This window comes from Streptomyces termitum (assembly GCF_014650175.1).
Classification (GTDB): domain Bacteria; phylum Actinomycetota; class Actinomycetes; order Streptomycetales; family Streptomycetaceae; genus Streptomyces; species Streptomyces termitum.
In genome coordinates this window covers 1-54459 of the sequence record NZ_BMUL01000007.1, presented here as the reverse complement: position 1 = coordinate 54459, position 54459 = coordinate 1, and the positions used below count along the sequence as shown (strand labels likewise).

Genomic DNA, 54459 nt, shown 5'->3' with positions numbered 1-54459 from the left:
GCGACCTCATCAACCTGCGCTGGATCTACCTCCACATGATCGAGGAGTACGCGCGGCACAACGGCCACGCCGATCTGCTCCGCGAGCGCATCGACGGCTCCACCGGCGCCTGAGCCCTCCTCCCCCGCCGCCCCGGGTCCGGTCAAGGGGGGTGACCGGCCTCTCACCCGTGCGGGGCATTCCCGCCGGTAGGGGTTCGAAGATCACCGCCGGGCGAGCAGAGTGGCCCGGTGCAAGGAACCCGAACCTCCGCGCGGCTGCTGATCGGTGCGGCCGTAGCCGCCCTGACCGGCTGCGCGACCGTCGACGGGCCGCCCCCGGCGCCCGCGCCGGCCACCGCGCCCGTCTCTGAGACCGTACGGCCCGCCGCCCCGGACGCGGCGCCGCAGATCGTCCTCCAGGGGCCCGCCCGGGAGGCCCTCGAAGCGGCGCTGGCCGCCCCGTCGGCGAGCCCCGCGCCGCCGCGCGGGGAGACGCGCCGGGCCACCGGGCGGTCCGCCCCGGCGACGGCCGCCCCGTCGCCCGCAGCCTCCCCGGTACGGGCCGGTGCCCCGTCGGCGCGTCCGGCCGCGTCCGGGGACGCCGTACCGGGGCCGTCCGCCGGACCGTCGGTCCTGGACCCGCACGGCACGCTGCCGGTGTCCGGCGCGGACGTGTGCGCGCTGGGCGAGCGGTACGGTGGGCCGGATCCGGCGGAGGTCCGGGCCGTGCTCTGTCCGGAGGGCCGTATCCGCTGAGGTCCGCCGTCTCAGTCCTCCCGCAGCCGCCGGTCCAGCCGCTCGATCTCCGCCCGCACACCGGCCCCGTACGGGCCGTCGTCGAGCGCCTCGCAGGCCGCGCGGGCGCGGTCCAGGTGGGTGCGGGCCGCGTCCGGGCGGCGCAGTTTGGCGTAGTCGGCGGCGAGGTTGAGGTGGAGCGAGGGGTAGAGCGCCCGGAGGGCGGCCGCCGAGGCGTACGGGGTGGTCCGCCCGGTCCCGGGGTCCTCGGCGGCGCTCAGGGCGCGCAGGTCCCAGGCCAGTTCGGTGTCCGGGTCGTCCTGGGCGTCCGCCAGGTAGTGGGCGAGGGTGCAGCGGTGCAGCGGGTCCCCGTCGGGTCCCAGCTGCTGCCACAGGGCGCCGAGGCGGTTGCGGGCCTCTTCCCGGTCGCCGCCGTGGAGCAGCATCCGCGCCTGCCCGATCCGCGTCGGCACCTCCTCGTCCGACGTCCGCTGCTGCTCGGTCACCGCGGCCTCCCGGCGCTCGCCCTGCGTGGTGGGACGACGCTAACCGGCCGGGAGGCCGATCGGGCCGAGGCTCAGCCGAGGTCGGGGACGCGCCAGTCGATCGGCTCGTGCCCCTGGGCGGCGACGGCCTCGTCGATCTGGGTGAACGGGCGGGAGCCGAAGAACTTCTTCGCCGACAGCGGCGAGGGGTGGGCGCCCTTCACCACGACGTGCCGCTCCTCGTCGATGAGGGGCAGCTTCTTCTGGGCGTAGTTGCCCCAGAGGACGAAGACGGCCGGGTCGGGGCGGGAGGCGACGGCGGTGATGACGGCGTCGGTGAACTTCTCCCAGCCCTTGCCCTTGTGCGAGTTCGCCTCGCCGGCGCGGACGGTGAGGACCGCGTTGAGCAGCAGGACGCCCTGCTCGGCCCACGGCATCAGGTAGCCGTTGTCCGGGACGGGGTGGCCGAGCTCGGCGTTCATCTCCTTGTAGATGTTCCGCAGGGACGGCGGGGTCTTCACGCCGGGGCGGACGGAGAAGCACAGGCCGTGGCCCTGGCCCTCGCCGTGGTAGGGGTCCTGACCGAGGATCAGGACCTTCACCTTGTCGTACGGGGTGGCGGCCAGGGCCGCGAAGACCTCGTCCTTCGGGGGGTAGACCGGCCCGGCGGCCCGCTCCTGCTCGACGAATTCGGTGAGCTGGGCGAAGTACGGCTTCTCCAGCTCCTCGCCGAGGACGCCGCGCCAGGACTCGGGCAGCATGTTGATGTCGGTCACGGTCCACAACCTCCGGTGGTTCGTCAGTTCCGAGTACGGAACCTACCGGGGCCCACTGACAGCGGGCCCCTCACCCTCCGCCGGCGGGCTTCCGGCGGAGGGGTCCCGAGGGCTACCAGCTGGCCCTGCGGTGCAGTTCCCACAGCTGCATGACGGTCTGCGGGTCGAGCGCGCGCTCGCCGCCGCCGATGTCGTCACGGGCCGCGATGTACAGCTTGCCCTGCCACAGCGGCAGCAGCCGGACGTCCTGGACCATGATCTCCTGGGCCTGGACGAACTCCTTGGAGACCGCGCCCCGGTCGCTCTGGCGGCGGGACTTGGGCAGGAGCTGGTCGGTGATGCGCGGGCTCAGGTAGGGGGTGCCGAGGACGTTCTTCTTGCCGAGGAAGGGGGCGATGAAGTTGTCCGGGTCCGGGAAGTCGGGGAACCAGCCGCGGCCGAAGACGGGGTACTCGCCCTTCTGGTAGCCGGCCTGGAACTCGGTCCACGGCTTGCCCTGCACGGTGACCTTGAAGAGGCCGGACGCCTCCAGCTGCCGCTTCAGCTCGGTGAACTCGGCGGCCGTCGCGGAACCGTACCGGTCCGTCGTGTACCACAGGCTCAGGGCGACGGGCGTGGAGACGCCGCCCTTCTCCAGGATCTCCGCGGCCTTCTTCTTGTCCGGGTGGGAGTAGGTGTCGAAGAACTTGGTGGTGTGGGCCGCGATGCCCTTGGGCACCATGGAGTACAGGGGTTCGGCGGTGCCCTGGTAGACCTTGCTGACGAGCTCGTCGCGGTCGACGAGCTGGGCGACGGCCCGGCGGACGGCCGGGTTGGCGACCGAGGGGTCCTCGGAGTTGAAGACCAGGTAGCGGATGTCGGAGCCGGTGGACTCGACGAGCTGGAGCCCCTTGTTCCGGGGGTCGTCCGTCTGGAGGGAGACCACCTCCTGCGCGGTGAGGCCGCGGTAGGTGGCGTCGATGTCCTCGTCCCGCAGCGCCTTGACCATCGCCTCCGAGTCGTCGAAGTACTTGATGGTCACGCCGCCGTTCTTGCGGTCGGCGAAGCCCTTGTACTTCGGGTTGCGGGTCAGCTCGGCCCGCTTGCGCTCCTGGTAGGAGTCGAGCACGTAGGGTCCGGAGCCGACGACCTTGCCGTCCTTGGGGCGGAGCTTGTCGGCCGGGTACTCGGCGGGGTCGACCAGCGACATCGCGGGGGTGGCGAGGACGAAGGGGAAGGTCGCGTCGGGCTTGTTCAGCTTGAAGACGACCGTGCGGTCGCCGACCGTCTCGACGGTGTCGAGCGAGCCGAGCATGCCGTTGGGGCCGCCCTCGGCGTCGATCGTGCGGATGCGCTCGATCGAGTACTGCACGGCCTTGGCGTCGAGCTTGTGGCCGTTGGAGAAGGTGAGTCCTTCGAGGAGCGTGCATTCGAAGACCCGGCTGGACTTGTCGGTGAATTTGCATTCCGCCGCGTCCGGTTTCGGCACGGTGGTGCCGGTGGGGAAACTCAGAAGCGTCTGGTAGACATTCCGGAACATTTCCCAGGAACTGTCCCAGGAAGCCGCCGGATCCAATGTGGAGGGCGAACTCGTCGTCCCGATGGTGATTCGCTTCTCCCCGGCGGACTCCGGATCAGAGAAAACCCCGCATCCGGCTATCAGGGATATGGACGCAAGGGCTGCAGCGGCCTGCAGACTCGTCCGGTTGAACACGTGCACGCTCCTCGTTCAGCCTGGGGTCGGCCGACGATACCGCAGTACCCCGCCAGGTCAATGCGCGAGCCTGGCGGGGCACTTGAGGCATTCGCCGTGCAACCGGGTCCAATCCGGACACGGAATCCGGAAAGTGTCCGGTTATCGGTCAGCCGACTCCGGCGTTCAGGAAAATGCCGCCGTCGACGACCAGCGTCTGGCCCGTGATCCACCCGGACTGTTCCGAGGTCAGGAAGGCCGCGGCGCCCCCGATGTCCGCCGGGACGCCGAGCCGGCCCATCGGGTAGGCGGCGGCCGCCTCGGCCTCGCGGCCCTCGTACAGGGCCTGCGCGAATTTCGTCTTCACGACGGCCGGGGCGATCGCGTTCACCCGCACGATCGGCGCGAATTCGTGCGCGAGCTGCTGGGTGAGGTTGATCATCGCGGCCTTGCTGACGCCGTACGCGCCGATGAAGGGCGAGGCGGAGATTCCGGCGACCGAGGCGATGTTCACGATCGCGCCGCCGTTCCCCTTCTGCCAGGCGTGCCAGGTCCGCTGCGCGAATCCGAGCGCCGAGACCACGTTCGTCTCGAAGACCTTGCGGGCCACCTCCAGGTCCAGATCGGCGAGGGGGCCGAAGACCGGGTTCGTGCCGGCGTTGTTCACCAGGAAGTCGATCCGCCCGAAGGCGTCCATCGCGGCCTCGACCGCGGCGGCCTGGTGGGCGGTGTCGTGGGCCTTTCCGGCCACGCCGACCGCACGGTCGGCGCCGAGGCGCTCCACCGCCTCCTTGAGGGCCTCCTCGCCGCGCCCGGTGAGGACGACCCGGTCGCCGCGGGCGACCAGCGCCTCGGCGATGCCGTAGCCGATGCCCCGGCTGGCGCCGGTGATCAGCGCGACCCGGCCGGAGGGCTCCGGCTGCTGCTGTGCGCTCATGCCTCTGTCTCCTCTCGCCCCTGCCGGGGTCAGTTGAGCGGGCCGCCGGCGACGTACATGACCTGGCCGGAGACGAAGCCGGCGTCGTCGCCCGTGAAGAAGGCGATGGCGTTGGCGACGTCCTCGGGGCGGCCGACGCGCTGCACCGGGATCATGGAGGCGGCGGCGGCCTGGAAGTCCTCGAAGCCCATGCCGACGCGCTCGGCGGTCTGGGCGGTCATCTCGGTGACGATGAAGCCGGGGGCGACCGCGTTGGCGGTGACGCCGAACTTGCCCAGCTCCTTGGCGAGGGTCTTGGTGAAGCCCTGGAGGCCCGCCTTGACGGCCGAGTAGTTGGCCTGGCCGCGGTTGCCGAGCGCCGAGGAGGAGGAGAGCGACACGATCCGGCCGAAGCCCGCGTCCACCATGTGCTTCTGGCACGCCTTGGCCATCAGGAAGGCGCCCTTGAGGTGCACGTTCATGACGAGGTCCCAGTCGGCCTCGTCCATCTTGAAGAGGAGGTTGTCGCGGAGCACGCCCGCGTTGTTGACGAGGATCGTCGGCGCGCCGAGCTCGGCGGCGACCCGGGCGATCGCGGCCTCCACCTGGGCGCCGTCGGAGACGTCGCAGCCGACCGCGAGGGCGCGGCCGCCGGCGGCGGTGATCTTCTCGACGGTGTCCTTGCAGGCCGCCTCGTCGAGGTCGAGGACGGCGACGGCGCGGCCCTCGGCCGCGAGGCGGATCGCGGTGGCGGCGCCGATGCCCCGTGCGGCACCGGTGACGACGGCTACGCGCTGCTCGGTGGTGGACATGCTTGCTTCTCCTCGCCCTTGGGGGATGTCCCTGGATGCGGTCGTACGGGCGGAGGGGCCGGCCCGCCGGGCCGGTCCCGGTCCGTCCGCCGCTCACGCGTCCCGCACATGAGCGACCGCTTAGTACGACCGCATGACGAGACGCTAGAAGCCCTGGCACCCGGTGTCAACGGCCCACCGGGTGCGCCCCGTCACTCCGTCGTCACCCAGGGCGCCGGGCGGCGCGCCGTCACCGCACCAGGAGGTCGAGCAGGCGTTCCACCTCGGCCTCGGGGTCGCCGGTGAGGCCGGTGTGGACCGGGCCCGGCTGGACCACCGTGGAGCGCGGCGCGATCAGCCAGCGGAACCGCCGCCCGGCGTCGTCCCGGGCCGCCTGCCCGGCCGCGTCCCCGCCGAGGCAGACGCCCTCGACAGCGCGCAGCGCGGCCCGTACGCCCGTCACGTCCGCCGCCGGGTCGAGCGCGGCCAGCTTGGCCTCGTCGAGGTGGGTGCGGGCGGCCACGAAGGACCGGGCACGGCAGTAGACGACCACGCCCGCGTTGAAGCACTCGCCGCGCTCGACGCGCGGCACCACGCGCAGCAGCGCGTACTCGAAGACATCGCGGTCGGTCACGTGGTGCCGTCCTTCTCGGTGGCGTGCGGCCGGGGGGCGAGGCGCTCGGCGAGCCAGCCGGGCGGCTGCTGCGGGCGGCGGTCGGTGCGCGGCCCGAGGGTGATCCGCTCGTGGATGCCGGCGGCACGCGGCAGCAGCGCCGCCACGTACGCGGCGCGCACGGCGTCGGGCGAGTCGAAGCCGGGCTCGCCGTCCAGCCACGCGTCGGGGACGTCGGCGGCGACCTCGTCGAGCAGTGCGCGGGTGACGAGCGGGGCCAGCTCGGCGGCGGCCGCGGCGACGTCGGGCGCGAAGGGCGCGAGGGCGTGGTCGGAGGCGTCGTACGGCTTGGCGGCGGAGGCGGCGGCCCCCGGCCAGTTGTGGTGCCAGATCATGGTGGCGCCGTGGTCGATGAGCCACAGGTCGCCGTGCCAGACGAGCATGTTCGGGTTGCGCCAGGACCGGTCGACGTTGTTGATCACCGCGTCGAACCAGACGACCTTCCCCGCCTCCTTCGGGTCGACCTCGTACGCGAGCGGGTCGAAGCCGAGGGAGCCGGGCAGGAAGTCCATCCCGAGGTTGAGCCCGCCGCTCGCCTTCAGCAGCTCCTGCACCTCCTGGTCCGGCTCGGACAGGCCGATGACCGGGTCGAGCTCGATGGCGGCCAGCTCGGGCACCCGCAGCCCGAGCCGCCGGGCCAGCTGCCCGCAGATCACCTCGGCGACGAGGGTCTTGCGCCCCTGTCCGGCACCGGTGAACTTCACGACGTACGTGCCGAGGTCGTCGGCCTCGACGATCCCCGGGAGCGATCCGCCCTCACGCAGAGGCGTGACATAGCGGGTCGCTACGACCTCTTTCAACACTTCCCCAGGCCACCCATCTTCTCAGCCTTGCATTTCACGGACGACTTCTCCGGAGCGCAGGGGCAGGAATCACCGGTCGACAGCACCGGGGGAATCCGGGGAGTTTCGGCCGGCAAGCCGATTCCCCGCGCTCCCCGAGCAGACCGCCGGCGGTGCCGCGCCCCTTGCCGCCGGCCTCCGGCACGCAGTGAGCATAGTAACCGAGCGTGATCGCGGGCGAGGAGTGTCCGCGCCCCGGGCCGGGGGGAAGCAAGGCGTGCGAGGCGGCAGCCGTACGGCACGTCGGAGCCCGCTACGACCCGGCCGGCCGGCACCCTTCGGAGCAAGGGTCTCCGAAGCCCGTGGAACGGACGGACGGGCCGCACCCCGGGTGGGATGCGGCCCGTCCGAGTGAGACGGCCGGTCGGCTACGGTGCCGTGGCCTCGGACACGGCGCTGACGATGCTCGACGCCATGGCGTCGGCGTTCTCCCGGAAGAAGCCGATCCTGTCGTAGAACGCCTCCTCCGAGAATCCGCCGTTCGTCCGGAACATCGGGGCCACGGCCGTGAGGGCCGCGTGGATGACGTGCAGTTCCCGGGAGGTCAGGGTGAACTCCCGGGTGGTTGTGTGGTCACCCTTGAGCCTGTCGTACAGCCGGTCGACCTCTTCGCGGTCCGCACCGAGTTGCACGGCCAGGGCCTCGTCCGTGGAGGCCCAGCCGTCGAGTGTCCGCAGGGCCTCGCACATCAGGTCCGTCTGCGCCGCGGTGAGCCGCCCCTGGAACGCCTCACCGGCCCTGGTCAGCTTGATCCGTGTCCTCATCGTGGTCGAGCTTTCCTCACTGGGCTACGGGGTAAGGGGGTTGTACTTGCTGTTGAACTTCTCCAGGGTCATCTTGTATCCGTGGATGTACCTGTCCTTGATGATGATGACGACCTTCTTGGTCGCGTCGAAGGCGACCTTGTTGCCGGTGTTGGGGTCGATGTGGGTGGCCTTGCCCCGCCATGAGGCGAAGTACTTGGCCAGCTCCTCGATGTTGGTGCCGATACCGGGGATGGCGTGGTCGTTCGCGTTCTTCGTGGGCTTCCCGTCGGGTCCCTTCTCCATCATCTTCCCCCAGTTGTAGTCCACGCCGTCGGCCGCGTCGATGCCGTACTTGTCCTCAAGGGCGTCCAGCTTCTCGACGGGCAGGTCCTCGATGGTCCAGTCGAGATCGCAGACGTCGTTCGAGTTTCCGGCGGCCGCGAGGGATCTGGCACCTGACCCGGCCACTCCTTCGAGGCAGGGCGGGGTGTCGGGGTCGCGCCTGGCCTTCTCGATGATCTCGCGGAGCTTCTTCAGGGTCCGTCGTCCCTTGGCCGACGCCTCGAAGAACGCCTTGATCCCCAGGACGACCCGTCCCACGGCCACGGTGAGCTGCGGGAGCTTGGCCACGACGACGGCGAGACTGGCCGCGTTGATCAACGTCCACAGGCAGCCTTCGACATCGCCCTTGGTGAAGCACGCCTTGGCGTCGTTGTAGCCGACGACGTCGAGGATGATCTGGCCGCCGTTGGCCTTGACCCAGTCCAGGACGTCCTGAGCGGTGGCGGCCTTCGCCGCACGCCACTGGTCGACACAGGTCTGGCCGCACGCGGCGAGCAGGATCTTCTCCTCGTCGGCGGTCAGTTCGGCCCCGGTGTCGACAGGACTCTCGGCCCTCTGCGCGCGGGCGGCCTCGATCCGCTCCTGGAGCGCCGCCTCCGCCCGCGTGGCGGCAGCGTCCGCTTCGCGAGCGCTGGCCTGGGCGTTCTCGGCGGCGGCCTCGGCGCTCAGCGCGTCCTGCTCGGCGCGGTCCGCGACGGCGTGCGCGGCACTGGCGTCGCCCTCGGCGGCGTTGGCCGAGGCGCGGGCGGCCTCCGCGTCCAGTTCGGCGGCGGAGGCCGCCGCCCGGGCACTTGCCGCCTCGCGTTCGGCGTCGGTGGCCGCGGTGTCGGCCGCGGTCGCGTCGGCCGCCGCCTGCGCCTCGTACTTCGTGGCGTTGGCGGCCGCCGTCTGTGCCGCGCTCGCGTCGGCCGCCGCGGCACGGGCGGATGCCTGCGCCTTGGTGACGGAGACCGCGGCTTTCGCGGCCTGCTGCGCGGCGGTGGCCGCGGCGGTCGCGGCGAGCACGGCGTCGGCGTCGGCGCGATCGGCCGCCTCCTTCGCCGCCTGGGCCGCCTCGGCCGCTTCGTCCGCCCGGGCTTGCGCCGCGGCGGCCTGCTGCGCCGACAGACTCAGCGCGCTCTGCCCGACGAGCACGGCCATGCCCGCGGAGGCGTCCCTGGCCTGGTGCGGACTGCCCAGCGAGATCGCCTCGTTGGCGGGGTCGATCACCAGCGCGGCAGCGTCACTGGCCGCTGTGGCCGCCTGGGCGGCCGCCCATGCCTGGCCGGTGGTCACGGCGCTCTCGGCGCGGGCCTGGTCGGCCTGCGACCGGGCGGCGGCCGCGTTGGCCTTCGCCGAGACGGCGTTGGCCGCGGCGACGCGTCCGTACGCCTCCGCCGCCCGTGCGTGGGCGCCGGCCGCCTCGGAGGCGTCGATGGCGTCGGCCGCCGCGGCTCGGGCCGCGGTGGCTTGGGCGTGTGTGGTCGCGGCGGCGGCCTTGGCGCCCTCGGCCGCGGCCCGGGAACGTTTCGCGGCCGCGGTGGACTCATCCGCCGCGACGCGTGCGGCCACCGCCGCGGCGCTCGCGTCGTCGGCCGCGGCACGGGACCGGCCGGCAGCCGCTGACGCCTCGTTCGCGGCGTTTCTGGCGTCGGTCGCCGCCGCACGTGCCGCCGCGGCGTCCTCGGTGCCTTCCGCCGCCGCGGCCGCGGCTTCGTAGGCCGCTGCCCGGGAGGCCGCGGCGTCCTCCTTCCGTTCGGCTTCGAGGGCTCTGTCCTTGGCGTCCGCAGCCCGGATCTCCGCGGCCAGCGCGTCCGACGTCCGGGACTCGGCGACCGCCCCGGCCGCCTCGGCGTCGGCCAGGGCTTCTCCGGCGGCCTTCCGCTCCTCGGCCGCCCGCTTCTCGGCGGCGTCGGCCTTGGCGCGTTCGGTGTCGGCCCGTTTGCGTGCCTCGGCCGCGGTCTTCTTCTCGGCCTCGGCGGTCAGCCGCTTGGCGCGGGCCTCGTCGGCGGCCTTCTTGGCCGCTGCCTCGGCGGTCTCCGCGCGGACGCGGGCCTCCTTGGCCCGGACTGCCTCCTCTTCGGCCTTCGTCGCCTGCGCGGCCGCCGCGTTCGCGGCGGTGGTGGCCTGTGCCGCGTTCTCCTGCGCGGCGACACGGCGGTACTCGGCCTCCAGCGCGTTCGCCTCGGCGCGCGCCCGGGAGAACAGGGCGCCGTTGTCGGCGACCGTCGCCTTCGACGCTTGCAGCGCGGTGTTCGCGGCCTGGTAGGCGGCCTTGGCTCCGGCTGCCGACGCCTTGGCGACCTGTACCGACTGCTGGGCGTAGGCCAGGCCCCGGCCGGGCGGCGTACCGGCCTCGGCGGCGGCCTTGAAGGCCGCCGCCTGCGCGGTGTCGGCCCGGGTCACCTGCTTCTCGGCGTCGTCGACGTACGACCGCGCGAGGGCGAGCTGCTTGGTGATGTTGGTCTGGGTCTCCTTCAGCCCCGTCTCGATCCTGGTCTTCTCCTCGGCGGTGGGGACCCAGTTCGTGCCGTGCGAGCGCTGCCAGGCCAGGATCTCCTCGGCCACCCATGCCTGGCCGACCGCCTCGACCATGGCGAACGAGGCGTTCCACAGGTCGTCGTAGGCGAGGGACTCGGCGTCGACGATGGTGTTGCGGAACGCGGACTGGGTGTCCAGTTCCGCCTGGTACTCGGCTCGGGCGGTCTCCACGACGTCGCCCATCACCCGGTACGGGTCGGAGGCGTTCTCGTGGTCGCAGTTGGCCCACCGGGTCTTCAGCGCCTCGACCTCGGTGCGGAACTCGACGGTGCCCGCCTCGGGAGCGGTCTTCGGGAAGCCTCCGGCCTGGAGGAACATGCGGGCGTCGTCCGCGGACATCCCGACGGTCAGGTCGGTCAGCGTGCCGGCGCCGGCACCCAACAGGGCCGCCAGTTCCTTCTGGAACCGGTCGAGTTCGACGAAGTACTCGTCGGATGCCTTGGTCTGGTCGATGATCTCGGCCACCCTGGCGACCGACTCCGCACCGGCACGCGGGACCAGGTCCTCGAAGGTCGCGTCCTGCGTCCTCTGGTGGGAGTCGCGGCGGAACTCGCGGGTCTCCGTGTCGAACTCGGGTGCGTCGAAGTGGTACTGGAACTTGCCGATCTGCTCCAGCCAGCGCTTCTGCTGTTCCGTCTCGAACCCGGGCGGCGGCGGCGCGGTGTCCCAGTCCTTGGAGTTCGCCAGCTCGACGGGGGTCTTGCCCGCGGAGTTCTCGGTGAGCGCCAGGCGCCGGTCCGCCGGGGCGCCGGCCAGAGCGGTCTTGGTCAGGTCCTTCACCAGCGGGCCGCCGGAGTGCAGGACGCGGCCCAGGCGGCACATGTCGGCGAGTTCCTGCTCGCCTGTGGCGGCGCTGGGTATCCAGGCGTTCCAGACGGTGATGTCAGGCTGCGCGAAGCTGGTCCAGATGCTCCACTCCGGCCAGCGGTCCCACTTGATGTCCGGGAACCCCGGCGGGGCGTCCGACGCCGCTTCGGCCCGGTAGGCGGCCAGGGACGCCCTGGCCTCCTCGGCGGCGGTCGCGCTGGTGGTCCGCGAGGCGGCGGAGGCGGTGTCGGCGGTCACCGCGAGCAGGCTCATGCTGGTCACCGCCGCCGTCGCCAGGACCGCGCTTCTGGCGAATCTCAGAACTTTTTTCTTTAAAGGCTTTCTTATCGGCTGCATGCCGGACAGAACCTTCCTGAAGGGTGACCGGCGTCAGGAGAGACGCCGGTTTCTCCGAGATCGCTCCGACACCTTCTCCTCAGGGCAGCACGAGGTGCCGGGCGGAGGTATCCCGGAAGAACAGGGGGCGAAGACAGGGAGAGAACCTTGGCGCACCGATGAATCTGGACGGCAGGACGGCCCGGATCTCCGCTGATTAAATCCGGCGACGGGGGAGCGACGCACGGACAAGAAAGCCGAATTGTTCGAACTTGCCCGATTACGGAGCAGGTCGAGCGGGAAGGGAAGATTCCCGCATCGTGTTCTTGGCGAGAACGTAAGCGGGAAGCATCTTCTCGTGCTCCCCGGTGTCGAGACCGCCCAGATGGAGAATGACGGAGCCCCGCGGAAGCTTCACGGCCAGGGCGCGCTCCCGCTTCACCTCTCCCTGGGCGGCACCGGGCTTGAGGTAGGTGACCTCGGTGGCAGGGAACGAGCCCGCCTTCGTTTCGCGGTAGGCGGGCTTCTCCGCGCCCGCCTCTTGCGCCATGTAGCCGTCGAGGATCCCACGGGAGCCGAGCTTCGCGTCCCGGCCGGCCCACACGCGCAGGAATCCCGCGTACCCGGCAGGCTTGGCATCGATTTCGCAGACCAGGGAGACACCCCCCTGAACGGGCGGGGTGCCCCCGCCGTACCCACCTATCGCTTCAGGAACCCAGGATTCGGCGATGTCGAATGCGGCGGGAAGCCGACATGCGCTGTCCGAGCCGCCGACGGTGGCGACCGCCGGAGCCGCCGCAAGGTCGTCCCGCCAATCACCTCCGCCCGAAGAGGAGGCGCACGCGGCCGTCGAACCGCCGACCAAGACGAAGGAAACGAGCCTGAAGAAGAGTTTTCTGCGCATCCCCGTATCCAGCTCGGTTGGTAAAGGACACGTCAAGCTACATCCGAGCATGATCACGGTCAACCGTGATGATCAGACTCCCTGAATAAGGGGATTCACCTTCCGTACGACTTGCAATGATCTGGCAGTCGATTCATTTCGGATTCTTCAAATTCTCGGAATATTCAACATGTATGCATGCTTGATGCGTGTTCGGGCTCTTGTCGCGCAAGAAGCGAATTGTGCGGTTCCTCTGGCGGCCGCCGGACGGGTCAGCGGGTGCGTTCGCGGTGGCGGCGGGCCTTCGCCCGCGACGCCGAGGACGCCGAAGCCCCCAGGGGAAGGGGGCGAGGTCTCAGCGGGAAGGAGGGCCGCTCTCCTCGTCGGACCGCGCGTCGAAGGCGTGGCGGGCGTTCTCGATGGCGGGCAGGTGCGCGTCGGCCCAGGCGAGCAGGACGTCCACCGGGTGGCGGAGGGTCTTGCCGAGGGGGGTGATCCGGTAGGTGACCGCCACCGGCCGGGTAGCGGTCACCTCGCGCTCGACCACGCCGTTGCGCTCCAGCCGGCGCAGGGTCGCCGTCAGGGACTTCTGCGTGACGGCGGGGATCGCCCGGCGCAACTCGTTGAAACGGCAGGGCCGTTCGCAGAGCCGGTCGAGGACGGCGAGCGACCACTTGTCCAGCACCTGGTCGAGGAGCTCGCGGTGCGGGGCGCCGACGCGCGGCCCGGCGGTATCCATGGCGAAACCTGGTCTCGTTGAAGTGCCTTCAGGACACTAAGTATCTTCCGGATACCGGAGCGGGGCGTCAAACGGGACTCCTCCGCCCGTCCGCGAAGCAGGAGAAACCACCATGACCGTCCGGCACTTCACTCCCCGGGACATGCTGCGGCCCGTCCCGTACCACCACGTCTCCGTCGGCACCGGCACCCGGCAGGTCCACGTCAGCGGACAGATCGCCCGCCTGGCCGACGGGACGCCGGTGGCGCCCGGCGACCTGTCCGGGCAGGTCGCCCAGGCCCTGCGCAACACCGCCACCGGGCTGGCCGGCGCGGGGGCCTCGTTCGCGGACGTGCTCCGGCTGACGTTCTACGTGACGGACTGGCGCCCCGAGCTGATCGGCGCGTTCATGGCCGGGGTGGAGTCCGTCGCCGAGGAGGTCGGCCTGCCCGCGCCGATGCCCCCGGCCTCCCTCATCGGCGTCGCCCACCTCTTCGAGCCGGACGTCCTGGTGGAGGTCGAGGCGACCGCGCTCCTCGACTGACCCCTCCCCCTCGCCCGCTCCGCCTTCCGTTCAACGGTCAACCGGTCGACGATCAAGTGTTCCGGTGGTGTCCGCGACGTTTCCCCATCGGTCGGCCGGTTACTCGCCGGGTGAACGGACCGACACCAGGAGGCCGACATGATCACGCAGGAGCAGATCCCGACTGTGCTGGACCATCCCGTCCACGACGCCGAGGGGAAGAAGATCGGCGACGCCCGGCACGTCTTCGTCGACGACGCCACCGGGCAGCCCGAGTGGGTGACCGTCAGGACCGGTCTCTTCGGCACCCACGAGTCCTTCGTCCCGATCCGGGACGCCTCCGTGGTCGGGGACCATCTGGAGGTCCCCTATCCCAAGGACCGCGTGAAGGACGCCCCGCACGTGGACGTCGACGGCGGCGGCCACCTCGACGCGCGGGAGGAACAGCGCCTCTACGAGTACTACGGCATCGCGTGGGACGACGCCTGGCAGAAGGCCAACGCACCGGGTGAGGGCGGCTGGGCCCACGGCGGCGCGGGCGGAACCGGTGCCGCGGGCACGGACGCCACGGGGACCACGGGGGCGGCGGGGACCACAGGAGCAGCGGGAGCGGCAGGGGCCATGGGTGCCGCAGGGGCGGCGGGGGCCGTGGGTCGGGACACCGCGGGCCGGGAGGCCCGTACCGACGCCGGAACCCATGGCGCCGAGGGCGCGATGACGCGGTCCGAGGAGCGGATGCGCGTCGGCACCGAGCGGGTCGAGAGCGGCCACGTCCGGCTGCGCAAGTACGTCGTCACCGAGGAGGTGCAGCAGACCGTGCCGGTGCGGCACGAGGAGGTGCGCGTGGAGCGCGAGCCGATCACGGACGTCAACCGCGACGAGGCCCTGTCCGGGCCCGAGATCACCGAGGCCGAGCACGAGGTGGTCCTCCATGAGGAGCGCCCCGTCGTCGAGACGGAGGCGGTGCCCGTCGAGCGGGTGCGGCTGACGACGGACGAGGTGACCGAGGAGGAGACCGTCACCGGCCGGGTCCGCAAGGAGCGCATCGAGATCGAGGGCGACGACACCGGCGGCGAGGCGCGGAACGCCTGACTCCCCCGCCGCGCCCGCACCGGACGGTTCCCGCCCCGCGCCCCGGGACGGGAACCGTCCGGTCCCGCGCGGAGTCCGGGAGGGTGGGGCCGGAGCCGGGGGGCTTCGCCCGGGAACCAGGGGGGCGCATGAACCTGTTCGACTTCGAGTGGGGCGGACGCGACGACGACGCGGTGGACACCGGCGGGCACGGCTGCGGCTGGGGGACGGTGCTCCTCCTCGGCTTCTGCGCCCTGCTGGTGGTCCTGATGAACTGGGCCTTCGACTTCCTGGGATCGGCCCTCGGCTGGCTGCTCGGCCTGCTGGGCTGAACCGGGCCCCGGCCGGAGGGCGTACCGGATCTCACGGTGTGCCGGGGGTGCCGGTCGGGGCGGCGGGGGGCGGGCAGGGCACGGAGCCCGGCTTGACCGAGAGCTTGAGCCGGGGCGTGGTGAGCAGTCCGGGGATCTGGAAGTCCTGCGCGGTGCCGGTGATCCGGTCGAACTTGGCGTAGCGGGCCTGGATGCCGAAGCGGTGCTGCGGCGCGCCCAGCGGGTTGGGCACGAAGGCGCCGCCCGCGTCCTTGACGGTGCGGACGTCGGCGCCGTTGACGTTGAGGTCGACGACGCCGTCCATGTCGAGGACGCCGGTGGCGTTCCTCAGGTCGAGGACGGTGTTGCGGGTGCGGATCTCCCAGGAGCCGGGGTTGTCGTCGCCGAGGGTGAGGAGCAGCGTGTACGTGGCTCCCGCGATCTGCTGGCGGCGGCTGAGGCACAGGCCGTTGAGGACGCCGTCGGCGAAGCCCATCCGCAGCACCCGCACGCTGCCGGCGGTGCCGTCGGGGCGGACCGTCGGCTGGTCGACGACGGCGGCGGCGTACTGCGTCCCGTACAGGCTGCTGGTGGTGAAGTCGACCGGCTGGTCCTGGACCTGGAGGCCGACGGCGAGGGCGCCGGTGGCCATCGCCGAGCCGATCCCCCCGGCCGCGAGGAGGGCGGGGACGGCGACGGCGAGGCTCCGGCGCCAGTGCGTACGGCCTTCGGGAGGGAAGTCCGGACGGGGGCTGGGGCGGGAGTCCGGGCAGGAGTCCGGGCCTGGGCTCGGGTTCGGGTCCCGGCCGGAGTCCGGGCGGGGGCTCGGGCGCGGGTCCCGGCGGGGGGTGTCCGGGGGGTTCATGGCGTGGTCACCGTGATCGTTCCGGGGAGGTGGACGGGGTTGTCGGTGGAGTCGAGGGCCGCGTGGTCGTCGACCGTGCGGATGGCGTAGATGTCCCCGGCGAAGTCCTCGGCCCCCGCCGTCAGCGGGATGAGGGAGCCGAAGAAGTCGAGCAGGCCCTGCACGCCGCAGATCTTGAGGAGGACCCGGACGCAGACGTTGGTGATGTTCCCCCACATGGTGGTGGTCTCGGGCCGGCCCGCGCTGTCGTAGCCGCCCAGCGAGCCCTCGTTCGGCACGTCGATGGTGAGGGTGTGGCCGTCGGCCCGCTGCGTGACGTTCATGTGGGAGCGGATCTGGAGCTTGGTGAAGGTGTACTTGTTGGTGACCCGGGTGGTGCCGTCGGAGAGCCGGATCGTGACGCCCTTGTCGACGGTGAGGGAGACGGCGACCATGCTGTCGATCGTCACCCGCAGCGGGTAGGGGCTGGGGAGGAAGGGGACGCCGAGCGGTTCGACGGCGGCGGCCGTCCGGTTCGCGGCGCTGCTGGGCTGCCCGGCGAGCAGGGCGGTGACGACGGCGAGGAGCAGCGCGCCCGCCACCGCGAGGGCCTTGCGCCGCCCCCGTACCCCGGTCCCGTTCCGTACGCCTGTCCCCTCTCGGAAGGCGCCGGGCCGGGCGGGGGCCGTCATCCGCGCACCGCCTCGGGTGCGGACGGGCGGCGGGCGGGGCGGCGGACGCCCCAGCCGACCGTCATCGAGCCGCCGAGGACGCCGAGCGCCATGCCGAGGAGGAAGCCGCCGAGGTTGGAGACGACCAGGGAGACCACGGCGAGGACGCAGCCGATGAGGCCGAAGGTGTAGCGCTGTCGGGGGGCGGCGATCGGGATGAGCCCGCACAGGATCATCCCGCCGCCGACCAGGTATCCGGCGATGCCGCCGAAGCCGGTGCTGACGATCAACCGCACCGAGCTGAGGGAGAACTTGAGGACCGTCCAGCCGCCGGCCACCAGCCACGCCCCGCCCCAGAACGGGCGGGTGCGGCGGAAGGCCCGGAACCAGAGCCGCGCGGCCCGCGCCCGGCTCAGCACGTGGTGGCCGTTCCCGCGACGACCCGCAGCTTCAGGTCGGGCAGCACCAGCGCGCCGGCCATCTCGGCGTCGTAGGCGGTGGCGTGGAGGCCGTGCAGCTTGATGGAGCTGCCGCCCTCGCCGCCCGCCGAGCCGAGGCCGAAGCCGCCGGGCAGCGCCCCGGTGAGCGGCTTCCCGGCGACGGTGACCTGGTCGGCGGACTGGCCGAGCACCGCGTTCTGGAGGGTGGTGGGGCCGTACGCCTGGAGTTCGGTGGCCTGGATGTAGAGGTTCGAGGCGTCTATGTCGGTGGTGAAGTCGGCGGGCGGGGCCGCGGTCACCTGCTGGCCGCCGGTGAGCAGCAGCGAGTACGGCACGCCCGCGATCGACTGGTGGACGATCCCGCACAGTCCGGCGAGCCCCGCGCTGGCGAAGCCGACGCGGGCCATCGCCGTGTCGGTGGCCGTGGTGCCGTCCGGGCGGCCCACGGCGGGGGTGTTGACGATGGCGCCGAAGCCGGTGCCGGAGACGCCGTTGGAGGTGAGGGTGAAGGGCTGCCCGGTGACGCTGAAGTTGGCGGCGAGGGCGCCCTGCGCGAGGGCGGCGCCGAGCGCGCCGACGGCGAGGCAGGAGGGGACGAGGGCGAGGGCGCCGCGGCCCCAGCGGGTGCCGCGCCGGACGGGTTCGGCGGCCTCGGCGAGCATCCGGGCGTTCCAGTCGGCGGCGGCGCGGGCGCCGTGCGCGCCGAGCAGGGCGAGGCGGCCGCGGGCCGTGCGGGAGGCCGTCAGGAAGGCGTTCACGCTGATCCGCTCCCCAGGGGTGCGGGGGACGCGGGCGCCCCCTCGGTGGTGGTCCGGGTCCGGCGGAAGGGGCCGCGGCGGCCGGTGGGCTTCTCGGGCAGCCAGCCGAAGGCCATGGCGCCGCCGAGGATCGACAGGGTCATGCCGACGAACAGGCCGCCGAGGTTGGAGAGCGGGAACGACGCCACGCCGGCGATGACGGCGATGGTGCCGGCGGTGTGGCGCTGGCCGGGCAGCGCGAGGACGAGCAGCGCCATCGCCATGATGACGACGCCGCCCGCCATGCCGGCGATGCCGCCGACGCCGACCTGGAGGATCTTGCCGAGCGGGGCCATCGGCAGGAAGAAGATCACGAAGCCGCCGAGGGCGATCCAGAGGGCGGCCCAGAACGGCCGGGTCCGGCGCCAGCGCCGGAAACCGCGCCGGGCGCGGGCGGGGAGGGAGGGCGCGGGGGCCTCGGCGGCCGGGGCGGACACCTGGACGGCGGGGGCCGGGGCGGTCGCGCCGGGGGCGGCTGCGGCGTGGAGAACCGTTCCGTCGCCGGGCGGGACGAAGGTGGGCGGGGTGGAGCCGGGCGGAACCGAGGCGGGCGGCGCGGAGGCGGCCGGGGTGGAGCTGGCCGGGGTGGAGCCGGGCGGAACCGAGGTGGGCGGTACGGAGCCGGGCGGGGCGGGGTCGGGGTGGTCCGGGCCGGGCGGGTCGGTGGGCGTCACGGGGGCCTCGCAGGGGCGTTCGGGGGCGTACGGGAAAGGCGGGGCGTGCGGGAAAGGCGGGGAGCGTGGGGCGGCGGGTGGCCGGTCCCGGGGCGGCGCGCCCCGCGGTGGCGCGCCGTCCCGGTCCGGGTCGTGCGGTGGTGCTCGTGCGGTGCGGAGGGGATGTCAGCAGCCCACTTCGCCGTGCTTGATGGCGATGGCGAGGTCCGGCAGCGTGATGGCACCGGCGATCGTGGCGCCGTTGGCGTCGGCCTTCAGATCGCTGATGTCGGTACGGCCGCCGGTGGCGTCGAGGCCGAACTGACCGGCGGCGCCGTCCTTGATGCCGGTGGCCTTGATGCCGTCGCCGTCGGCCGCGGCGCCGATGACGTTCGGGGTGGCGTCGCCCGCGTTCAGGGTGGCCGTGGACGCCTTGAGCGCCTGGGCGTCGAGGACGAGCTTGTTGGCCTGGAGGCCGGCGCCGTTCGCGAGCTGGTCGCTGGTGAGCGGGGTGGCCGCGGCGGGCGAGGAGATGTTGAGCGACCAGGTGCCGAGGCTGCCGATCACCGGCAGGTCGACCGACTGGGTGGCGTGGACGCAGATGCCGTCGAGACCGGCCTTGGCGATGCCGACCTGGGCGGCGCCCTTGGGTCCGCCGGCGTCGATGGTGTGCATGACCGCGCCGATGCCCTGCGGCGCCGCCACCGTCCTGGAGCTGAGGGTGAAGGGGACGCTGGTCAGCGAGAGGTTGGCGGCGAGGGCGCCCTGGACCATCGCGGTGGCCATGGCGGCGACGGCGGCGCCGGCCGGGACGGCGAGGAAGGCGGATCTGCGCCAGCGGGTGACGCCTCTGGGCTCGTGCTGCATGAGGGTTCTCCAACCGTTGGTCCGCGCGGGTGGCGCGGGGTGGGGATGCGGACAGCCGTGCGTCCGGGGCCGGCGGCCGGGGACGAACAGACACTCTGTGGCTGACTGTTCGAGAATTGGACACTCTTAGAAGTTGTGTCAATACTGCGGACACTCTTCGGAGAAATGACGCTGCTCTAGGCTGGCGCGATGGCACGCTTCAGGGAGACCGTCCGGACACTGCTGCGCGAACGCCTGCTGGACGCCGCCTTCGCGCGCGTCGCGGACCAGGGCTTCGGCAGGCTGCGGATGGCGCACCTGGCCGGTGACGTGGGCGTCAGCCGGCAGACGCTGTACGCCGAGTTCGCGTCGAAGGAGGCACTCGGCGAGGCCCTGTTCCGACGCGAGCTGGAACGCTGCCTGATGGGCATCCAGCAGGGCCTGGACGCGCACCCGGACGACCTGCGCGCGGGCGTGCGGGCGGCCGTGGCCTTCACCCTGACCCTGGCCGGACGCAACCCGCTGATCCGCTCCGTGCTCACAAGCACCGGCGACGACGGACTCCTCCCCTACCTGACGACCCGGTCGGCCGCCGCCTTCGAACTGGCGACCGCCATGACCGGCGCGTACGTGGCCGACACCTGGCCCTCGATCGACCCGGTGGCGCGCGAACTGGCGGTGGACGCGGCGGTCCGGCTGACGGCCAGCCACGTCGTGCAGGCCACCGCGCCGCCCGAGGAGTCGGCCCGCCGGATCGCGGACACCGTGGTGCGGATCGCCCTGAGCACCGGCCGGGAACCGCTGCCGACGGCCCGGACCTGAGCCCCGCCGGGGCCCGGGCCCGCTCCTACGGCGGCAGGGGACCGGCGTACTCCTCCAGGACCGGCCGGCCGCCGAGGCCGGGGGCGGTCGAGACCGGGTAGGCCCGCAGTCCGGCCCGGCCCTCGACGCGGTCGATCGCGCCCCATCCGTACTGCCGCGCGTCGTCGGACAGGTCGGGGTTGTCGCCCAGGTAGAAGAAGCGGCCCTCCGGCACGGCGCGCAGCGCGGCGCGCGGCACGCGGGTGCCGTCCGCCGCGCAGCAGGCGCCCGCGCGGTGGACCCGCCCGGTCCACTGCGGCGCGACCACCCGCAGGACGGGCCCCTCCCCTCCCTCCTGGAGCAGCACCTGGAAGGCGTCCTCGCCGGTCGACACGATCGCCACCTTGTCGCCGGGGAGGCCGATCACGCGTTTGACCAGGAGGGAGTCCTGCCGTCCGCCGCGCAGCAGGACGACGTCGAAGCGGGCGACGCGCCCCGCGGAGCCCGGCGAGACGAGGACGCGGTCGCCGGGGCGCAGGGTGGGCTCCATGCTGGATCCGTCGATCCGGACGCCGAGGGCGGTCACGGCGACGCCCGCGAGCAGGAGGAGCAGGACGCCGGTGCCGAGGACGGCGCCGAGGACGCGGCGCGCCCTCATCGGCGGCCGCGGCCGGGGCGCGGTACGGCCCCGGACCGGTGGTGTGCGGTCATGGCGGGACGGTAGGCCGGGGTGCGGGCGGCGGCCGTGACCGTACCGCTCAGCCTTGTTGACCGTGCCCGGTCCGCCGCTCCTCCCGGGGCGCGGGGCGGTCGTGCGGCGCGGTCGGCGCGGGGGCCGGGTCGCGGTCGCGGGCCTGGTAGGCGCGGGGGGTCTCGCCGGTCCAGCGGCGGAACGCCCGGTGGAAGGCGCTGGGTTCGGAGAAGCCGAGCCGGCGGGAGAGGCCCTCGATGGAGACGCGGCCCGCGGCGAGTTCCGCGAGGGCGTGGTCCCGCCGCACCTGGTCGCGGAGCCGTTGGTACGTGGTGCCCTCGGCGGCCAGTCGGCGGCGGAGGGTCTGCGGGCTGACCGAGAGCCGTTCGGCGAGCTGTTCGGGGGTGGGGACGGGTCCGGCGGGCAGGGCGCGGCCGATCAGGTGGCGGACCCGGCCGGTGGCGGTGCTGCCCCAGTCCGAGCGGGCGAGGACGCCGTCGGGGGCGTGCCGCAGGAAGTTCCGGAGGGCGGCGGCGTCGCGCAGGACGGGTTCGTCGAGGTCGGCGCGGTCGAAGACGGCGGCGGTGCGGCCGGCCCCGAAGACGCAGGGGGCGCCGAAGAGGACGGTGTACTCGGCGGCGTGGCGGGGCGCGGGGTGGGCGAACTCGACGCGGCGCAGCCCGATCCGGCGCCGGACGAGCCAGCCGGAGAAGCGGTGGGCGACGAGGACGGTGGCCTCGGTGCCGAGGTGTGTCGGGTCGTCGTAGCCGGAGACGTCGAACTCGACGCGTGCCTCGTCGGCGCCGTCGCGCTCCCCCGCCGGGGCGGCCGGTTCGACGAGCCGGAAGGCCGGTCCGCCGGGGAAGAGGGAGTAGAAGGCGCGGGCGCGGTGCAGGGCCTCGCGCAGGTCGCGGCTGCCGTGGACGACGACGTGGCCCATCATCGCGAAGGTGCCGACCTTGGTGGGGGCGCCGCCGAGGCCGAGGAGTTCGTCGTCGAGGGCCGCCCAGAGCATCCGGACGAGGCGGCCGAAGGCGGCGGAGGGGACCCGGTCGGGGCCGTCCCCGGCGAGCAGGGCGGGCGGCAGCCCGGCGCGGGCGAGCAGCGGGCCGGGGGCGACGCCGCGCCGCCGGGCGGCCTGTGCCACGGCCCGTACGTGGTGGGCGTGGACCGATCCCGACGCCGTCCGCATGCCCGCCGCCCCCGTCCCGGTCACGCCGACCCCCCGCCGGTGCTTGACACTTCACCCTGCGAATGTCCATCTTCGGACACTCTAGTGCGGACTGTAAGGCACAGGGGGTGACTCCTCGGCGAACGGGACCCACCTCACAGCGGCGGCGTCTACGGTCGCTCCGGACACACCTCCCCGGCGCCGCACGGCGGCGGGGCGCGCGACGGAGCGGCGCGGCGCGGAAGCGGCCGGGCGGAAATGGGGCAGGCATGGGCACGGTGGCACGGCGGACCGTGATCGCGGCCGGCGGGGCGGGGGTCGCGGCGGCGGCGCTGACCGCCTGCGGAGGGCCGGACGCGGAGGGCGGCAAGGCCGGCGGGGCCGAGGGCGGCGGCGGGGCGGGCGGCGCGGACGCGGCACCGCTCGCGAAGGTCGCGGACATCCCGGTGGGCGGCGGCAAGGTCCTGGCGGACCGGGGCGTGGTCATCACCCAGCCGAAGGCCGGGGAGTTCAAGGCGTTCTCGTCGAAGTGCACGCACGCGGGGTGCGCGGTGGGCGAGGTCCGGGACGGCGCCATCGTCTGCCCGTGCCACCAGAGCCGGTTCGACATCTCGGACGGCAGCGTGAAGGGCGGTCCGGCGACGGCGCCGCTGCCGCCGGAGCCGATCGAGCTGAAGGGCGACGAAATCGGCTTCGGCTGACGGGGCACCCGGGCCGGGACCACACCGGGGCCGTCGGGGCCGGGGCCGTCCGGGCGGCGCCGGGGGTCACCCCCCGGCGGGCGCGGCCCCCGGTGTCGCCCAGGCGGCGAGGAGTTCGTCGGTGGTGGTGACGGTGGCGACGAGGGCGAGGGTGTTGCGGATCATCGCCGGGGTGTAGTCGGCGGGCACCCCGGCGACGGCGTCCCTCGGGACGACGGCGGTGTAGCCGAGGTTGACGGCGTCGAAGACGGCGTTGGGCACGGCCACGTTGGCGGAGACGCCGGTGACGACGAGGGTCCGGCAGCCGAGGTTGCGCAGCAGCGCGTCCAGTCCGGTGCCGGCGAGCGGCGAGAGGCCGTGCAGCCTGCGCACCACCAGGTCCTCGTCGGCGGCTTCGAGGGGCTCGGCGAGGTCGACGGCGGGGCTGCCGGTGAGCTGCTGGACCGGCAGCCGGGCGGCGACCCGGAACAGGCGGGCGTTGGCGCTGGAGCCCCGGCCGTCGGGCCGCCGCTCGGCGAGGGCGTGCACGACCTGGACACCGGCCGCGCGGGCGGCCCCGACCAGCCGGGCGACGTTCGCCAGCGCCCCGGACTCCCGCGCCTCCGCGGCGAGTTCGGGCAGGGCACTGTCCGGTCCGACCACTCCCCGCTGGCATTCGACGGTGAGCAGGACGACCCCCTCGGGACCCGGCGGCCGACGGCGTTCCTCGGTACGGCCCATCTCTTCATCTCCCCCTCGTACGCGCCCCTTGCGCCGGGGCCGACGCGCACCCATGATTTCTGACGTCTCGTCAGAAATCCAGAAGGGTGCGGAGGATGACCGTCGCACAGCGTCGCGGACGCCGGATCATGATGACCCCTCAGGAGCTGGACTCCTTCCTCTCCGAACAGCGCACCTGCCGGGTCGCGAGCGTCTCCGCCGACGGCCGGCCGCACGTCAGCGCGCTCTGGTACGCGTGGGACGGCACCTCGCTCTGGCTCTACTCGATCACCCGCAGCCGCCGCTGGTCCGAACTGCGCGCCGACCCCAGGATCTCGGTCCTGGTGGACGACGGGGTGGAGTACGGCGAGCTGCGCGGGGCGGAGCTGTCGGGCACGGCCGTCTTCGTCGGCGAGGCCCCGCGCACGGGCGAGCCCTGCCCCGAACTCGACGCGATGGAGCGGCTGTTCGCCGCGAAGAACTTCGGTCTGGAGGCGATGCCGCACGACGGCCGGCACGCCTGGCTCCGCCTCACCCCGGACGCGATCGCCTCCTGGGACTTCCGCAAACTCGCCGCGCTCTGAGCCCCCGACGGCGGCCCGCGCACGCACGAGGCGCCGCCACCGACCCCCGTACGTGTAGAGGCGGCCCGTACGCGCGAGGCCCCCGGCCCCCTCAGTCCGCGTGGGGGCGGCCCGCCTCCCGCAGGGCCTCGACGACCGCCCGCAGGGACGGCCGGCGGCCGGCGTCGGAGCGCCAGGTGGCGTAGATGTGCCGGCGGACCTTCTGCCGTACGGGGACGAAGACGACGCCCTCGGGGTGCGGACGGCCGAGCCGGGGCGTGACGCACACGCCGAGCCCGGCGGCGACCAGGGCGAGCTGGGTGTGGTGCTCCCCCGCGAAGTGGGCGATGCGCGGCTCGATGCCCTGCGAGCGGAGGGTGAACATCAGCCAGTCGTGGCAGAACTCGCCCTCCGGCCAGGACACCCAGTCCTCGTCGGCGAAGTCCTCCAGGTCCACCGCCTCCCGCCCGGCGAGCCGGTGACCGGCGGGCAGGGCGACGTCGGCGGAGTCGTCGAGCAGGTGGGCGCGCTCCAGCTCGCCGGGGACCGGGGCCCGCTTGTTGCTCCAGTCCAGGACGATGGCGAGGTCGGCATCGCCGCGCAGCACCGCCCGCACCCCCTGCTCGGGCTCGAACTCGGCGGTGCGGACCCGCAGGTCGGGGTGGCCGGCCCGGAGCGCGCCGAGCGCGGCGGGGAAGAGGCCGCGGGCGGCGGTGGGGAAGCCGACGAGGCGGACCTCGCCGACGACCTGGCCGCGCCGGGCCTCGATGTCGGCCTGGGCGAGCTGGACGTGGGAGAGGATCCGGGCGGCGTGCTCGGCGAGCAGGAGTCCCGCGTCGGTGAGCCGCACGCCGCGCCCGTTCTTGGCGAGGAGCTGCTGGCCCACCTCCCGCTCCAGCTTGGAGAGCTGCTGGGAGACGGCGGAGGTCGTCACGTGCAGGCCGTCCGCGGCGCCGCTGACGGAGCCGTGCCGGGCGACGGCGTCGAGGGTGCGGAGGCGCTCCAGGTTCAACATGTAAGTGATGCTAAGGGAAGGGGTCGAAGAAATCTCGCTTGTTCTACGAGGTGGGGAGGTTCACTCTGAGTGCATGACCCTCCCCGCCACGCCTCCCGCCCCCGCCCGCAGCCCTCTCCCCGCCCCCTTCCGCGCCCGTCTCCTCGACTGGCGGGTCCGCTTCGGCGTGCTCGCCCTGATCTGGGGTTTCAGCTTCCTCCTCATCAAGGTGGGGACGGAGGGCTTCGCCCCCTTCCAGGTGACCTTCGGCCGACTGCTGTTCGGTACGGCGGTACTGGCCGCGGCGCTGGTGGTGAAGCGGGACCGGCTGCCGCGCGGGGCGCGGGTGTGGGGCCATCTGGCGGTGGCGGCGTTCCTGCTCAACGCGCTGCCGTTCTCCCTCTTCGCGTACGCCGAGCTGACGATCCCCTCCACGCTCGCGGGGATCTGCAACGCGACGACGCCGCTGTGGGGCATGGCCCTCTCGCTGGTCGCACTCTCCGAGGACCGGCCCACCCGGGTCCGGGCGGCGGGTCTGGGCCTCGGCTTCATCGGCGTGCTGACGGTCCTGGGTGCCTGGCAGGGCTTCTCGGGCCTCGACGTGACGGGTACGGCGCTGGCCCTGCTGGCCTCGCTCAGCTACGCGGTCGGCTGGATCCACGTCCGCCGGACCCTGGGCGGCTCGGGCGCCTCCCACCTCTCGCTCGCCACCGGCCAGGTGGGCCTCGCGACCCTGCAACTGGCCCTGGTCACCCCCTTCTTCACCACCCTGCCCGACTCGGTCGAGGTGCTCCCGCTCCTCTCCGTGATCGCCCTGGGTGCGCTGGGCACCGGGTGGGCGATGCTGCTCCAGTACGGCGTGGTGGCGGAGGTCGGCCCGACGACGGCGTCGATGGTCACGTACTTCATCCCGGTCATCGCGACGGCGGCGGGCGTGGCCTTCCTCGGCGAGCAGCTGTCCTGGAACACCCCCGTGGGCGCCCTCGTCGTCCTCCTCGGCGCCGCCCTCACCCAGACCCGCCGCGCCCCTCGCCGCACCCCGGCCGCGCCGGAAGCCCCGCGCCCGGGGACCGTACCCCCGAAGGCCCCGGCCTCCGCCGCGCCCCGAAAGTCTCCGGCCCGTATCTGAATACTCGTCAATTCTCTTGATTCTTCCTCTACTTGGCCAGTTCTCGCCTGCCGTGCCGGGTGCGCTTACCGCTTAATGGGGCTCCCCGCGCGGAACGCGGGGCCGGCGGACGCGCGTACAGGGGGGACACATGGACACCGTAGGGAACTCCGGACCGCCCGCACGGCCTCCGGGCTCGCCGCCATCGGCGCCGCCCCCGCCGCCCGGGCCTCCTCCGGAGCCCCCGGACACGCCGCCCCCGCCGTTCCCGCAGCCGCCGCGCCCCGGAAGCACACTGGAGATCTCGGTGCGGCAGCGGATGCTCTGGGTCGGCGCGGCGGCCTTCCCGCTGCACAACCTCAGCCGGATCGAGGCGTTCCGCCTCAAGCCCGACCGGAGCGCGATCCTGCTCGACTTCCTCAAGTGGCTGGCGATCGCCGCCGTCGTCTACGTGGCGATCTCCGTGACCTCCGGCGGGAACCCTCCCGAGGAGCTCCGGTCCCCGCTGCTCGTCATCACGCTCGGTCTGGGCGTCTTCTTCCTCGCCCGCCTCTTCACGGCGGCGAAGCCGATCCTGGCCGTGGAGACGGCCGGCGGCTCCCTGATCGCCGTGACCCTGCCGGACATGAACGAGCTGCTGGCGATCGCCGGAAGGATCGTCCACGCGATCGACCACCCCGGGGCCGAGTTCACGAGGACCGTCTTCCAGATCAGCAACTACAACGGGCCCGTCGTCCAGCAGAGGGGCAACATGAACACGGGGTTCAGGGGATGAGGCCATGACCGAACCGACCCGTCACACGACCTACAACGGACCCGTCGTCCAGCAGACCGGCGACGGCAACATCGGCTTCAACCACGGCACCGTCCACATCACGAAGAACCAGGAGGTCCAGGCAGCCGCCCAGGAGCTGCTGGCCCGGCTCGCGGAGCTGGGCGACCGGGCCGTCCTCACCCGGGAGCAGTCCGGGATCGTCGAGGCGGCCCTGCCCGTGCTCGCCCGCGACCCCGGCGGCATGGCCGAGGGCGGTCTCACCCTGGCCCGGCTCGGCCTGCTCGCGAGCGCCGTCGGCCCGGTGGCGCAGCCCGTCGCGGACGCCCTGGCACGGCTCCTCGGCCTCCTGGCGGGCTGACCCCCGGCCCCTACCCGTAGGTGCGGGCCGGGGCCGGGCCCGCCGCGGCGGCCACGGCGTCGGCGAGGGGGGCGAGGTCGCGGGAGGTGAGCTCGGAGACGGTGAGGCGGACGGCCGGAGGCGCGGCGAGGCGGAAGCGGGCGCCGGGGGCGACCGCCCAGCCGGCGGCGAGGAGGCGGGCGACGGCGCCCGTCTCGTCGGCGACCGGCACCCAGACGTTCATGCCGCCGCGTCCGTGCGCCGCGACGCCCCGCCGGGCCAGGGCCGCCACGAGGGCGTCGCGCCGCTCCCCGTACGCGGCGGCGACCGCCCCCGGGTCCACCGCGCCGGTGGTCCACAGGTGGGCGACGGTCTGCTGGAGGAGGCGGCTGACCCAGCCGGGGCCGAGCCGCTGGCGGCCGAGGACCCGGTCGACGGTCTCGGGGTCGCCGGTGAAGGCGGCGATGCGCAGGTCGGGGCCGTACGCCTTGGCGACGGAGCGGACCAGCGCCCAGTGGTCGGTGACCCCGGCGAGCGGGTGGAGCGGCCGGTCGACGATGCCGTGGCCGTGGTCGTCCTCGATGAGCAGCACGCCGGGCCGGGCGGCGAGGATCCGGCGGAGCGCGGCGGCGCGCCCGGCGGAGACGCAGGCCCCGGTGGGGTTCTGGGCCCGGTCGGTGACGATCACCGCGCGGGCCCCGTCGCGGTCGAGCGCCCGCTCGACCTCCCCGGCGAGCGGCCCGTCGTCGTCGACGGCGACGGGGACGGGCCGCAGCCCGAGGGCGGGGACGAGGTCGAGGAGGCTGCCCCAGCCGGGGTCCTCGACGGCGACGGCGTCACCGGGCCTGAGGCGGACGGCGAGGACCCGCTCGACGGCGTCGAGGGAGCCGGAGGCGACACCGACCGGCCCGGCGGGGACACCGTCCGCGTCGAAGGCGGCGCGCGCGAGGCGGGCGAAGTCCGGGTCGAGGGGCGCCTCTCCGTAGAGGCCGGGCCGGGCCGCGTACCGCCGGGCGGCCTCGGCGAGCGCGTCGCCGAGCGGCGGCAGCAGGGCGAGGTCGGGGTTGCCCCGGCTGACGTCCCGGACGCCGGGCGGGGCCTCGACGCGCAGCGAGCCGCGGGCGGTGGTGGCGGGCCGGGGGCGCACCCGGCTGCCGCGCCGCCCGTCGGTCTCGATGACCCCGCGCTCGCGCAGGGTGCGGTAGGCGGCGGCGACGGTGTTCGGATTCACCCCCAGCAGCCCCGCCAACTCCCGCATGGGCGGCAGGTGCTGTCCGGGCTCCAGGGCTCCGGTGCCCACGCCCCGCTCGACGCTGGCGGCGATCTCCGATGCGCGACGACCTTCGATCCGATACTCTCCTAGCACAAACAGCATTATGCACTAGTGCAATACGAGGAGCAAGGGGGAATCGCCATGGCGACCAGAGGGGCTACCAGAGAGACGAGCGGGACCACGGAGACGGCGGGGGCGCCCGGCACCGACCGGAGCGGGTCCGGCTACCTCCCGACCGGCCGCACCGTCCCCACCCGCGCCCGGCAGCGCGCCTCCTACGACCGGGAGGTGGTCCACGCGATCCTCGACGAGGGGTACGTCTGCCACCTCGGCTTCCTGCGCGACGGCGCGCCCGTCGTGCTGCCGACCCTCTACGGCCGGATCGGCGAGCGGCTGTACGTGCACGGCTCCACCGGCTCCCGCCCGCTGCGGGCGGCCGGGGCGGACGGCGCCGACGAGCCGGGGCTGCCGGTCTGCCTGACCGTCACCCACGTCGACGGCCTGGTCCTGGCCCGCTCCGCCTTCCACCACTCGCTCAACTACCGCTCCGTCGTGGTCCACGGCACCGCCCGCCGGGTCACCGACCCCGAGGAGCTGCGCGCCGCGCTCGACGCCCTCGTCGACCAGGTCGTCCCGGGCCGCGCGGCCGACTCCCGCCCCGCCGACGGCAAGGAGCTGGCCGCGACCGCCGTGCTCCGCCTGGACCTGGTGGAGGTCTCGGCCAAGATCCGCGAGGGCGGTCCGAACGACGACCCCGAGGACCTCGCCCTGCCGCACTGGGCCGGTGTCGTCCCGGTCGCCCCGCGCACCGGCACCCCGGTGCCGTCGGCGGACCTCGACCCGGCCGTCCCCCCGCCCGGCTACCTCGCCGCACTCCCCCGCTGACCCGCCCCGCCCCTCTCTCCCCGCCCGCTCCCTTCCGAGGAGGACCGATGCTCATCCACCCCTGGGACGCCGCCGACGAGACCGAGTGGCGGGAGTGGCTCGCCCGCCACTCCTTCGGCCAGCTCGCCGTCAACGGCCTGCCCGGCGACCCGCCCTGGGTCCAGCCCGCGCACTTCCGGTACGACGCGGAGCCGGGCCCGTACGGCCGGGTGATCACCCACCTCGCGCGGCCGAACCCGCTGTGGCGCGCCCTGGAGGCCGATCCGCAGGTGCTGCTGAGCGTGGTGGACGACTATGTGTACGTCCCCGGCACCTGGACCGCGTCCGAGGGCGCGCCCGCCGAGCACGGCACGCCCACCTCGTACTACGCGGCGGTCCAACTGCGCTGCGTCGCGCGCGTGGTGGACGACCCGGCGGAGAAGGCCGCGCTGCTGAACCGGCAGGTCGCCCACTTCCAGCCGGAGGGCGGCACCGCCCCGGCCGCCCCCGGCGAGGCCCCCTTCGGCCGGATGCTGTCCGGCATCCGGGGGCTGAGCCTGGAGGTGACGGAGGTGCGGGCGAAGTTCAAGTACGCGGGCAACAAGCCCGAGCACGTCCGGCGCGGGGTCGCGGAGCGGCTCGCCGAACGGGCCGGTCCCGGCGACCTCGCCGCCCGCGCCCACCAGCTGCGCCGCCTCACCGCCGACGAGTGAGCCCGGCGGCGCGGAAGCACGTCCGGCGGCGCGGAGACGGAGGCGCTCCCGGCGGGCCGCCTACGCGGCGGCGGGTGCGGCCGCCCTGCGCCGCTCCGCCGCCGTCCGGGCCTCCGCGAAGGCGAGTCCGGTGACCGCGGCGAGCAGCAGCACGGTCCCGAGCACCGTCGTCGCGGTCAGCTCCTCGCCGAGCAGGGTGACCGCCAGCAGCGCGGCACTGACCGGCTCCAGGAGCATGATCACGGAGACGGTGGCGGCCCGGACGACCGCGGCGCCCGCGAAGTACAGGGCGTAGGCGAGCGCGGTCGGGATCGCGGCCACGTACAGCAGCAGGAGCAGCAGCCGCACCACGTCCTCGGTGTGCGGCAGCAGCCCCTCGAACAGCGCGAACGGCAGCACCGCGACGGCGCCGACGCCGAAGCTCCACGCGGTGGTCGTCAGCGAGCCGGCGCCGCCGCCCCGGCTGCCGAGCCAACGGGTGAGCAGGGTGAGGGAGGCGAACCCGGCGGCGGAGAGGACCGCGTAGCCGACACCGGCGGGCCGGACCTCGGCGCCCCCGCCGCCCAGGACGAGGACGGTGAGCCCGGCGAGGGCGCCGACGACGGCCGCGAGACCGCCGAGGCCGAGGCGCTCGCCCATGGTGACGCGGGCGCCGGCCGCGATGAGGACGGGGCCCGCGCCGAGGGTGACGACCGTGCCGACCGCGAGGCCGGTGGACTCGACGGCGGCGAAGTAGGCGGTCTGGAAGACGGCGAGGCCGAGGCCGGTGCCGACGACGCGGACGAGCAGGATCCGGCGCGGTTCGGCGGCGGGCGCGGCGGTCCGGGACCGCCGCCCCCGGCGCAGCGCGCGCAGGGCCGGGACGGCGAGCAGCAGCAGGAGGCCGCCGGCGCAGCGCCAGAAGGAGAGGGCGAGCGGGCCCATGTCGCTGTTGCGGAAGACGAGGGACCCGGCGGCGCCGGCGGTGCCCCAGGCGACTCCGGCGACGACGAGGTAGACCAGGCTGCGCCCGACGGGCAGCGCGGACGGGACGGGTGAGTTCGGCACGTGATCGCTCCGGAAGGACGGTCCGCGCGGGGCGGACCGGGACGGAAGGGGGTCGTCGGCCGCGCGGACACCGGCGGAACGCCCGGCCGGATCCGGCCCGTCGTCCTTGGAGGAGTCACCGCGCGCCAGGACCTGCCGGTCGGCCGTCGTACCGGGGCGGGTCGCCCGGCGCGCTCGCCTCGGAGCCGTACCGCCGCTTCGGCTGTACGACCGGGCCCCTCGGGAAAGGGTGCGCACCGTGCGGACCGGACCCGACGAAAGCCGTCGGACAGGTCCTAGACGGCGGGAGGCGGAAGGACGGTCGCGTGCATGCCCGGCACCCTACGGGGCGGTCCGGCCGGCCGACAACTCCCCCGCGCGCTCCGGCTCCTCGCCGTCGGAGCCCGCGACGGGCCCGCCGGACGGCGGCTTGGGGGCGCTGGACTGGGCGATGAGCGCGCCGAACAGGACGAGCGCGCCGCCTAGGAGCTGCGGGGTCCCCAGGTGCTCGCCGAGCAGCACCCAGGCGAGGACGGTGGCGACGACCGCCTCCAGGCAGGCCACCACTCCGGCGACCTGCGGGGAGAGCCGGCGCACCGAGACGACGCCGGTGACGTACGCGAGGACGGTGGCGATCAGGACGATCCAGCCGAGCAGCAGCCAGGCCGGCACGGAGGTGCCGTCGAGGTCGGCCCGCCCGGTGAGGACCGCGGTGTCCATCCCCCACGGGCGGGCGACGGCCGTGAGGACGAGGGCGCCGATGAGCAGGCCGTAGGCGATCACGCCGAGCGGGTCGGCGGGCTCGGCCTCGTCGGCGCCCTGCTCGGAGAGGACGAAGTAGCCGACCTGGCAGCAGGCGGCGGCGAGCGCGAGGAGCAGGCCGAGGAGGTCGAAGCTCAGGCCGGACCAGACCTGGACGACGCAGGCGAGGCCGCCGACCGCGAGGACGACGCCGAGGGCGGCGGCGCGGGTGACCGGGCGGCGCTGCACGAAGCGGACCCAGCCGAGGACGAGCGCCGGGGCGAGGTACTCGACGAGGAGGGCGACGCCGACCGGGATGCGGGAGATCGAGGCGAAGTAGAACGCCTGGACGCCGGCGACGGCGAACAGGCCGAAGCCGATGAGCAGGCCGGGCTTGCGGCGCAGCAGGCCCCGGTGGTGCCAGGCCACGGGCAGCATGACGAGCGCGGCACCGGCGACCCGGAGCCAGACGACGTGGAGCGGGTCGAGCCCCGCCGTGATCAGCGGCTTGGCCGCCACTCCCGAACCACCGAATGCGAAGGCCGAGGCCAGGGCGAGTCCCAGGCCGGCGCTTCTCCCCTGAGACGCGTGCATCGGGCCATGATGGCAGGCCCCGGTCAGGTGCGTAACCCCCGTCGCACCTGGTGAGACGGGCCGGCGCGGCCCCCTGGGGCGGGGTCAGAACCTCGCGTCCGGTAAGGACCGGATGTCGCCCTCCGGCAGGGCGAGCGCCGCGGCGAGGGCGAGGGCGCGGGCGCCGAGCACCGGCGGGTCGATCCCGGCGTGCCGGAGCACCTCGCCGGCCCGGCTGGTGGGGTCGGCGGCGAGTCCGGCGAGCAGGTCGAGCCCGCGGGGGTGCTCCTCGCCGCGGGCGGCGGCCCGGCGCAGGGCCTCCTCCAGGGCCGCGGCGGCGGCCGGGGACCAGCGGGCGGTGCGCCGCCCCGCCCCCTCCCCGGCCCGCGCGGCGGGCAGCGGCGACGGGGCGCCGTCGCCCTCGGCGGACCGCTGCCAGCGGAGCCCGTATCCGATGGAGCGCTGGACGAGGTAGCCGAGGACCCGGGTGACGCGCTGCTCGCCGTCGAAGGCGGCGCGGGTCTCGGGGTCGGACTCGACGAGGGCGTGCAGCAGGTGGGCGGTGTCGACCTGGCGGTCGCCGTCCCGGCGGGCGCGGCGGCGCGCGGCGCCGACCACGGTGGCGAGCAGGGGTGCCGGACCGGCGGACGCCGGGGGCGGGGTGGAGCGCGACGGGACGGGAGGGTGCACCCTCCCACCCCATCAGCCGGGCCCCGTCCCGGTCATCACCGCCGAGAACCATGTCCGCGTCCCACCGGAGTCGTGCGTCCGCGCGCGCCGCCTCCTCCTCGGGGAGGAGATCCGGCCGATGTGGCCGACACGGCGCGCGCCGCCTTGATTTCGCGCGCGCCGCCCTGTTCCGGCCGCCCGGCGGCGCAACCGGGAGGCGGTCCGGGAGCGTCTTTCCCACGTGTTCTGGATGGTGGGTCTGTGCGCGGCCGACGGCCGGGAGTTCGTGTACCGGGTGTACGCCCCCCGGGATGCGCTGCCGGGCGATCTGTTCTGGGCGGCCTTCCACCGGCACGAGGAGGACGGCGGGCCACGCGTCTCGGACTCCTTCGACGGGGCCGAGATCCGGTGGATCGGGAACGGTACGGGTCCCGCCGCCGCAGAACTGACGGTTCATCAGTATTGAATGTTCGCGCCCCCGGGGCTACGTTCCGCGACACCAGAACCCAGCGGTACGCGTGAAGGGGTGGCGTCATGGCCGAAGTCAGCGCGGAGGCACGGATCGAGGCACCGTCCGGGAAGGTGTGGGAGCGCCTCACCGACTTCGGCTCGTACGGGGAGTGGAACGCCACCCACACCAGCTTCCCGGACGGCGGGCCCGAGACGCTGGCGGCCGGTGCCACCTTCACCGAGAACATGAAGCTGATGGGCTTCCCGGCCGAGGTGCTCTGGACGGTCGAGGAACTGGAGGAGGGCAGGGTCCTCGCGATCCGGGGCAAGGGGCCGATGGGCGTGATCGTCGGAACCCGCTACTCCCTGGCGGACGCGGACGGCGGGACGGCGGTCCGCGTCGACGGCGAGTTCACCGGGGCGGCGGTGGCGCTGATGGCGGGGAAGCTGAAGGATTCGGCGACGGCGGCGCTGAACGAGTCGCTGCGCAAGCTCGCGGGCCTGGTCGCCTGACACCACCGGCACGACGGACCACGACGGGCCCCGGGCGGCAGGTGCCGCCCGGGGCCCGTCGCCCTCCCGGCTCAGTGCTCGTCGGCGAGGATCAGGTACAGCTTCTTGCGGGTCTCGCCGATCAGCTCGACGGCCTTGCGGCGCTGCTCGGGGCTGCCGGTCTTCCAGACCTGGCCGAACGCCTCCATCAGGCCGAACCCGGCCTGCCGCACCTCGTTGAGCGCCTCCCAGTCGACTCCGCGCCCGGCCTCCTCCCAGGGGGCGTCCGGTGCGGCGGCGGCCTCCTCCCGCCCGGTGTCGGTGAGCGAGAAGAGCTTCTTGCCGCCCTCGCTGGCGCTGACGATCAGGCCCTCGTCCTCCAGCATCTGGAGGGTCGGGTAGACCGAGCCGGGGCTGGGCTTCCAGGCCCCGCCGCTGCGCTCGCCGATCTCCTGGATCATCTCGTAGCCGTGCATCGGGCGGTCCTTCAGCAGCGCCAGGATCGAGGCGCGCACGTCGCCGCGCCGCGCCCTCCCCCGGCCGCCACCCCGGCCCCGCTCGAAGGGGCCGAACCCGGGGCCGAAGGGCCCGAAGGCAGCGCGGCGCCCCTCGGCGTCACCCCACATCCCGGGCCCACGACCTCCACGCCCGGCTCCCCGGCCGTGACCGTGGCCGAACTCGTGTCCGTACTCGTCTCCGTGTGGACGCATCGCAACGCTCCTTCCGCGAGATTCCATCGACGAACTGTCGCGATGCCTCAACGATATATCGGAACTGTTCGACGAGCAAGCAACCGAACAAGCAGCCGGGCGGACGGCCGAGCACGCAGCCGGGCGGGCGGGCAGCCGTACGCCACCGGGCCAGGCGTTCCCGATTGGCCCGGGTCTCCCCCGCCCGCCCCCGGTACGGTCCGGAGCATGCGCATCCGAATCGTCGACGCCTTCACCGACCGGCCCTTCTCCGGCAACCCCGCGGGCGTCCTCCTCCTCGACTCCTTCCCGGACGACTCCTGGCTCCAGCAGGTGGCCGCCGAGGTCAACCTCTCCGAGACCGCCTTCGCGCACCCGCTGCCGCCCGGCGGCGAGGCCGACTGGGCGCTGCGCTGGTTCACCCCGGCGGCCGAGGTCGACATGTGCGGCCACGCCACCCTCGCCACCGCCCACGTCCTGCGCACCACCGGCGCCGCCGACGGCCCCGTCCGCTTCGCCACCCGCTCCGGCGTGCTCGGCGCCGCCACCGGTCCGGACGGCGGCATCACCCTGGACTTCCCGACCTCCTCGCTCACCCCGCTCCCCGTCCCGGACGGGCTGCCGGAGGCGCTCGGCGCCGAGGTCCTCGCCGTGCACGACACCTCCGCCCACGTCGGCGACCTGATCGCCGAACTCCGCGACGAGGCCGCCGTCCGCGCGCTCGCCCCCGACCTGGCCGCGCTCACCGCGCACTCCTCGCGCGGCGTCGTCGTCACCGCCCGCGCCGCCGACCCGGACGGCGGCTACGACTTCGTCTCGCGCGCCTTCTTCCCCTCCCTCGACATCGACGAGGACCCCGTCACCGGCAGCGCCCACACCGCGCTCGCGCCGTACTGGTCGGCCCGCATCGGCCGGGACGAGCTGACCGGCTTCCAGGGCGGCGCCCGCACCGGCCTGGTCCGCACCCGGCTGCGCGGCGACCGCACCCTCCTGACCGGCCGCGCCGTCACCGTCATCGACGGCGAACTGCACGCCTGACCCGGCGGCGGCACGACGAAGGGGCGTACGGCACCGGGTGCCGTACGCCCCTTCCGGGCCCGCGCCGCCTCAGAGGGTCGGCAGCCAGTCCACCTTCCCCGCCAGCAGCCCGTAGCCGACGAAGGCGACGATGTCGAGCAGCGCGTGCGCGGCGACCAGCGGGCCGACCCGCCCCCAGCGGCGGTAGAGCAGCACGAAGACGACGCCCATCACCACGTTGCCGAGGAAGCCGCCGATGCCCTGGTAGAGGTGGTACGAGCCGCGCAGCACCGAGCTCGCCACCAGCGCGGCCGTCGGCGACCAGCCCAGCTGCCCCAGCCTGCGCAGCAGGTAGCCGACGACGATCACCTCCTCCAGGACGGAGTTCTGGATCGCCGAGAGGATCAGGACCGGATACTTCCACCAGACCTCGGGCAGCGACTCGGGCACCACCGTGAGGTTGAAGCCGGACGCCTGCGCCGCCAGGTAGAAGGCCAGGCCCGCGCTGCCGATGCCGGCGGCCGTCAGCGCCCCGCGCCCGAGGTCGGACCACGGCCGGGTCCGGTCGAAGCCGATGTCCCGCAGCCCCGAGCCCTCCCGCGTCAGCAGGTGGGCGACGAGCAGCACCGGCACCAGCGCGGTGGCGATGCCGAAGAGCTGCCAGGTGAGGTCGAGCCAGGGGCGCCCGGGGGCGTACGAGCCGTTGAGGTTGGCCGCCTGCTCCTTGAGCGCGGCGGACCGGGTCAGCGAGCCGACGAAGCTGATGAGGGAGGAGACCCCGCTCGCGCCGAGCGAGAGCGCCAGCACGATGAGGGTCTCGGAGCGCAGCACCCGGGGCGGCGGACCGCCCGGGGCCGGGAGACCGTCCACGACCCGTTGTTCCGACACCACGCCCGTCTCCCGTTCCCGTCGCGACCGCCCGGGGACCGGCCTCGGTCCCCGTGACGACGATCATGCGCGACGGCCCGGCCGCGGCGCCATCCGGGGTGCGGCGCGGCGGCGCCTCACCTCCCCGCGGCCGCCACCGGCCAGGTGTGCACCGGCTCCCCCGTCAGCATCAGCTCCCGGTAGCGCCGGGTGGTCGCCGCCAGTGCCTCCTCCCGGCCGAGCCCGGCCTCCCGGGTCCGGTGGAAGGTGTCGGCCTGCCAGGAGGCGCCGTTGACCCGGCGCCGGCACCGCTGCTCGATGACGCCGAGGTAGCGGTCCCGGTCCGCCGGGTCGATGCGCCAGGCGTCCAGGCCGGCCGCGGCGAGCGGCAGCAGTTCGTCGAGGACGAGCCGGGCGGCGGGGACGGTCGCGGTCCCGCCCGCGCGCCCCGGCCGGGGCCAGCGCAGCTCCGCCTCGATGCCGTACCGGCAGGCCGTGTCGAAGTTGGCCTCGGCGTCCGTGAACGGCATCCGCCGCCACACCGGGCGCGGGTCGTCGGCGAGGGAGCGGACCAGCCCGTAGTAGAAGGCGGCGTTGGCGAGGACGTCGGTGACGGTGGGGCCGGCGGGCAGGACGCGGTTCTCCACCCGCAGGTGCGGGACGCCGTCGACCCAGCCGTACACCGGCCGGTTCCAGCGGTAGACGGTGCCGTTGTGCAGGACGAGTTCCTTCAGCTGGGGCACCCCGCCCGCGTCGAGGACGCCGAGCGGGTCCTCCTCGTCGCACAGCGGCAGCAGCGAGGGGAAGTAGCGCACGTTCTCCTCGAAGAGGTCGTACGCCGAGTCCACCCACCGCTCGCCGAACCAGGTGCGCGGCCGCACCCCCTGGGCCTGGAGCTCGGGCGGGCGGGTGTCGGTGGCCTGCTGGAAGAGGGGCGGGCGGGACTCCCGCCAGACCTCGCGGCCGAAGACGAAGGGCGAGTTGGCACCGAGGGCGATCTGCACGCCGGCGACGGCCTGGGCGGCGTTCCAGACGGCGGCGAAGCGGGCCGGGGTGACCTGGAGGTGGAGCTGGACCGAGGTGCAGGCCGCCTCGGAGATGATCGATTCCGAGGTCTGCGCGAGCCGTTCGACGCCCTGGATGTCGAGGCTGATCTGTTCTCCGCGGGCGGTGAGGATCTGATCGTTGAGCAGCGCGTAGCGGTCGGCCGAGGAAAGGTTCTCGAAGACGAGATCACTCGCGGCGAGGGTCGGCAGCACACCGATCATGACGACGCCCGCGTCGAGTTCGGCGGCCTTGCGGTCGGCATATCCCAGGGCGGTCCGCAGCTCCTCCGCGAGCCGGTCGAAAACGTGGCCGTCGAGCCGCCGGGGGGCGATGTTGACTTCCAGGTTGAACATTCCGAGTTCGGTCTGGAAATCGGCGCTCGCGATCTTTTCCAGGACGGCTTCGTTCAGCATCCGGGGCAGCCCGTCGGGACCCGCGAGATTGAGTTCGATCTCCACGCCCATGAGGTTGCGCGGGCGGTCGAACCGCTGCTCCGCGAGGAGCCGGGCGAGCCCCGCCAGACACTGCTGGAGCTTGCGCCGGTACCGCTGCCGGTCGGCCGGGCCGAACCCGTCCGTCACGACCTTCTCCCCCATCGAGGCGTCCCTCCCGCCCGGGCGGCCGCCGGACGGGCCGCGCACACGGACGATGATGCCCACGCCGCTGATCGACAACGCCGGTGGAGACGTCCTCGGCGCGAATGCCCCGGTACGGACCAGGGGCGTCCCGGACGTTCTCGCGGACTCCCGAACGGCCATGGACATATACCGGTGTCATATCGGCCCGGTGACCCCGTGACGACTTTATCGGAATTATCCCCTCCGACCTGCGGGAGAATGCGAGTCCGGAGATCTGTGTCACATCGCGATTCCGCCATGATTCCGCCGCCCGAACCACCGGAAGCGGCCCGATGCCGCCCTTCAGGAATATCGGAGGGGCATGGCGGAAACACTCTGTGAACGGGCTTCGTATAAAATCCGCGGACGAGGCGGGGCGCCGGTGCCGGCCACGCACCCGTGGCCCCCCGCTCCGCCCTCGCCGCCGACAGCGCCGTCGCACCTGCCCACGTAACCGCGCAGCACCGTGTCTCCTGAGCGAGAGGCGACCCACACCATGCTCCGATCCTCTCCGGCCCCCGCGCCGGCCCTGCGCAGTGTCCTCGCGGCACTGGGCTCGCCCACGGCCGTACACGAGGCCCGCACCCCCGCGCTGCGGGCCGCGCCGGGACCGCTGAGCCCCGAACTCCCGCTGCCCGTCCACCTCCTGAGGCTCTCCGCCGCCCCCGGGCAGCCGCGCACCCGGCTCGTCGGCTGGCGCTTCCTGATCCGCTGCGGGGACCGGGCGGTCGCCGCGGCGGAGACCGTGCCCGACCCGGACGGCGGCTGGGCCTTCTCCCACTTCTTCGAGGGGCCGTACGTCACCGCCACCGAGCGGGCGCTGGCCCAGGCGGAGGCGCTGCCGGGCGCGTACCAGCCCCGGCTGCTGTCGGTGCCGGAGCTGTACATGCTGACGCTGTGGCTGCGCCCCGAACCGGGCGCGGACGGCGCGGAGCCGGACGCGGACGCCGCCGACGTCCTCGTACCGCTCGCCCCGGCCCCGCCCGGCATCGCCGCCCACCGCCCCTACCGGGCGGCCGACCTGCTGCCCGTGCTGAGCACCCGTCTCGCGCCGCCGCCGTTCTTCGACGCCGAGGCGCCCGCCGCCTGACCCGCCCGGACATCGGTCCGTACGTCCATCCGGACAGAAGTGCGCCCCGTGGCCCGACCGGGTCACGGGGCGCACTTCTGTCCGAAAAAGGCTCCCGAACGGGCCTTCCGAACACCCCTCCCGTACGGACTAGTCCAGCCGGGCCACCCCGAACCATCCGAACGGGCAGGGGTGTTGAGCTGAACCGCCCCTGCGGGTGACGCGTCTTCCCAGGAGCGGACGAGCTGACGCGAAATCCCTGCGGAAGGACGTCCGTACGGCAAGACTGGGCCCGGAACCGAACCGACCGACGGGGGCGGCCGTGAGCGTGAACAGCCGCAGGACATCCATCACGACGCAGCGAAAGAACCCACCCATGTGCCATCACCAGCCTGCCTGTCCCACCGCCGACTCCGCCGACCGCGAGGCGGCCCTCTCGGTGGCCTGCCACCCGGAACAGGGCTGGAGTCTGCTGTGCAACGGGGTCCTGCTCTTCGAGGACACCGGCGAACTGCTGCCGGACGGCCGGATCATCGCCCCGCACCGGCCGCTGACGACCGGGCACGTGACGACGGCGGCCTGAACCGCGACCGCTCCCGGGCGCACGGCCCGGAAGCGCCGAGGGCCGGCCCGGAGCGGAACTCCGGACCGGCCCTTCGCCGTGCCGTCCGTCAGTGGTCGTACGCGTCCAGCGGCGGGCAGGAGCAGACCAGGTTGCGGTCGCCGAAGGCACCGTCGATGCGGCGGACCGGCGGCCAGTACTTGTCGGCGGCCGAGACGCCGGCCGGGAAGACGGCCTCGTCGCGCCCGTAGGCGTGGTTCCACTCGCCGCCGAGCGCGGCCGCGGTGTGCGGGGCGTTGCGCAGCGGGTTGTCCTCGGCGGGCCACGCGCCCGAGCCGACCTTCTCGATCTCGGCGCGGATCGCGATCATCGTGTCGCAGAAGCGGTCCAGCTCGGCCAGGTCCTCGGACTCGGTCGGCTCGATCATCAGCGTGCCGGCGACCGGGAAGGACATGGTCGGCGCGTGGAAGCCGTAGTCGATCAGGCGCTTGGCGATGTCGTCGACGGTGACGCCGGTCGCCTTGGTCAGCGGCCGCAGGTCGACGATGCACTCGTGGGCGACGAGCCCGGCCGGACCGGTGTAGAGCACCGGGTAGTGCGGCTCCAGGCGCTTGGCGATGTAGTTCGCCGCGAGGACGGCGACCTGGGTGGCGCGCTTGAGGCCCTCGCCGCCCATCAGGCGGACGTACGTCCAGGAGATGGGGAGGATGCCTGCGGAGCCCCACGGGGCGGCCGAGATCGGGCCGACGCCGGTCTCCGGGCCCGCGGTGGGCTGGAGCGGGTGGTTCGGCAGGAACGGCGCGAGGTGGGCGCGGACGCCGACCGGGCCGACGCCGGGGCCGCCGCCGCCGTGCGGGATGCAGAAGGTCTTGTGCAGGTTGAGGTGCGAGACGTCGCCGCCGAAGTGGCCCGGCTTGGCGAGGCCGACCAGGGCGTTCAGGTTGGCGCCGTCGACGTACACCTGGCCGCCGGCCTCGTGGACCTCGGCGCAGATGTCGGCGACGTGCTCCTCGAAGACGCCGTGCGTCGACGGGTAGGTGATCATGAGCACGGCGAGCTCGTCGCGGTGCTGCGCGATCTTGGCGCGCAGGTCCTCGACGTCGACCTCGCCGTCCTCGGCGGTCTTCACGACGACGACCTTCATGCCGGCCATCACCGCGGAGGCGGCGTTGGTGCCGTGCGCGGAGGACGGGATGAGGCAGACGGTGCGCTGCGCGTCGCCGTTGGCGCGGTGGTAGGCGCGGACGGCGAGGAGGCCGGCCAGCTCGCCCTGGGAGCCGGCGTTGGGCTGGATCGAGACCTTGTCGTAGCCGGTGACCTCGGCGAGGCGCTCCTCCAGCTCGGTGATGAGCGTGACGTAGCCCTGGGCCTGGTCGATCGGCGCGAAGGGGTGGATCTGGCCGAACTCGGGCCAGGTCACCGGCTCCATCTCGGTGGTCGCGTTCAGCTTCATGGTGCAGGAGCCGAGCGGGATCATGCCGCGGTCGAGCGCGTAGTCGCGGTCCGAGAGGCGGCGCAGGTAGCGCAGCATCGCGGTCTCGGAGCGGTGCGCGTGGAAGACCGGGTGGGTGAGGTACGCGTCGGAGCGCAGCAGACCGGCCGGGAGGGCGTCCTCGGTGGCGGCGTCCAGGGCCTCGACGTCGGCGGTGACGCCGAAGGCGGCCCAGACGGCGGCGAGCTGCTCGCGGCCGGTGGTCTCGTCGCAGGAGACCGAGACGTGGTCGGCGTCGACACGGTACAGGTTGACGCCGGCCTCGCGGGCGGCGGCGACGACGGCGTCGGCGCGGCCGAGCACGCGGGCGGTGAGGGTGTCGAAGAAGACGCCCTTGGTGAGCTCGACGCCCCCGGCGGTGAGCCCGGCGGCGAGGATCGCCGCGTAGCGGTGGGTGCGGGCCGCGATCTGCTTCAGGCCGTCGGGGCCGTGGTAGACGGCGTACATGCCGGCCATGACGGCGAGGAGCACCTGGGCGGTGCAGATGTTGCTGGTGGCCTTCTCGCGGCGGATGTGCTGCTCGCGGGTCTGGAGCGCGAGGCGGTACGCCTTGTTGCCGTCGGCGTCGACGGAGACGCCGACGAGGCGGCCGGGGAGCGAGCGGGCGTGCTTGTCCTGCACGGCCATGTAGCCGGCGTGCGGGCCGCCGAAGCCCATCGGGACGCCGAAGCGCTGGGTGGTGCCGACGGCGATGTCGGCGCCGAGCGAGCCGGGCGAGACGAGCAGGGTGAGCGCGAGCAGGTCGGCGGCGACGGTGACGATCGCGCCGAGCCCGTGGGCGGCGTCGATCAGCGGCTTGATGTCGCGGACCGCGCCGGAGGCGCCCGGGTACTGGAGGAGCACGCCGAAGACGCCGCGCTCGGCGATCTCGGCCGGGATGCCCTCGGAGAGATCGGCGACGACGACCTCGACGCCGGTCGGCTCGGCGCGGGTCTCGATGACGGCGACGGTCTGCGGCAGGGTGTCGGCGTCGACGAGGAAGACGCCCTTCTTGACCTTGCCGACGCGGCGGGAGAGCGACATGGCCTCGGCGGCGGCGGTGCCCTCGTCGAGGAGGGAGGCGCCGGAGGTCGGCAGGCCGGTGAGGTCGGCGACCATGGTCTGGAAGTTGAGCAGGGCCTCCAGGCGGCCCTGGGAGATCTCCGGCTGGTAGGGCGTGTACGCCGTGTACCAGGCGGGGTTCTCCATCACGTTGCGCAGGATGACCGGCGGGGTGAAGGTGCCGTAGTAGCCGAGGCCGATCATCGGGGCGAGGACCTCGTTGCGGCCGGCGAGGGCGCGCAGCTCGGCGAGGACCTCGGCCTCGGTGCGGGCGCCGGGCAGGTCCAGCGCCTCGGCGTTCTTGATGACGTCCGGCACCGCGGCGGCCGTCAGCTCGTCGAGGGAGCCGTAACCGACCTGGGCGAGCATCTTGGCCCGCGCCTCGGCGTCGGGTCCGATGTGCCGCTGCTCGAAGGGGATGCCCTGTTCGAGCTCGGAGAGCGGGGTGCGGTTGGCGGTCATGATGCGGGGGCCTCCTGGTCGTCACGACCTGCGAGGGGCACCACGGCGTGGGTGCCCGGACGGCCTCCCCCTCTGTCATCTCAACCTGAGAGCTTCACCGGCACGCCCGTGGGCACGCCGGTTTTCACCGTCGGTGAGAGCGGATGCCGTCGGACTCCCGCCCTGCTTTCCAGAGTGACCTCGTCCGCGCGGTACCGGGTGCCTGAGAGATTCCGGGGAGGATTTGCTCCTTCGGCGCCACCGGGGGTTTCCCTCCGGAGGACTCTCCCGCACGGTGTCGACAGCCACGACCAGCCTACCAGCGCGCCTGTGGCCCCCATCGCTCAAGTGGCCGACATCCCGGATGTGCCCTTTCGTAGGGGTGTAGAGCAGTTGCGACCAGTTGGAGGGACCGTGCAGACCGACATCGATCCGCGCAGCCTGATCGGCCGCAAGGCGTTCGACCGGAACGGGCACAAGATCGGAACCGTGGACGAGGTGTACCTGGACGACGCGACGGGCGTCCCCGAGTGGGCGGCGGTCCGCACGGGGCTGTTCAGCCGGGACGCGTTCGTCCCGCTGGAGCCGAGCGAGCTGACCGACGACGGGCTCCACATCCCCTTCGAACGCTCCCTCATCAAGGACGCGCCCGACTTCGGCGTGGGCCGTCACCTCTCCCCCGAGCAGGAGCTCCAGCTCTACCGGCACTACAGCCTGACGCTCCCGCCGCCGTCCGGGCACGTCCCCGACTTCGGCCGGATCGCGGGCCGGGACGACGCGGCCTGACCCGCGCCCGGCCCCGGGGCCGGTCCTACTCACCCGCACGGACCACCGCCGGGGCTGCGCCCTCCGCCCCGGTGGCCCCGCCGGGCACCAGGGGCAGCGGATCGGCCGCTGCCAGCTCCGGATCGTCCACCGCGAAGGTCCGCACCCGGCCGGGGACCCGGCCGTCCGGCCGCTCGAACCGGACGGTGACCCGGCCGAGCCCGCTGCCCTGCACCCAGCCGTGCCCGTGGACGGCGTGCCGCACGTCGTTCCCCGGCGCCCACCGCCGCCCGCCCGCCTCCTCCCCGCCCGGCACCCCGCCGGCCCCCGGAACCGCACCGGAAGCCGGGGACACAGAGGGAGACGGGGGTACGGGAGAGGCCGGGGGTACGGGGAGGGGCGGGGGTACGGGGAGGGGCGGCGGCGCGGCGGAAGCCGCAGGCGCCTCGCCCCCGGGCCCGGCCGCCCCCGCGGCCTCCGCCTCCGCCCGCGCGCCCGCCTCCGCCTGGGCGAAGAGGTCCTCCTGCGTGTAGTCGGCGAGCCCGGCCACCCCGACGCCGAGCAGCCGCACCCCGCCCGTGGTGTCCACCAGCTCCAGGAGCCGCTCGGCGGCCTCCCGCACCACCAGCGGGTCGTCCGTCGGCCCGCGCAGCGTCTCGGAGCGGGTCAGCGTCGAGAAGTCGTAGCGCCGCACCTTCAGCACGATCGTCCGCCCCGAGTGGCCGGAGGCCCGCAGCCGGGCCACGCACCGCTCGGCCAGCCGCTCCACCTCCAGCCGGATCCGCAGCCGGTCGTGCAGGTCGATGTCGAAGGTGTCCTCCACGGAGACCGACTTGGCGTCCCGCTCGGCGACCACGGGCCGGTCGTCGTGCCCGAGCGCCATCCGGTGCAGCGAGGTGCCGTGCGCCCGCCCCAGGAGGCGTACGAGCTCGTCCTCGCCGGCCTCCACCACCTCGGCGACGGTGGTGATCCCGGCCCGCCGCAGGTGGTCCCCGGTGGCCGGCCCGACGCCGGGCACAATCCGCACCGAGCGGGGCGCGAGCAGCTCCCGCTCGGTCCCCGGCTCGAACAGGACCAGCCCGTCCGGCTTGGCCTCCTCCGAGGCGATCTTGGCGAGCATCTTGGACCCGGCGAGCCCGACGGAGCCGGTGAGTCCGGTGGACGCCAGGATGTCGGCCCGCAGCCGCTCCCCCACGGCCCGCGCGCTCGCGCTGTCCCCGGCCACCCCGCCGGCCTCCAGGTCCACGAACGCCTCGTCGAGGCTGAGCGGTTCCACCAGCGGCGACAACCGCCCCAGCAGCTCCATGACCTGCCCGCTGATGGCCCGGTAGAAGGCGAAGCGCGGCACCAGGTAGGCGGCGTTCGGCGCGAGCCGCCGCGCCTGCCCCATGGGCATCGCCGAGTGCACGCCGAAGCGCCGGGCCTCGTACGAGGCGGTGGCGACGACACCGCGCGGCCCGAGCCCGCCGACCACCACGGGCTTGCCGCGCAGGCTCGGTTTCGACGCCTGCTCGGCGGCGGCGAAGAAGGCGTCCATGTCCAGGTGAAGGATCGTGGGGGCGGCTCTCACGCCTCCGATGCTGCCTCACGCCACTGACAACCGCCGCCACGGGCACGGGCCCGCCCCGCGGCAGGGGCCCCGAAGTCTCAGACGGCCCGGTCGCGCCTGCGCCGCGCCAGCTCGTCCTGCGGGTTGTGCCCGACGAGCGTCTCGCCGGTGTCGACGCGCTCCCCGTGCAGCTGCGACAGCGCGGCCTCCACGTCCTGCCAGACGACCCCGACCGCGATCCCGAAGACGCCCTGCCCGCCCTGGAGCAGGGAGACGACCTCGTCGGGCGAGGAGCACTCGTAGACGGTGGCCCCGTCGCTCATCAGCGTCATGCGCTCCAGGTCCCGGAAGCCCCGGGCGCGCAGGTGCTGCACGGCGGCCCGGATGTTCTGGAGGGCGACCCCGGTGTCGAGGAACCGCTTGACGATCTTGAGGACGACGACGTCGCGGAAGCTGTAGAGCCGCTGCGTCCCGGAGCCGTACGCGGGCCGCACGCTCGGCTCGACGAGCCCGGTGCGCGCCCAGTAGTCCAGCTGGCGGTAGGTGATGCCGGCCGCCGCACAGGCCGTGGGGCCCCGGTAGCCGACGGCCTCGTCCGCGAGTCCGCCCCCGGTCTCCACATCCGTTCCGAGGCCGCCCGCACCGCCGTGAAGCGGATACGGACCACGCTCCCCGGACACGCGTCCGAGCGAGCTCCCTGCCGTACCGTCCGCGCTGCTCATCACGCCGACCCTCCGTCCTTGACCTGCCCACTCGAAAGGTAGGGAGTCGCCCGGGGTGCGTCAACGATCGCCACACTCGGCACGCCGAGTGATAATCACCCAGAGAGTGGTTTCACGTGTCCCACTCGCGGGAAAGGCTACTCGAATGCGCCGACGGCGCTCCCGAACGCCCCTCGTGCGCCCCCCTGTGCGGGGCGCCCCCACGGGGGCGGGCCGGCCGGGTCACTGGCTCCCGAAGTCCTCCGGGGAGATCTGGTCGAGGAACTCGCGGAACTTCTCCACCTCGTCCTCCTGCTCGTCGGGGATCGCGATGCCGGCGTCGTCGAGGACGCCGTCGCTGCCGAAGATCGGCGACCCGGTGCGCAGTGCCAGGGCTATCGCGTCCGAGGGGCGGGCGCTCACCTCCACGCCGCTGGCGAAGACCAGCTCGGCGTAGAAGACCCCGTTGCGCAGATCGGTGATGCGGACCTGGGTCAGCTCCTGGCCCACCGCCTCCAGCACGTCCTTGAAGAGGTCGTGCGTCAGCGGCCTGGGCGGGGCCATGCCCTGCTGGGCGAAGGCGATCGCGGTCGCCTCGCCCGGTCCGATCCAGATGGGAAGGTACCGGTCGCCTCCCACCTCGCGCAGGAGCACGATCGGCTGGTTCGAGGGCATTTCGACCCGGACACCCACAACGTCGAGCTCGTTCACACAGCAACCCTAGGACGTGCCCGACCGGTTTGGATAGTCGGGCCCCCTCCGGGGTCCGTGCGGGAGGCCCGCCGGAGCCGTTCCCGGGCCCTACTGGAGGCGGATTCCGAGCGCGTTGCGCACCAGGGCGGCGTGCAGCCGGACCGACAGCGAGGCCAGCTCGGCGGCCGTGTCCTCGGCGTGGGCGCGGGTCTGCGGGTTGCGGTGGCGCCGCAGCGGGGCGACGACCTGCTCGATGAGCCCGGCCTCCCGGTCGGCGGCGGCCCGGACGGCCCGCAGGTGCCGGGGTTCGAGCCCGAAGCGGCCCAGCTCGGCGACGATGCGGGCGACGTTCACGGCCTCCGCGTCGTAGTCGCCGCTCCCGGCGATCAGCCCGTACGACTCCCACTCCGCCAGTTCGGCCTCGGTGACCCCGGCGGCGGCGATCAGCTCGGCCCGGCCGACGCGGGTGACAGTCGCCGCCTCGCCGTCCCCGTCGTCCGGGGTCCCGTCGAGGACGCCGTCCAGCGGGTCGCGGCGCCGTCCGGGCGCCGGCAGCCTGACCTGCTCGCCCCGGGCGAGGGCGTCGAGGTGCTCGCGGATGACCTTCAGCGGGAGGTAGTGGTCCCGCTGCATCCGCAGGACGGCGGCGAGCCGCTCCACGTCCTGCGGGCTGAACTTCCGGTACCCGGAGGCCGTGCGGCGGGGCTCGACGAGCCCCTCGGCCTCCAGGAAGCGGATCTTGGAGATCGTCACTTCGGGGAACTCGTCCCGCAGCTGGTTCAGCACGGTGCCGATACTCACCAGCCGGTCGCCCGCGGTGGCGGTGCCGGTTCCGGCACCGCCCGTCGCTGTTCGCACCATGGACCTTTCCTGAAGATCTCCGCCAGGCGTGTCAGACGCCTCGCTGGCTCACGTGGAAGACCAGCCGGTACTTGCCGATCTGGACCTCGTCGCCGTTGTTGAGCACGACCGAGTCGATCGGCTCGCGGTTGACGTAGGTGCCGTTGAGGCTGCCGACGTCGGCGACGGTGAAGCGCCCGTCCTGGCCCCGGCGGAACTCGACGTGCCTCCGGGAGACCGTGAAGTCGTCCAGGAAGATGTCGCTCTGCGGGTGGCGGCCGGCCGTGGTCAGCTCGCCGTCCAGGAGGAAGCGGCTGCCCGAGTTCGGGCCGCGCCGCACCACCAGGAGCGCGGAACCGGGCGGCAGCGCCTCGACGGCCGCGAGGGCCTCGGGGGACAGCGCCGGCATCGCGATCTGGCCGGTGACCTCCGCGTCGTACGCCTCCAGGCCGGAGATCGAGATCGTCGACGTCGTCTCCGAGGGGCGCTCGGCGGCGATCCCGCCCCGCAGCGGCGTACCGCAGTGGGAGCAGAAACGGCTGTCCGCCGTGTTGCGGTGGCCGCACCTCGTACACACCGGCATGGACGCGTCCTCCGGCCGCGGCTGACCCGCGGAGGTCTGGGTCGCGTACGGGTCGGGGGCAAACCCTCCACCCGTACTTGAGGTTGATGGTTCACCGAAACCTATGCGCGCGGCACCGGTGGGGTCAACAGACGACGCGCCCGGATTGCCACCGCCCGGACCGCCGACCTCGTCACGGAAGAGCGGGCGCTCGCCGCCCTGCTCCTCCTCGCTCTGGGCATGGCGCGGCGCGCGGTGCCTGGCGTTGCCGCCGTCCTCGCGTGCGCTCTTGCCGAACAACTTCGCAAACAACTTCACGGGCGATTCCCCTTGACCGAAACAGACCCGCCCGTGGGGCAGGACGAACCGAGATCCATCACACCTGCCGACCCGGACACCTTCACAACGTCCGTATCCTCCGGACAGTTTCCACCACGCACCACCGTTGTGGTGCGCCGACCCCCCGCAACGCTCCAGCCCATGTCGCGGAAGCCCCCGACCCTTCTCTCACTGCGAGGACGACTGAGCGTAGTCAGGCCGCTCCGCGGGTCGCAAGGCGTCGACGACGATCTTCGCCGACCGCTCCACCGTGGCCGTGGCCTGCTCCTTCTCCAGGGTCTGCACGACTCCACCGGGGATGTTGAGCGCGGGCTCCAGATCCTCGGGCTTGCCGATGACCTTGAAGACGTACGGAGCGGCCACCTTCGTTCCATCGATCCGCATGTCGTCGCCGCTTCCGGTGAAATAGCTGTTCGCCACCACCCGCACGCCGTCGACCTGGATCGCCTCGGCACCGGCCGCCCGCAGCTCCTGGATGGCGTCCAGCAGCATGTCGGACTCGACCGCGCCGGTCGGGTCGCCGACCGTCAGCGTGATGCCGGGTCCCTCGGCGGCGACCGTGCCGGCCAGGATGCCGAGCTGCCGCTCCTTCTCCTGGGTCTGCCGGCGGGCCTCCTCGGCCTGGTCGGAGCTGGACTCCAGCTCGGAGCGCTGCTTCTCCAGCCGTGCCTTCTCGTCCTCCAGCCGCTGGGTGCGGTCGTCCAGCTCGTCGAGGATCCGTACGAGGTCCTCCTGGCGGGCGCCGCGCAGCGCGCTGCCCTCGCTGGTCGAGGAGACCTGGATGGCGAGGCCGAAGCCCAGGCAGGCGAGGAGCAGGGCGACGACGAGCTGGGCCCGCGTCACCCGCGGCGGCCACAGGGCGTCCGCCAGGCGCCTGCGGCCGTCCGGCGCGGTCTTGGTCCCGCCGTCCGCGGCGGGCACGGGCGCACCGGCCGCGGAAGCGTTCCCGACGCTCTCCTCGGGCTCCGGGGCTGTCTTCTCGGGCTCCGGGGCCGTCTCCTCGACCGCCTCGGGCTCCGGGTCACGGCTTCCGGCGGCCGGGGTCAGGGGACGCTCCTCGGGCACCGGCGGCTTCGCGGCGGGCGCGGGCGTCTCCTCGGGTTCCGGCTTCCCGCCGGGTTCCGGCTTCTCGTTCGGGTTCACGGTCATCGGCCTCACGCCCGGAAGACATGGCGGCGGATGGCGGCCGCGTTGGAGAAGATCCGGATGCCGAGCACGACGACGACACCGGTGGAGAGCTGCGCGCCGACGCCGAGCTTGTCGCCGAGGAAGACGATGAGCGCGGCCACGACCACGTTGGAGAGGAAGGAGACGACGAAGACCTTGTCGACGAAGATCCCGTCGAGCATGGCCCGCAGACCGCCGAAGACCGCGTCGAGGGCGGCGACCACGGCGATGGGGAGGTAGGGCTCCACGACCGCGGGGATCTCGGGCCGGACCAGCAGTCCCGCCACGACTCCGACGATCAGGCCCAGTACGGCGATCACGATGTGCCCTTCCCCTTGTCGGCCGTGGCCCCGCCGGACGGCGTCGCCGCTCCGGTCCGCCTCGGCTCGGCTGTACGTACGTTGAGGCTCGGTGCCGCGGGCAGGCGCAGGTCGCCCTGGACCGAGATGTCGCTGCGGATCCCGAAGTTCTCCACCAGGGCGTGCAGGTACTGCCCGTCCGCGCTGTCCTGGAAGGTGGTGCGCAGGCGCTGTCCGTCGCCGAGGGCGAGGACGGTGTACGGCGGCACGAGCGGCCGGTTGTCGACGAGCACCGCGTCGCCGGCGGCCCGGATCGCGGAGAGCGCGGTCAGCCGCTGGCCGTTGATCGAGACGGCTTCGGCGCCCGACTGCCACAGTCCGTTGACCACCCGCTGCATGTCCCGGTCGCGGACCCGTCCGGTGTCGGAGAATCCGGCGCTCTCCCGGGGGCCGCCGCCTCCGCTGTCGGAGCCCTTGGCGTCGTCGACGACGAGTTTCACGCCGGGGCCGTGCACGGGGGTGGCGCCGGAGAGCAGCGCGACCAGTTCGCCCTGGTCGCCGCCGTGCTCCTGGAGCGCCGCGCGCTGCCGGGCGGCGACCTCGGCCCGGATCCGCTCGACGTCGGCCTCCAGGCCGTCGGCGGCCGCGTTCTCGTCGTCGATGCGGCCGATGAGCTCCTGGCGTTCCTTCGCCACCACGGGGGCGGAGACCCGGGCCTCGGCCGCGCCGACGGTGACCACCGCGGCGGCCAGGACGAGTCCGGCGGCGAGGCCGAGCTTGGCCCGCAGCGGCCTCGGCGCGGGTCCGCCCTCGGCCCGGCGGCGGGCGGTCGCCTCCGCGTATCCGTCGTCCAGCGCGTGGTCGATGACGTTGTTCAGCAGCGACATCGACGCGTCCGGGCGCGGGGGTGGAGAACCTGTGCTCCGAACGGGGGGCTGCTGCGACATGCCGCACATCGTCGCACGTCGTGCGCCGTACCGCCGAATGGCCCTGCGACGAGGCCGGGCGGCCCCTCCTCGGAGCCGCCCGGCCGGTGTCGGGACCGGGTCAGCGGCCCGCGCCCTCGACCACCCGCGCCCATTCGTCGAGCAGGACCTGCGCGGAGGTGTCGTCGGGGCCCTCGGCCCACAGGTGGGTGACGGCCTCTGCGGGGTCGGGGAGGACCATGACCCACCGGCCGTCGGCCTCCACGACCCGCACGCCGTCGGTGGTGTCCACGGATCTGCCGCCGGCCGCCTCGACCACCCGCCGCATCACGAGCCCCTTCACGGCCCACGGGGTGGGGATGTCCCGCTTGAGGACGTGCGCCCGGGGGATGCGGGCGTCGATCTGGCTGAGCGTGAGCTGTGTCCGCGCGACCAGGCCGATGAGCCGTACGAAGGCCGCCGCCCCGTCGAAGACGCTGCTGAACTCGGGCACGATGAACCCGCCGCGCCCGTCGCCGCCGAAGATCGTGGCCTCCTCCCGGCCGACCCGGGTGAGGTCGTCGGGCGAGGTGGTCGTCCATTCGACCTGTGTGCCGTGGTACGCGGCCACCTGCTCGGCGATCCGGGTCGTGGTGACCGGCAGCGCGACCCGTCCGGACCGGCGCTCGGCCGCCACCAGGTCGAGGAGGACCAGCAGGGCCCGGTCGTCCTCGATGATCCGGCCCCGTTCGTCGACGAGCGACAGCCGCTCGCCCACCGGGTCGAAGCGCACTCCGAACGCGGCCCGCGCGGAGGCGACGATCTCTCCGAGCCGTACGAGCCCGGCCCGCCGGCTCTCGGCGGATTCGGTGGGCCGCGACTCGTCGAGTCCGGGGTTGATCGTCAGCGAGTCCACCTGGAGCCGGCCGAGGAGGCTCGGCATGACGAGTCCGGCGCTGCCGTTCGAGGCGTCGACGACGACCTTCAGCCCGGCCTCCGCGATCCCGGAGGTGTCGACGTTCCGCAGCAGGGAGCCGGTGTACGAGTCGAAGACGCTGGCGGGGAAGGACAGGTCGCCGATCTCGCCGGGGAAGGCCCGCCGGTACTCCTGCCGCGCGTAGACCCGGTCCAGCTTCCGCTGCCCGGCCTGTGACAGGTCCGCGCCCCGCTCGTCGAAGAACATGATGTCGACGGAGTCCGGCACGCCCGGGGAGGTGCGGATCATGATGCCGCCGGCGCTGCCCCGCGCGGTCTGCTGCCGGGCGACCGGCAGGGGTACGTTCTCCAGGTCCCGCACGTCGATGGCGCTGGCCTGGAGTGCGGAGATCACCGCCCGTTTGAGGGCCCGCGCGCCGCGCGAGTGGTCGCGCGCGGTGGTGACGGTGGAGCCCTTCTTCAGCATCGTCGCGTACGCCCCCGCCAGCCGTACGGCCAGTTCGGGCGTGATCTCGACGTTGAGGATGCCGGAGACCCCGCGCGCGCCGAAGAGGTGCGCCTGTCCCCGGGACTCCCAGATCACCGAGGTGTTGACGAAGGCGCCGGCCTCGATGGTCTTGAACGGGTAGACCCGTACGTTGCCCTGCACGATCGATTCCTCGCCGATCATGCACTCGTCGCCGATGACGGCCCCGTCCTCGATCCGGGCCGCCCGCATGACGTCGGTGTTCTTGCCGATGACGCAGCCGCGGAGGTTGCTCTGCGGCCCGATGTAGACGTTGTCGTGGACGACGGCCTTGTGCAGGAAGGCGCCGGTCTTCACGACGACGTTCGAGCCGACGACGGTGTGTTCCCGGATCTCGGCACCGGCCTCGACCTTGGCGTAGTCGCCGATGTAGAGCGGTCCGCGCAGCACCGCGTCGTGGTGGACCTCGGCGCCCTCGGCGACCCACACGCCGGGCGAGATCTCGAAGCCGTCGATGTCGACCTGGACCTTGCCCTCCAGGACGTCGGCCTGTGCCTTGACGTAGCTCTCGTGGGTGCCGACGTCCTCCCAGTAGCCCTCGGCGACGTAGCCGTAGACGGGCTTTCCCTCTTTCATGAGTTTCGGGAAGACATCACCCGACCAGTCGACCGGCACATCGGCTTCGACGTAGTCGAAGACTTCGGGCTCCATCACGTAGATGCCCGTGTTCACGGTGTCGGAGAAGACCTGCCCCCAGGTCGGTTTCTCCAGGAAGCGTTCGACCTTTCCTTCCTCGTCGACGATGGTGATGCCGAATTCCAGTGGATTCGGCACCCGCGTCAGGCAGACCGTGACGAGGGCGCCCTTCTCCTTGTGGAAACGGATCAGGTCGGTGAGGTCGAAATCGGTGAGGGCGTCCCCCGAGATCACGAGGAAGGCGTCGTCCTTCAACGCCTCCTCGGCGTTCTTCACACTGCCCGCTGTGCCGAGCGGTTTCTCCTCGTTGGCGTACGTGAGCTCCATCCCGAGCTCCTCGCCGTCGCCGAAGTAGTTCCGGACGAGCGACGCGAGAAACTGCACGGTGACGACGGTCTCGTTGAGACCGTGCCTCTTGAGCAGTCGTAGGACGTGCTCCATGATCGGCCGGTTCGCCACCGGCAGCAGAGGCTTGGGCATGCTCGAGGTCATGGGGCGAAGGCGGGTTCCTTCGCCACCGGCCATCACGACGGCCTTCATGTCGGAAGCGTCCTCCTTGAAGAGACGACGGTCCTGCCGACCAAACCTGTCCGCTCACGGGCCCTCGGACATCCTCGTTCCCGCCGGCGACGCTGCACGGTACGGGACGGGCGGGCTCAATCGGCCGCGCTGTCCGCCTTCACCAGTCGGCGGACCTGGACCACATAGAGGATCCCTGCCCACCAATACAGAGTTGTACCCCATCCGGCGAAAGCCCATCCGAAAACTTCAGCGAGTGACGCCAACCAGCCGCTTCCGTCACTGAGAAGCAGGAGGGGGAAGGCGTACATCAAGTTGAATGTCGCAGCTTTTCCGAGGAAGTTCACCTGCGGCGGCGGATAGCCGTGCTTCCGGAGGATTCCCACCATGACCAGCAGCATGGCCTCGCGCGCCAAAAGCACGAGTGTCAGCCACAGCGGCAGAATCTCGCGCCAGGTGAGGCCGACGAGGGTGGACAGGATGTACAGGCGGTCGGCGGCGGGGTCGAGCAGCCGGCCGAGGCTGCTGATCTGGTTCCATCGCCGCGCGAGCTTGCCGTCGAGGTAATCGCTGACGCCGCTGAGCGCCAGCACGAGCAGTGCCCAGCCGTCGCTCTTGGGTCCGCCGAACTCGGGCCGGAGGATGAGCCACAGGAACAAGGGCACGCCGAGGAGGCGCGCCATGCTCAGAATATTGGGGATGGTGAGGACCCGGTCTGTCTGGACCTCGGTCTCCTGGACCTCCACCCGGGGGCCTCCTGCTGAGAACGGTACCGATGTTGGCCCCCCGACTTTACCGCCCGCCCCCGCCGGCCCCGTCCACCGGGTCCGGCGGGGGGGGCTCCGGTCCGTACCGGGCCCGGAACGCAGAAAAGCCCCGCACCAGTGGTGCGGGGCTTTCCCGGAATGATTGTTCGGCGGTGTCCTACTCTCCCACAGGGTCCCCCCTGCAGTACCATCGGCGCTGAAAGGCTTAGCTTCCGGGTTCGGAATGTAACCGGGCGTTTCCCTAACGCTATGACCACCGAAACTCTATGAAACTGTTGAACCACCGCACCCCAGCCTGGTGTGGGGGGTGTGTTCGTTGTTTCAGAACTAACACAGTGGACGCGAGCAACTGAGGACAAGCCCTCGGCCTATTAGTACCGGTCAGCTCCACCC

The 54459-nt window shown here is 73.3% G+C and carries 59 protein-coding genes, 1 rRNA gene and 1 riboswitch (1 of these 61 only partly in view); of the genes, 20 read left to right on the top strand and 40 right to left on the bottom strand.

Translation table 11 applies throughout. From position 1 onward, the window contains the following. Together IE219_RS15100 and IE219_RS15095 are read left to right on the top strand one after the other, a co-directional pair. Window positions 1-113 carry the final stretch of a DinB family protein gene (locus IE219_RS15100; protein WP_189977435.1) on the top strand. 427 nt of this gene lie to the left of the window's left edge, so the window shows 113 of its 540 coding nt (coding positions 428-540); the start codon falls outside the window, past its left edge; the stop codon is at window positions 111-113. Between the two features lie 117 nt (window positions 114-230). Then, window positions 231-737 carry a hypothetical protein gene (locus IE219_RS15095; protein WP_189977433.1) on the top strand — a complete coding sequence of 169 codons (507 nt, stop codon included), beginning with the start codon at window positions 231-233 and terminating at the stop codon, window positions 735-737. Between the two features lie 11 nt (window positions 738-748). Here the strand turns inward: IE219_RS15095 and IE219_RS15090 are convergent, their stop codons facing one another. The 9 genes from IE219_RS15090 to IE219_RS15050 form a co-directional block, all read right to left on the bottom strand. Beyond that, window positions 749-1222: a hypothetical protein gene (locus tag IE219_RS15090; RefSeq protein WP_189977431.1), complete on the bottom strand. Its 474-nt coding sequence runs from the start codon at window positions 1220-1222 to the stop codon at window positions 749-751. A 71-nt stretch (window positions 1223-1293) separates the two neighbouring features. Then, window positions 1294-1977 (bottom strand): uracil-DNA glycosylase, encoded by a 684-nt coding sequence (ung, locus tag IE219_RS15085; RefSeq protein WP_189977429.1) that lies wholly within the window; start codon window positions 1975-1977, stop codon window positions 1294-1296. 112 nt (window positions 1978-2089) lie between these two features. After that, window positions 2090-3670 (bottom strand): ABC transporter substrate-binding protein, encoded by a 1581-nt coding sequence (locus tag IE219_RS15080; RefSeq protein WP_189977427.1) that lies wholly within the window; start codon window positions 3668-3670, stop codon window positions 2090-2092. Between the two features lie 148 nt (window positions 3671-3818). After that, window positions 3819-4586, bottom strand: coding sequence for an SDR family oxidoreductase (locus IE219_RS15075; RefSeq protein ID WP_189977426.1), 768 nt, complete (start codon window positions 4584-4586; stop codon window positions 3819-3821). A gap of 29 nt (window positions 4587-4615) precedes the next feature. Then, complete coding sequence (fabG, locus tag IE219_RS15070; protein WP_189977424.1) at window positions 4616-5377, bottom strand: 3-oxoacyl-ACP reductase FabG; 762 nt, start codon at window positions 5375-5377, stop codon at window positions 4616-4618. A 229-nt stretch (window positions 5378-5606) separates the two neighbouring features. Next, window positions 5607-5990: a DUF3037 domain-containing protein gene (locus IE219_RS15065; RefSeq protein WP_030492363.1), complete on the bottom strand. Its 384-nt coding sequence runs from the start codon at window positions 5988-5990 to the stop codon at window positions 5607-5609. Further along, entirely contained in the window at window positions 5987-6832 is an 846-nt protein-coding gene (locus IE219_RS15060; protein WP_189977422.1) for a HipA family kinase, read from the bottom strand. The genes IE219_RS15065 and IE219_RS15060 overlap by 4 nt, the downstream gene beginning before the upstream one ends. A gap of 407 nt (window positions 6833-7239) precedes the next feature. Next, window positions 7240-7635, bottom strand: a complete 396-nt coding sequence (locus IE219_RS15055) for a hypothetical protein (protein ID WP_189977420.1) — start codon at window positions 7633-7635, stop codon at window positions 7240-7242. A 24-nt stretch (window positions 7636-7659) separates the two neighbouring features. Next, complete coding sequence (locus tag IE219_RS15050; protein WP_189977418.1) at window positions 7660-11559, bottom strand: hypothetical protein; 3900 nt, start codon at window positions 11557-11559, stop codon at window positions 7660-7662. Between IE219_RS15050 and IE219_RS15045 the strand changes: the two genes are divergently transcribed. After that, window positions 11558-11839 carry a hypothetical protein gene (locus IE219_RS15045; RefSeq protein ID WP_189977417.1) on the top strand — a complete coding sequence of 94 codons (282 nt, stop codon included), beginning with the start codon at window positions 11558-11560 and terminating at the stop codon, window positions 11837-11839. The two genes, IE219_RS15050 and IE219_RS15045, sit on opposite strands and share 2 nt — an antisense overlap. A 63-nt stretch (window positions 11840-11902) precedes the next feature. Here IE219_RS15045 and IE219_RS15040 read toward each other — a convergent pair whose 3' ends face one another. Together IE219_RS15040 and IE219_RS15035 are read right to left on the bottom strand one after the other, a co-directional pair. Continuing rightward, the gene (locus tag IE219_RS15040; RefSeq protein WP_229849773.1) at window positions 11903-12526 is read right to left on the bottom strand and encodes a lipoprotein; all 624 of its coding nucleotides are present in this window, start codon (window positions 12524-12526) and stop codon (window positions 11903-11905) included. Between the two features lie 334 nt (window positions 12527-12860). Beyond that, entirely contained in the window at window positions 12861-13244 is a 384-nt protein-coding gene (locus IE219_RS15035) for a winged helix-turn-helix transcriptional regulator (protein WP_189977415.1), read from the bottom strand. A gap of 112 nt (window positions 13245-13356) precedes the next feature. On the opposite strand from IE219_RS15035, the gene IE219_RS15030 reads away from it, so the two are divergent. The 3 genes from IE219_RS15030 (at window position 13357) to IE219_RS15020 (ending at window position 15149) form a co-directional block, all read left to right on the top strand. Then, complete coding sequence (locus IE219_RS15030) at window positions 13357-13767, top strand: RidA family protein (RefSeq protein ID WP_189977413.1); 411 nt, start codon at window positions 13357-13359, stop codon at window positions 13765-13767. A gap of 138 nt (window positions 13768-13905) precedes the next feature. Continuing rightward, a complete protein-coding gene (locus IE219_RS15025) occupies window positions 13906-14838 on the top strand; it encodes a YsnF/AvaK domain-containing protein (protein WP_189977412.1) in 933 nt (310 codons plus the stop codon). A 128-nt stretch (window positions 14839-14966) separates the two neighbouring features. Further along, on the top strand, window positions 14967-15149 hold the full coding sequence (locus IE219_RS15020) for a hypothetical protein (RefSeq protein ID WP_189977410.1): 183 nt from the start codon (window positions 14967-14969) through the stop codon (window positions 15147-15149). A 31-nt stretch (window positions 15150-15180) separates the two neighbouring features. Here IE219_RS15020 and IE219_RS15015 read toward each other — a convergent pair whose 3' ends face one another. The 6 genes from IE219_RS15015 to IE219_RS14995 all read right to left on the bottom strand — a co-directional run bounded on the left by IE219_RS15015 (window position 15181) and on the right by IE219_RS14995 (window position 19400). Beyond that, window positions 15181-15993: a DUF6230 family protein gene (locus tag IE219_RS15015; protein ID WP_229849772.1), complete on the bottom strand. Its 813-nt coding sequence runs from the start codon at window positions 15991-15993 to the stop codon at window positions 15181-15183. Further along, complete coding sequence (locus tag IE219_RS31710) at window positions 15990-16664, bottom strand: hypothetical protein (protein WP_229849771.1); 675 nt, start codon at window positions 16662-16664, stop codon at window positions 15990-15992. Before IE219_RS31710 ends, IE219_RS15015 begins: the two co-directional genes overlap by 4 nt. Next, the gene (locus IE219_RS15010) at window positions 16661-17062 is read right to left on the bottom strand and encodes a DUF6114 domain-containing protein (RefSeq protein ID WP_189977406.1); all 402 of its coding nucleotides are present in this window, start codon (window positions 17060-17062) and stop codon (window positions 16661-16663) included. The genes IE219_RS31710 and IE219_RS15010 overlap by 4 nt, the downstream gene beginning before the upstream one ends. After that, the gene (locus tag IE219_RS15005) at window positions 17056-17841 is read right to left on the bottom strand and encodes a DUF6230 family protein (RefSeq protein WP_229849770.1); all 786 of its coding nucleotides are present in this window, start codon (window positions 17839-17841) and stop codon (window positions 17056-17058) included. Before IE219_RS15005 ends, IE219_RS15010 begins: the two co-directional genes overlap by 7 nt. Then, the gene (locus tag IE219_RS32270; RefSeq protein ID WP_189977404.1) at window positions 17838-18554 is read right to left on the bottom strand and encodes a DUF6114 domain-containing protein; all 717 of its coding nucleotides are present in this window, start codon (window positions 18552-18554) and stop codon (window positions 17838-17840) included. Before IE219_RS32270 ends, IE219_RS15005 begins: the two co-directional genes overlap by 4 nt. 165 nt (window positions 18555-18719) lie before the next feature. Beyond that, window positions 18720-19400: a DUF6230 family protein gene (locus IE219_RS14995; RefSeq protein ID WP_189977402.1), complete on the bottom strand. Its 681-nt coding sequence runs from the start codon at window positions 19398-19400 to the stop codon at window positions 18720-18722. 189 nt (window positions 19401-19589) lie between these two features. Between IE219_RS14995 and IE219_RS14990 the strand changes: the two genes are divergently transcribed. Next, window positions 19590-20201: a TetR/AcrR family transcriptional regulator gene (locus tag IE219_RS14990; protein WP_189977400.1), complete on the top strand. Its 612-nt coding sequence runs from the start codon at window positions 19590-19592 to the stop codon at window positions 20199-20201. A 25-nt stretch (window positions 20202-20226) separates the two neighbouring features. On the opposite strand, the gene lepB is transcribed toward IE219_RS14990, so the two are convergent. Then, entirely contained in the window at window positions 20227-20838 is a 612-nt protein-coding gene (lepB, locus tag IE219_RS14985) for a signal peptidase I (protein ID WP_189977398.1), read from the bottom strand. Between the two features lie 100 nt (window positions 20839-20938). Then, window positions 20939-22087, bottom strand: a complete 1149-nt coding sequence (locus IE219_RS14980; protein ID WP_229849769.1) for an AraC family transcriptional regulator — start codon at window positions 22085-22087, stop codon at window positions 20939-20941. A 224-nt stretch (window positions 22088-22311) separates the two neighbouring features. On the opposite strand from IE219_RS14980, the gene IE219_RS14975 reads away from it, so the two are divergent. After that, the gene (locus tag IE219_RS14975) at window positions 22312-22743 is read left to right on the top strand and encodes a Rieske (2Fe-2S) protein (protein WP_189977396.1); all 432 of its coding nucleotides are present in this window, start codon (window positions 22312-22314) and stop codon (window positions 22741-22743) included. Window positions 22744-22809: 66 nt separating this feature from the next. On the opposite strand, the gene IE219_RS14970 is transcribed toward IE219_RS14975, so the two are convergent. Continuing rightward, entirely contained in the window at window positions 22810-23463 is a 654-nt protein-coding gene (locus IE219_RS14970) for a cysteine hydrolase family protein (RefSeq protein ID WP_189977394.1), read from the bottom strand. A gap of 95 nt (window positions 23464-23558) precedes the next feature. Here IE219_RS14970 and IE219_RS14965 point away from each other — a divergent pair, with 95 nt between their 5' ends. Next, entirely contained in the window at window positions 23559-24026 is a 468-nt protein-coding gene (locus IE219_RS14965) for a pyridoxamine 5'-phosphate oxidase family protein (RefSeq protein WP_189977392.1), read from the top strand. 91 nt (window positions 24027-24117) lie between these two features. On the opposite strand, the gene IE219_RS14960 is transcribed toward IE219_RS14965, so the two are convergent. Next, complete coding sequence (locus IE219_RS14960; RefSeq protein WP_189977391.1) at window positions 24118-25020, bottom strand: LysR family transcriptional regulator; 903 nt, start codon at window positions 25018-25020, stop codon at window positions 24118-24120. Between the two features lie 73 nt (window positions 25021-25093). Between IE219_RS14960 and IE219_RS14955 the strand changes: the two genes are divergently transcribed. The 3 genes from IE219_RS14955 to IE219_RS14945 all read left to right on the top strand — a co-directional run bounded on the left by IE219_RS14955 (window position 25094) and on the right by IE219_RS14945 (window position 27240). Then, complete coding sequence (locus tag IE219_RS14955) at window positions 25094-26128, top strand: DMT family transporter (protein WP_189977389.1); 1035 nt, start codon at window positions 25094-25096, stop codon at window positions 26126-26128. 286 nt (window positions 26129-26414) lie between these two features. After that, window positions 26415-26882, top strand: coding sequence for a DUF6232 family protein (locus IE219_RS14950; protein ID WP_229849768.1), 468 nt, complete (start codon window positions 26415-26417; stop codon window positions 26880-26882). A 4-nt stretch (window positions 26883-26886) separates the two neighbouring features. Further along, complete coding sequence (locus tag IE219_RS14945; RefSeq protein ID WP_189977387.1) at window positions 26887-27240, top strand: hypothetical protein; 354 nt, start codon at window positions 26887-26889, stop codon at window positions 27238-27240. A 10-nt stretch (window positions 27241-27250) separates the two neighbouring features. On the opposite strand, the gene IE219_RS14940 is transcribed toward IE219_RS14945, so the two are convergent. Further along, window positions 27251-28585 (bottom strand): aminotransferase class I/II-fold pyridoxal phosphate-dependent enzyme, encoded by a 1335-nt coding sequence (locus IE219_RS14940; RefSeq protein WP_229849767.1) that lies wholly within the window; start codon window positions 28583-28585, stop codon window positions 27251-27253. A 48-nt stretch (window positions 28586-28633) separates the two neighbouring features. Between IE219_RS14940 and IE219_RS14935 the strand changes: the two genes are divergently transcribed. Together IE219_RS14935 and IE219_RS14930 are read left to right on the top strand one after the other, a co-directional pair. After that, window positions 28634-29377, top strand: a complete 744-nt coding sequence (locus tag IE219_RS14935) for a pyridoxamine 5'-phosphate oxidase family protein (RefSeq protein WP_189977383.1) — start codon at window positions 28634-28636, stop codon at window positions 29375-29377. Window positions 29378-29424: 47 nt separating this feature from the next. Next, complete coding sequence (locus tag IE219_RS14930) at window positions 29425-30069, top strand: FMN-binding negative transcriptional regulator (RefSeq protein ID WP_189977381.1); 645 nt, start codon at window positions 29425-29427, stop codon at window positions 30067-30069. A gap of 60 nt (window positions 30070-30129) precedes the next feature. Here the strand turns inward: IE219_RS14930 and IE219_RS14925 are convergent, their stop codons facing one another. The 3 genes from IE219_RS14925 to IE219_RS14915 form a co-directional block, all read right to left on the bottom strand. After that, on the bottom strand, window positions 30130-31116 hold the full coding sequence (locus IE219_RS14925) for a DMT family transporter (RefSeq protein ID WP_189977379.1): 987 nt from the start codon (window positions 31114-31116) through the stop codon (window positions 30130-30132). A gap of 321 nt (window positions 31117-31437) precedes the next feature. Then, the gene (locus IE219_RS14920) at window positions 31438-32430 is read right to left on the bottom strand and encodes an EamA family transporter (protein WP_189977377.1); all 993 of its coding nucleotides are present in this window, start codon (window positions 32428-32430) and stop codon (window positions 31438-31440) included. An 84-nt stretch (window positions 32431-32514) separates the two neighbouring features. After that, a complete protein-coding gene (locus IE219_RS14915) occupies window positions 32515-33099 on the bottom strand; it encodes a Clp protease N-terminal domain-containing protein (protein WP_189977376.1) in 585 nt (194 codons plus the stop codon). 220 nt (window positions 33100-33319) lie between these two features. Between IE219_RS14915 and IE219_RS14910 the strand changes: the two genes are divergently transcribed. Together IE219_RS14910 and IE219_RS14905 are read left to right on the top strand one after the other, a co-directional pair. Next, window positions 33320-33544: a hypothetical protein gene (locus IE219_RS14910; RefSeq protein ID WP_189977374.1), complete on the top strand. Its 225-nt coding sequence runs from the start codon at window positions 33320-33322 to the stop codon at window positions 33542-33544. Window positions 33545-33612: 68 nt separating this feature from the next. Next, window positions 33613-34041, top strand: coding sequence for a type II toxin-antitoxin system Rv0910 family toxin (locus tag IE219_RS14905; RefSeq protein WP_189977371.1), 429 nt, complete (start codon window positions 33613-33615; stop codon window positions 34039-34041). A gap of 71 nt (window positions 34042-34112) precedes the next feature. Here the strand turns inward: IE219_RS14905 and IE219_RS14900 are convergent, their stop codons facing one another. Further along, window positions 34113-34730: a PadR family transcriptional regulator gene (locus tag IE219_RS14900; RefSeq protein WP_189977369.1), complete on the bottom strand. Its 618-nt coding sequence runs from the start codon at window positions 34728-34730 to the stop codon at window positions 34113-34115. Between the two features lie 207 nt (window positions 34731-34937). Between IE219_RS14900 and IE219_RS14895 the strand changes: the two genes are divergently transcribed. Further along, window positions 34938-35747, top strand: a complete 810-nt coding sequence (locus IE219_RS14895) for a PhzF family phenazine biosynthesis protein (RefSeq protein WP_189977367.1) — start codon at window positions 34938-34940, stop codon at window positions 35745-35747. Window positions 35748-35816: 69 nt separating this feature from the next. On the opposite strand, the gene IE219_RS14890 is transcribed toward IE219_RS14895, so the two are convergent. Then, window positions 35817-36596, bottom strand: coding sequence for a CPBP family intramembrane glutamic endopeptidase (locus tag IE219_RS14890; protein WP_189977365.1), 780 nt, complete (start codon window positions 36594-36596; stop codon window positions 35817-35819). Window positions 36597-36730: 134 nt separating this feature from the next. Further along, window positions 36731-38236, bottom strand: coding sequence for a glutamate-cysteine ligase family protein (locus tag IE219_RS14885; RefSeq protein WP_189977364.1), 1506 nt, complete (start codon window positions 38234-38236; stop codon window positions 36731-36733). Between the two features lie 517 nt (window positions 38237-38753). On the opposite strand from IE219_RS14885, the gene IE219_RS14880 reads away from it, so the two are divergent. Continuing rightward, window positions 38754-39347 (top strand): hypothetical protein, encoded by a 594-nt coding sequence (locus IE219_RS14880; protein ID WP_189977362.1) that lies wholly within the window; start codon window positions 38754-38756, stop codon window positions 39345-39347. Between the two features lie 355 nt (window positions 39348-39702). After that, on the top strand, window positions 39703-39909 hold the full coding sequence (locus tag IE219_RS14875) for a DUF5999 family protein (RefSeq protein WP_189977360.1): 207 nt from the start codon (window positions 39703-39705) through the stop codon (window positions 39907-39909). Window positions 39910-39997: 88 nt separating this feature from the next. Here IE219_RS14875 and gcvP read toward each other — a convergent pair whose 3' ends face one another. Then, window positions 39998-42883 carry an aminomethyl-transferring glycine dehydrogenase gene (gcvP, locus tag IE219_RS14870; RefSeq protein ID WP_189977358.1) on the bottom strand — a complete coding sequence of 962 codons (2886 nt, stop codon included), beginning with the start codon at window positions 42881-42883 and terminating at the stop codon, window positions 39998-40000. A gap of 179 nt (window positions 42884-43062) precedes the next feature. Then, window positions 43063-43163: riboswitch (glycine riboswitch) on the bottom strand. Window positions 43164-43276: 113 nt separating this feature from the next. On the opposite strand from gcvP, the gene IE219_RS14865 reads away from it, so the two are divergent. Continuing rightward, complete coding sequence (locus tag IE219_RS14865) at window positions 43277-43648, top strand: PRC-barrel domain-containing protein (protein ID WP_189977356.1); 372 nt, start codon at window positions 43277-43279, stop codon at window positions 43646-43648. A gap of 25 nt (window positions 43649-43673) precedes the next feature. Here IE219_RS14865 and IE219_RS14860 read toward each other — a convergent pair whose 3' ends face one another. From IE219_RS14860 to rrf, 11 genes are all read right to left on the bottom strand, one after another. Next, window positions 43674-45197, bottom strand: coding sequence for a DNA polymerase IV (locus IE219_RS14860; RefSeq protein ID WP_189977354.1), 1524 nt, complete (start codon window positions 45195-45197; stop codon window positions 43674-43676). 77 nt (window positions 45198-45274) lie between these two features. Then, window positions 45275-45898 (bottom strand): MerR family transcriptional regulator, encoded by a 624-nt coding sequence (locus IE219_RS14855; protein WP_189977352.1) that lies wholly within the window; start codon window positions 45896-45898, stop codon window positions 45275-45277. A 222-nt stretch (window positions 45899-46120) separates the two neighbouring features. Continuing rightward, on the bottom strand, window positions 46121-46588 hold the full coding sequence (locus tag IE219_RS14850; protein ID WP_189977350.1) for a bifunctional nuclease family protein: 468 nt from the start codon (window positions 46586-46588) through the stop codon (window positions 46121-46123). 90 nt (window positions 46589-46678) lie between these two features. Beyond that, entirely contained in the window at window positions 46679-47431 is a 753-nt protein-coding gene (gene ftsR, locus IE219_RS14845; protein ID WP_189977348.1) for a transcriptional regulator FtsR, read from the bottom strand. Window positions 47432-47462: 31 nt separating this feature from the next. Beyond that, window positions 47463-48398, bottom strand: coding sequence for an FHA domain-containing protein (locus IE219_RS14840; RefSeq protein WP_189977983.1), 936 nt, complete (start codon window positions 48396-48398; stop codon window positions 47463-47465). Between the two features lie 81 nt (window positions 48399-48479). Continuing rightward, complete coding sequence (locus IE219_RS14835) at window positions 48480-49460, bottom strand: DUF881 domain-containing protein (protein ID WP_229849766.1); 981 nt, start codon at window positions 49458-49460, stop codon at window positions 48480-48482. A gap of 5 nt (window positions 49461-49465) precedes the next feature. After that, entirely contained in the window at window positions 49466-49798 is a 333-nt protein-coding gene (locus IE219_RS14830) for a small basic family protein (RefSeq protein WP_030492461.1), read from the bottom strand. Beyond that, window positions 49795-50724 (bottom strand): DUF881 domain-containing protein, encoded by a 930-nt coding sequence (locus IE219_RS14825; protein WP_189977346.1) that lies wholly within the window; start codon window positions 50722-50724, stop codon window positions 49795-49797. The genes IE219_RS14830 and IE219_RS14825 overlap by 4 nt, the downstream gene beginning before the upstream one ends. 100 nt (window positions 50725-50824) lie before the next feature. After that, window positions 50825-53320 carry a mannose-1-phosphate guanyltransferase gene (locus tag IE219_RS14820; protein WP_189977344.1) on the bottom strand — a complete coding sequence of 832 codons (2496 nt, stop codon included), beginning with the start codon at window positions 53318-53320 and terminating at the stop codon, window positions 50825-50827. A gap of 116 nt (window positions 53321-53436) precedes the next feature. Next, complete coding sequence (gene clsA / locus IE219_RS14815) at window positions 53437-54045, bottom strand: cardiolipin synthase ClsA (protein ID WP_189977342.1); 609 nt, start codon at window positions 54043-54045, stop codon at window positions 53437-53439. A 165-nt stretch (window positions 54046-54210) separates the two neighbouring features. Then, window positions 54211-54327, bottom strand: a 5S ribosomal RNA gene (gene rrf, locus IE219_RS14810). Between the last annotated feature and the right edge of the window lie 132 nt (window positions 54328-54459).

Bases quoted from the DNA above. Each gene is read 5' to 3' on its own strand.
- IE219_RS14920 (WP_189977377.1), bottom strand. From the start codon at position 32,430: ATGCACGCGTCTCAGGGGAGAAGCGCCGGCCTGGGACTCGCCCTGGCC.
- IE219_RS15040 (WP_229849773.1), bottom strand. From the start codon at position 12,526: ATGCGCAGAAAACTCTTCTTCAGGCTCGTTTCCTTCGTCTTGGTCGGC.
- IE219_RS15020 (WP_189977410.1), top strand. From the start codon at position 14,967: ATGAACCTGTTCGACTTCGAGTGGGGCGGACGCGACGACGACGCGGTG.
- IE219_RS14990 (WP_189977400.1), top strand. From the start codon at position 19,590: ATGGCACGCTTCAGGGAGACCGTCCGGACACTGCTGCGCGAACGCCTG.
- IE219_RS15045 (WP_189977417.1), top strand. From the start codon at position 11,558: ATGCTGGTCACCGCCGCCGTCGCCAGGACCGCGCTTCTGGCGAATCTC.
- IE219_RS31710 (WP_229849771.1), bottom strand. From the start codon at position 16,664: ATGACGGCCCCCGCCCGGCCCGGCGCCTTCCGAGAGGGGACAGGCGTA.
- IE219_RS15030 (WP_189977413.1), top strand. From the start codon at position 13,357: ATGACCGTCCGGCACTTCACTCCCCGGGACATGCTGCGGCCCGTCCCG.
- IE219_RS15055 (WP_189977420.1), bottom strand. From the start codon at position 7,635: ATGAGGACACGGATCAAGCTGACCAGGGCCGGTGAGGCGTTCCAGGGG.
- IE219_RS14835 (WP_229849766.1), bottom strand. From the start codon at position 49,460: ATGACCGTGAACCCGAACGAGAAGCCGGAACCCGGCGGGAAGCCGGAA.
- IE219_RS14955 (WP_189977389.1), top strand. From the start codon at position 25,094: ATGACCCTCCCCGCCACGCCTCCCGCCCCCGCCCGCAGCCCTCTCCCC.
- IE219_RS14935 (WP_189977383.1), top strand. From the start codon at position 28,634: ATGGCGACCAGAGGGGCTACCAGAGAGACGAGCGGGACCACGGAGACG.
- IE219_RS14825 (WP_189977346.1), bottom strand. From the start codon at position 50,724: ATGTCGCAGCAGCCCCCCGTTCGGAGCACAGGTTCTCCACCCCCGCGC.
- IE219_RS14960 (WP_189977391.1), bottom strand. From the start codon at position 25,020: ATGTTGAACCTGGAGCGCCTCCGCACCCTCGACGCCGTCGCCCGGCAC.
- IE219_RS14855 (WP_189977352.1), bottom strand. From the start codon at position 45,898: ATGAGCAGCGCGGACGGTACGGCAGGGAGCTCGCTCGGACGCGTGTCC.
- IE219_RS14975 (WP_189977396.1), top strand. From the start codon at position 22,312: ATGGGCACGGTGGCACGGCGGACCGTGATCGCGGCCGGCGGGGCGGGG.
- IE219_RS15025 (WP_189977412.1), top strand. From the start codon at position 13,906: ATGATCACGCAGGAGCAGATCCCGACTGTGCTGGACCATCCCGTCCAC.
- gcvP (WP_189977358.1), bottom strand. From the start codon at position 42,883: ATGACCGCCAACCGCACCCCGCTCTCCGAGCTCGAACAGGGCATCCCC.
- IE219_RS14930 (WP_189977381.1), top strand. From the start codon at position 29,425: ATGCTCATCCACCCCTGGGACGCCGCCGACGAGACCGAGTGGCGGGAG.
- IE219_RS14895 (WP_189977367.1), top strand. From the start codon at position 34,938: ATGCGCATCCGAATCGTCGACGCCTTCACCGACCGGCCCTTCTCCGGC.
- IE219_RS15035 (WP_189977415.1), bottom strand. From the start codon at position 13,244: ATGGATACCGCCGGGCCGCGCGTCGGCGCCCCGCACCGCGAGCTCCTC.
- IE219_RS15015 (WP_229849772.1), bottom strand. From the start codon at position 15,993: ATGAACCCCCCGGACACCCCCCGCCGGGACCCGCGCCCGAGCCCCCGC.
- IE219_RS14820 (WP_189977344.1), bottom strand. From the start codon at position 53,320: ATGAAGGCCGTCGTGATGGCCGGTGGCGAAGGAACCCGCCTTCGCCCC.
- IE219_RS14995 (WP_189977402.1), bottom strand. From the start codon at position 19,400: ATGCAGCACGAGCCCAGAGGCGTCACCCGCTGGCGCAGATCCGCCTTC.
- lepB (WP_189977398.1), bottom strand. From the start codon at position 20,838: ATGAGGGCGCGCCGCGTCCTCGGCGCCGTCCTCGGCACCGGCGTCCTG.
- IE219_RS14875 (WP_189977360.1), top strand. From the start codon at position 39,703: ATGTGCCATCACCAGCCTGCCTGTCCCACCGCCGACTCCGCCGACCGC.
- IE219_RS14965 (WP_189977392.1), top strand. From the start codon at position 23,559: ATGACCGTCGCACAGCGTCGCGGACGCCGGATCATGATGACCCCTCAG.
- IE219_RS14880 (WP_189977362.1), top strand. From the start codon at position 38,754: ATGCTCCGATCCTCTCCGGCCCCCGCGCCGGCCCTGCGCAGTGTCCTC.
- ftsR (WP_189977348.1), bottom strand. From the start codon at position 47,431: ATGGTGCGAACAGCGACGGGCGGTGCCGGAACCGGCACCGCCACCGCG.
- fabG (WP_189977424.1), bottom strand. From the start codon at position 5,377: ATGTCCACCACCGAGCAGCGCGTAGCCGTCGTCACCGGTGCCGCACGG.
- IE219_RS14885 (WP_189977364.1), bottom strand. From the start codon at position 38,236: ATGGGGGAGAAGGTCGTGACGGACGGGTTCGGCCCGGCCGACCGGCAG.
- IE219_RS14900 (WP_189977369.1), bottom strand. From the start codon at position 34,730: ATGCGTCCACACGGAGACGAGTACGGACACGAGTTCGGCCACGGTCAC.
- IE219_RS14945 (WP_189977387.1), top strand. From the start codon at position 26,887: ATGACCGAACCGACCCGTCACACGACCTACAACGGACCCGTCGTCCAG.
- IE219_RS15050 (WP_189977418.1), bottom strand. From the start codon at position 11,559: ATGAGCCTGCTCGCGGTGACCGCCGACACCGCCTCCGCCGCCTCGCGG.
- IE219_RS14905 (WP_189977371.1), top strand. From the start codon at position 33,613: ATGGCCGAAGTCAGCGCGGAGGCACGGATCGAGGCACCGTCCGGGAAG.
- IE219_RS14970 (WP_189977394.1), bottom strand. From the start codon at position 23,463: ATGGGCCGTACCGAGGAACGCCGTCGGCCGCCGGGTCCCGAGGGGGTC.
- IE219_RS15075 (WP_189977426.1), bottom strand. From the start codon at position 4,586: ATGAGCGCACAGCAGCAGCCGGAGCCCTCCGGCCGGGTCGCGCTGATC.